The organism is Tessaracoccus massiliensis, from assembly GCF_000826065.2.
Classification (GTDB): domain Bacteria; phylum Actinomycetota; class Actinomycetes; order Propionibacteriales; family Propionibacteriaceae; genus Arachnia; species Arachnia massiliensis_A.
In genome coordinates, this window is record NZ_LN623539.1 from 170,705 (window position 1) to 214,913 (window position 44,209).

Consider the following 44,209-nt stretch of genomic DNA (forward strand, 5'->3'; position numbering starts at 1 on the left):
GCGAACTCGATGTCAGCGAGAACGAAGTCTTCCGCCTGCCCGCCCCGCTGGATCTGACGGGGCTGTTCGCGCTCAGCGATTCCAACCGCGAAGACCTCAAGTACCCCAACTTCCTGCCCATCACCCACCCGGATCTCGCCGAGGTGGAGAGCGCCAGCCCGGCGGACATGTTCAAGGCGCTGAAGCTGCGCGACGTGCTGGTGCAGCACCCGTACGACTCGTTCGCCACGTCCGTGCAGCGCTTTATCGAGCAGGCCGCAGCGGATCCGGCGGTGTTGGCGATCAAGCAGACGCTGTACCGCACCAGCGGCGACTCCCCCATCGTCGACGCCCTCATCGAGGCGGCCGACATGGGCAAGCAGGTCCTCGCCATCGTCGAGATCAAGGCCCGATTCGACGAGCAGAACAACATCGGCTGGGCGCGCAAGCTGGAGAAATCCGGCGTGCACGTGGTCTACGGCATGCTGGGCCTCAAAACGCACTGCAAGCTGGCACTGGTGGTGCGCGCCGAAGGCGACGGGCTGCGCCGCTACGCCCACATCGGCACCGGCAACTACAACCCCAAGACCGCCCGCCAGTACGAGGACATGGGGCTGCTCACCTCCCACCCCGTGATCACCGACGACGTGGCGCGGCTGTTCAACCACCTTTCGGGCATGACGCAGGAGACGCACTACCGTCGCCTCCTCGTCGCGCCGCACGGCATCCGCAAGGGCCTCCTGAACTACATCGAGCAGGAGATCTCCAACCACGCCGAGGGCAAGCCGTCGGGCATCCGGATCAAGGTCAACTCCATGGTGGATGAGGCGATCATCGACGCGCTCTACCGGGCCTCCCAGGCCGGCGTCACCGTCGACCTGTGGGTCCGCGGCATCTGCACCATCCGGCCGGGCGTGCCGGGGTTGAGCGAGAACATCCGCGTGCGCTCCGTGCTGGGCCGTTTCCTGGAGCACTCCCGCATCTTCTGGTTCGCCGGTGGCGGCAAACCCGTCGTCGGGATCGGCTCGTCCGACCTGATGCACCGCAACCTCGACCGCAGGGTGGAGGCCATCGTCAGCCTCACCAAACCCGCTCACATCCGGCAAGTGGAGGAACTCTTCGACATGGCGTTCGCGCCCACCACCGTGCACTGGGAACTCCACGATTCCGACTGGTCGGTCCACACCACCGACGACGAGGGTCAACCGCTCACGGACATCCAGGAGTGGCTCATCCAGCAGACTGCGGCCCGGCGTTCCACCCGATGAGCAAGAAGGCCTCCATCCGTGCGGCAGGGGCGGTGGTCCTCCGCGGTGACGGCGACGACACCGAGGTGCTGATGATCCACCGCCCCGCCTACGACGACTGGTCCCTGCCGAAGGGCAAGGGCATCACCGACGAACTGGCTCCGCAGACGGCGGTGCGTGAGGTGTTCGAGGAGACGGGGGTCGCCTGCCGCTTGGGGCTGCGTCTGCCGCCGATCCGCTACAAGCTCACCAAGGGGCTCAAGGCCGTGCAGTATTGGCGCGCCGAGGTGGTCACCGAGCAGGAGTTCGAGCCCAACCGCGAGGTGGACAAGATCCGCTGGGCGCCCATCCAGAAGGCCATGCGCACCCTCACCTACGCAGATGAGCGGCGCCTCCTGTCGACGGCGCTGCTGAAGCCGCGCACCACCCCCCTGCTGCTGGTGCGCCACGGCAAGGCCATGCTGCGCAAGGACTGGAGCGGCCCGGACCAGGAGCGACGCCTCACGGGCCGTGGCCGGCGGCAGGCCAAGGAACTCACCCAGGTGTTGGGGGCCTTCGGCGTGGAGTCGCTGGTGAGTTCGTCGTCGACCCGCTGCGTGGAGACGCTGCGCCCCTACGCGAAGCAACGCGGGCTGGAGATCGTCATGGAGGACGTGCTCACCGAGGAGGAGGGCACCGTCAAGCCGCGCGAGGTGCGCCGCTACGTGGCCAACCTGTTCCAGTCCATCGAGGAGCCCACCGCGCTGTGCGGGCACCGCCCCGTGCTGCCGTCGATGTTCAAGGGGCTGGGCCTGGAGCCGAAGCCGATGGTCGTCGGCGAGGTCGTGGTGGTGCACCGCGACGACGAGGGCGAACGCGTCGCCGTCGAGGTCCACAAGCCGACGGCGTAGCGGCTGAGGGATAACGAATCGGTTACGAATACCGCAGATTCCGGAGCGCGGAGAGAGAACTCGTCGGCTGTTCACCATCTGTTAACCAAACCGGGGCCGATCGGTTACTTCCTCTCTCTACCTTCCGGTACAGGAACACACCAGTTCACTGAAAACACGGGGCCCGACACGCGGGCCCCACCCCTCTCGGAAGGTATTCCCGGAATGAAGATCCGCCTGACCGCCGCTCTCGGCCTGTCTGCCGCGCTCCTCCTGTCGGCCTGCGCCGCCAACGAGCCCACCAACACCACCAACGAGCCCGCCGGAGGCGACACCGCCACTGTCGAGACCACCGACGCCGGCACCACTGACGAGGCCACCGACGCCGGCGCGACCGACGAGGCCGCCGCTCCGTCGAACCTGTCCGGCACCCTGTCGGGCATCGGCGCCTCCGCCCAGGAGGTCGCCCAGCAGACCTGGATCGCCGGCTTCCAGACCGCGAACGAGGGCGTGACCATCAACTACTCCCCCGAGGGTTCCGGCGCCGGCCGTGAGGCCTTCATCGGCGGCGGCGCCGACTTCGCCGGCTCGGACCGCGCGTTCAAGGCCGAGGAGATCGACGAGAACACCTTCTCGCAGTGCGTCGACAAGCCGATCAACCTGCCGGTCTACATCTCCCCCATCGCCGTGGTGTTCAACGTCGAGGGTGTCGAGGAACTCAACCTGGATGCCGCCACCCTGGCCGCCGTCTTCAAGGGCGACATCACCAAGTGGAACGACCCGGCCATCGCCGCCCTGAACGAGGGCGTCGAGTTGCCTGATCTCGACATCACCGCCGTGCACCGCTCGGACACCTCGGGCACCACCGAGAACTTCACCGACTACCTCGCCACCGCCGCCCCCGACGTGTGGGATGCCGAGAAGTCCGGCGACTGGCCGTACCAGGGCGGCGAGGCCGCTGCCCAGACCCAGGGCGTCGTCTCCGCCGTCTCCGGCGGCGTGGGCACCATCGGTTACATCGACGCCTCGCAGGCCGGCGACTTCACCACCGTGAAGATCGGCAAGGACGGCTCCTTCCACGGCCCGACCACCGAGGCCGCTGCCGCGATCGTCGAGAACTCCCCCGTCGAGGACGGCCGCGCTGACAACGACATGGCCATCGCCGTCGACCGTGAGGCCGAGGGCTACCCGATCGTGCTCGTGTCCTACCTGATCGTCTGCCAGGACTACCAGGACGACGCCAAGGCCGAACTGGTCAAGGCCTACGCCAACTACATCGTCTCCGCAGAGGGCCAGACGGCCGCCGGTGAGCGCGCGGGTTCCGCTCCGCTCTCCGCCGGCCTCACCGAGCAGGTCACCGCAGCGATCGACTCCATCCAGTGATCGCCCGCCCTTGATCTGATGCAAAGTCGCGTCGTCCCGTTTCGGGGCGACGCGACTTTGCCGGATCAGGGCAGGTAATCTGCCAACCGCTACCCTCGTTTTCGATTCAGGAGCGCCCATGTCGGCAACGGATGCACCCGAAGCCCCACAGACGGACACCAGGCCGGATTCCGATTCCCATTCGCTGCAGCGCAGCGCCAAGCGCTTCGGCGATTCCTTCTTCCGGTGGCTCTCCACCGGATCAGGCATTCTGATCCTGGTCATCCTCGCGGCTGTCGCCGCCTTCCTCGTGGGTCTGGCGCTGCCCGCCCTCCTGGCAGATCCGGAGACGTTCCAGTTCAACCGCGGCGAAAGCTTCTGGTCCTACGTGCTGCCGTTCGCCTTCGGCACCATGTGGTCGGCCATCCTTGCAATGCTCATGGCCGTGCCGGTCGCCGTCGGCATCGCGCTGTACCTGACGCACTACGCTCCGAAGCGGGTGGCGTCGTCGTTCGGCTACATCATCGACCTCCTGGCGGCCGTACCCTCCGTGGTGTTCGGCCTGTGGGGCATCGCGGTGCTGGCGCCGGCCATGCGCCCGCTGTTCCTGTGGCTCAACGACAACTTCGCCTGGATCACGCTGTTCAGCGGACAGGTCTCCGGCACCGGCCGCACCATCTTCACCGCCTCCGTGGTGCTGGCCGTGATGATCCTGCCGATCATCACCGCCATCTCCCGCGAGGTGTTTCTGCAGACGCCGAAACTGCACGAGGAGGCCTCCCTTGCGCTGGGCGCCACCCGGTGGGAGATGATCAGGCAGGCCGTGATCCCCTTCGGCACCCCCGGCATCATCTCCGCCTGCATGCTGGGCCTCGGCCGCGCGCTGGGCGAGACGATGGCCGTGGCCATGGTGCTGTCCGGCTCCGGCGTGATCACGTTCAAGGTGCTGACCAGCCAGAACCCCAACACCATCGCGGCCAACATCGCGCAGTCCTTCCCCGAGGCGCACGACATCGGCCGTAACCAGCTCATCGCCACCGGCCTGGTGCTGTTCATCATCACCCTGGCCGTCAACATGACCGCGCGCTGGATTATCAACCGCCGCAAGGAATTCTCGGGAGCCAACTGATGAGCAGCACCATGACCACCTCCCCCTCGCCGCTCAAGGGCGGCGCCACGAAGATGAACTCCCTCACCGCGGGTCAGCTGCCGAAGTACACCGGTCTGTCCACGCTGGTGGTCTCCGTGGCGGTCGCGGCGGGCCTGCTGGCCCTGCTGCAGTCGGCCAACGTCGCCAGCGTCGTCATCGTCGGCGCGCTTCTGTTCCTGGCCGCCATGTTCGTGTTGTCGGCCGCGGTCGAAGGCCCCAGGAAGGCCAAGGACCGCCTCGCGAAGTACATCGTCACCGGCTTCTTCCTGGTGGCGCTGGTGCCGCTGATCTCGGTGATCTGGGGCACCATCGTCAACGGCCTGGACCGCTTCGACGGCACGTTCTTCAGCTGGTCGATGCGCAACGTTCTGGGCGAGGGCGGCGGCGCCATCCACGCCATCTGGGGCACGCTGATCGTGACGGGTATCGCCACGCTGATCTCGGTGCCGATCGGCCTGATGACGGCCATCTACCTGGTGGAGTACGCCCAGAACGGCAAGCTCGGCGCGGGCATCCGCTTCTTCGTCGACGTGATGACCGGCATCCCCTCCATCGTGGCGGGCCTGTTCGCCTACACGATGTTCTCGATGATCTTCGGGGCCGGGCACAAATCGGGCCTGTCGGGCGCCGTCGCGCTGTCCATCCTGATGATCCCGACGGTGGTGCGTTCCACCGAGGAGATGCTGCGCATCGTGCCCAACGAGCTGCGCGAGGCCTCCTACGCCCTGGGCGTGCCGAAGTGGCGCACCATCCTCAAGGTGGTGCTGCCTACGTCGATTGCCGGCATCATCACCGGCGTCGTGCTGGCCATCGCCCGCGTCATCGGCGAGACGGCCCCGCTGCTGGTGACGGCGTCGATCACGTCGTCGATGAACTTGGATCCGTCCAACCACCCGATGGCCACCCTGCCGGTGTTCGTGTACAACCAGTACATGTACGCCCCCGGCATCGACACCGCGGCCTACCATGCGCGCGCATGGGCCGGCGCGCTCACCCTCATTCTGATCGTTATGGGATTGAACGCCATCGGGCGCTTCATCGCCTGGAAGTTCGCCCCCAAGGCCGGACGCTGACCGAAGGAACACTGAGACATGTCAAAGCGTATTGAGATCAAGGATCTTGACATCTACTACGGCAAGTTCCATGCCGTGAAGTCGGTCAACATGACCATCGAGCCCCGCGCCGTGACGGCGTTCATCGGCTCCTCCGGTTGCGGCAAGTCCACCGTGCTGCGTTCCCTGAACCGCATGCACGAGGTCATCCCCGGCGCCTACGTCGACGGCGAGGTGCTGCTCGACGGCGCAGATCTGTACGCCGCCAACGTCGACCCGGTGCGCGTGCGCCGCCAGGTGGGCATGGTGTTCCAGCGGCCCAACCCGTTCCCCACCATGTCGATCAAGGAGAACATCCTGGCCGGTGTGCGGCTGAACAACGCCCGTATCTCCCGCAAGGAGGCCGACGAGCTGGTGGAGACGTCGCTGCGCGGCGCGAACCTGTGGAACGAGGTCAAGGACCGCCTCGACCGCCCGGGCTCCGGCCTCTCCGGCGGCCAGCAGCAGCGCCTGTGCATCGCCCGCGCCATCGCGGTGCAGCCAGATGTCATCCTGATGGACGAGCCCTGCTCGGCGCTTGACCCGATCTCCACTTTGGCGATCGAGGAGCTGATCAAGCAGCTCAAGGAGGACTACACCGTCGTGATCGTGACGCACAACATGCAGCAGGCCGCGCGTGTGTCGGACCAGACGGCGTTCTTCAACCTCAAGGCGCACGGCCAGCCCGGCGAGCTGATCGAGATGGGCCCCACCGAGAAGATCTTCCACAACCCGGAGCAGAAGGCCACGGAGGATTACATTACCGGCCGCTTCGGCTGATCCCTGCACCCGCAACAGCAACGGCGTCGCCCTCGGGCTGCGCCGTTGCGCTGTCACCGCCCACCGTCGCAGGTGAGTAGGCTCGGGGCATGACTCGCTGTTCGATGGAGTGGTCCCGGGCGGACCTTCCCGCCTGGGGCACGGCCGCGCGCGCGGACTTCTTCATCTGCCTCGAGGTGCCGGGCCCCTGGGGGCCCAAGGCCGCGACTGAGGCGCGCTTGCTCAACCCCACCGTCGGCCGGGAGCTCGAGGACACCATCGCCCGGTTGGGCGGGAGGCTGCTGCTGATCCGGCATCCGGAGCGCCGCACCATCGGCGACGCCCCGCTGGCCATGCTCGTCTCGGGTGGCTTCCCGGACGGCGGCTGGCTGCGCCGCTTCGAACTCAACGCCCCGGAAGAGGCTCTGGCCTGGGTGCGCGACTGCGGTGCCGACGGCGTGCCCGCCGGCGACGACGGTGGCGCGGCCATGCTGGTGTGCAGCCATGCCCGGCGCGACCAGTGCTGCGCTCTCGCGGGCCGCCCCGTCCTCGCCGCGCTCACCCGGGAGGCCGGCCCCGCCCACATCTGGGAGTCCTCCCATCTGGGCGGCCACCGGTTCGCGCCCACCATGCTGCTCCTTCCCACCGGCCAGGTGCTGGGCCGCCTCAACCCGGTGGCCGCGATCAGCGCCTACCGCGCCGCGGAGGACCGTGCCCTGTGGCCGGGCGGCGCCAGGAAGGACCGCGGACGCTCCCATCTTTCCCCGCAGCAGCAGGCCGCCGAGGCGTGGGCGCTGGCCGAATGGGGGCACCGCGGCGAGCCACCCCACCCCGACACCGCAGGCATCTCTCTGGCGCCGGTCCCCGCCGTCGAGGTCTCCAGCGAACTGGTCGACGACCGGCAGGTGCGCGTGCGCCTGGGCGCGTGGGAGGTCTGCGTCGAGGTGGACAAGGTCACCGCCGACGGCGAGGCCCCCGTCAGTTGCGGCAAGCCTCCGGAGCCCCTGGCCTACTGGCGCGTCTCCCCTCAGTTGTGATCTGAGCCGCCCGGCCCCGGCCGGGTTAGCTAAGCCTCACCTTGATTGAACATTTCGTTCTAATGGCGAAGACTGGAGCCATGTTGGGGTTCATCAGGCGTTATCCACTTGTCGCAGCGACGCTGGCGGTCCTCGCCCTCGTGCTCACGCTCTATTTCACCGGGTACACCACACCCGCGCAGTGGATCGGCACGGCCTACGTGGTGTTCATCATCGCGCTGACCGCCGTCGACATGGTCAAAGACATCATGCGCGGCCATTACGGCCTCGACATCCTCGCCGTCGTGGCCATGGGGGCAGCCATCGCCGTGGGCGAGTACATCGCCGCCATGATCGTGGTGCTCATGCTCAGCGGCGGCGAGGCACTGGAGGACTTCGCGGAGTCCAGAGCCGCCCGCGACCTCGACGCCCTCCTCAAGCGCGCACCCGACACCGCCCACCGCCTCTCCTCCGCCGACGCGGACGCCGCCGTCACCGAGATTCCGGTCGCCGAGGTGCAGCCCGGCGACCTCCTCCTCGTCAAGCCCGCCCAGGTGGTGCCCGTCGACGGCGAACTCCTCACCGCGGAGGCCACCTTCGACGAGTCGTCGCTGACCGGCGAATCCCTCCCCGTCACGAAGACCGACGGCGACGCGGTGATGTCCGGCTCCCTCAACGGGGAGCGGGCCGTGCGGATCCGGGCCACCGCCACCGCGGAGCACTCTCAGTACCAGCAGATCATCGCCCTGGTGACGCAGGCGGAGGAGGCCAAGGCGCCCACCGTGCGAGTGGCCGACCGCTACGCCATCCCGTTCACGGTGGTCTCACTGCTGATCGCGGGGCTCGCCTGGTACCTGTCAGGCGACCCGGTCCGCTTCGCCGCCGTCCTCGTCCTGGCCACCCCGTGCCCGCTGCTGATCGCGGCGCCGGTGGCCTTCATGGGCGGGATGAGCGCCTCGGCCCGCTCCGGCATCATCGTCAAGGGCGGAGCCACCCTCGAGGCGCTGGCGCGGGCCAGATCGGCCGCGTTCGACAAGACCGGCACCCTGACCCACGGCGAGCCCGAACTGGTCGAGGTGATCCCCGCCAACGGCACCTCTCCCGACGAGTTGCTGCGGCTCGCCGCGTCCGCCGAGCAGTACTCCTCCCACGTCCTGGCCCGCGGCATCATCGACACCGCCCGGGAGCAGGGCCTCCAGTTGAGCGCAGCGCAGGATGCGGAGGAGTTCGCCACCAACGGCGTGCGCGCCACCATCGACGGCCGGCGCGTCGTCGTCGGCAAGCTCGCGTTCGTCCGCTCCGAAGACTCTACGGCCACCCAGGTCCCGCTCGATCCGGGCCAGACCTCGGTGGCGATCGCCATCGACGGCCGGTTCGCCGGCACGCTCCTGCTGGCCGATGCGCTGCGCGGCAACGCCGCCCGCACCGTCGAGCAGCTACGCCGCATGGGGCTGAGCGAGGTGGCCATGCTCACGGGCGATAACCGGGACACCGCCCGGGCGCTGGCTGCCGAGGCGGGGATCGACACCGTGCACGCCGAACTGCTGCCCGCCGACAAGGTGGAGCGGGTCCGCGCCATGCCCGGGCCGGTGATCATGGTGGGCGACGGCGTCAACGACGCCCCCGTGCTGGCCACCGCAGACGTCGGCATCGCGATGGGCGCGCGCGGCTCGACGGCGGCCAGCGAATCCGCCGACGCCGTCATCGTGCGCGACGACGTGCAGCGCGTGCTCCGCGCCGTCCAGATCGGCCGGCACACCCACCGCGTGGCGCTGACCGCCATCTGGATCGGCATCGCCCTGTCCGTGGGCCTGATGCTCGTGGCGGCCTTCGGCTACATCCCGCCGGTGGCCGGCGCGCTGGCGCAGGAGGTGGTGGATCTCGCCGCCATCGTCTACGCGCTCAGGGCGCTGACCGGCGGCGGCCCGGACACCGATCAGCCGCAGGTCACCAAACCGACGGTGGACTTGAGCCGCAGCACCCGGGTGGCGGCGTCGAGCACCTGAGCCTCGAACGCCTCGTCGGCCGCCGCAGCGTCGAGCGTCGCGGTGACCATCTCCCGCATGATGCCGGGATTGGCGTTGATCACGATGTCACCGCCCGCCTCGATGAACCGCGCCGCGCGGTCCGCCGGAGCCACGGTCTTGACCGCCTCGGCGGCGCCCAGGTCGTCGGCGATGACCACGCCGTCGTAGCCCAGGTCCCCGCGCAGCAGGTCGGTGATGATGGCTGAGGAGAACACGCCCTCGTTGTCTGGATCGAGCTGCGTGAACACCGCCGAGGAGATCATCACGGAGTCCACACGGGCATCGATGGCGGCGCGGAAGGGCTCCAGGTGGGGCGAGTCGCGCGTCACGTCGTTGTCCTCCGCGGCGCCGAAGTCGGTGTTGGTGGTCACCTCGCCCAGGCCGGGGAAGTGTTTGACGGAGGTGGCCACCCCGGCCTGCCGCATGCCGTCGATGAACGCGACCACCGATTCGGAGACCGCGGCCGGATCCGAGCCATAGTCGCGCTTGAGTTTCCCGATGGGTTCGTTGCTGGCGCGCTTGGCCTCCGGCACGATGTCGGCGACGGGGGCCAGGTCGTAGTGCACCCCCGCCATCTTGAGTTCGTTGGCCCAGTCGAACGCCGCGGCGGACAGATCCGCGGCTCCCATGGCGCCCTGGTCCCGGGCGGCGGGGATGGTGGAGAAGCCCTCCCCCTTCAGCCGCTGCACGCTGCCGCCCTCCTGGTCGACGGCGACCAGCAGGGGTAGGCGCGCGGTGCCGAGGCTGCCCAACTCTGCGGTCAGGCGCCGGATGGCGGACGAGCCCGCGTCGGTGTTGCCCAGCAGCACCACGGAACCGATCTTCGAATCCCGGATGGCCGATTGCGTGCGGGGATCCGCGCCCTTCGTGTTGACGCCCACCATGAACAGCTGGCCCACCTGCTCCTCGATGGTCAACTCCTCGGCCATCACACGGCACGCGTCGGCCGCCGCGGTGGTCTCAGTGACCGCCTCCCCAGCGTCCGGGGTGGGGTCCTGGGCGGTGCGCCCAGAAGGCGACGGCGTCACGCTCTCGACGGCGGGCTCAGCCGAGCGGTACTGCGGCGGCACCAGCGGTTCCGTGGCGCAGGCCGACAGGCCCAACGCGGCCGCCCCCAGCAGGAGCAGCGCCCGCCTCACTGCTGGGCCTCCGCCCGCTGCGCCGCGACAAGCCCGAGCAGTGCGTTCTCGACCACCTCGGGCAGCGCGGGATGGATCCAGTACTGGCCCCGCGCCATCTCGTCTACCCGCTGCCCGAAGCTCATCGCCTGGATCAGCGGCTGGATCAGCGTGGGGGCCTGGGGCCCGATGATGTGGGCGCCGAGCAGGTGGCCGTTGGTGGGGTCTGCCAGGAGCTTAACGAAGTGGCCCTCGTCCTCCAGCGCCCAGCCGTAGGCGACGTCCGCGTAGCGCTGGCGCGCACACACGTACGGGAGGCCCCACGCCTTGAGTTGCTCCTCGGTGGCGCCCACGGCCGCCACCTGGGGGTCGCTGAACACCGCGTGCGGCACGTACCGGTGGTCGGTCTCGACGGGCTGGTCTGGGTGCAGCAGGTTGTGTTGCACGGTACGCATCTCGGCGTTGGCCACGTGCTTGAGCAGGTGGCCCGAGGACACGTCGCCGATGGCCCACACTCCGGTGGCGCTGGTGCGCTGCTGCGCGTCGACGCGGATCTGCCCCGTCTCGCGCATTTCGATCCCGCCGGCGGCTGGGTCGAGCGTGTCCGAGTTGCGCACCCGGCCCACCGCGACGAGCACGGCGTCGGCGAAGTACTCGTACTCGATGCCGTTGCGGTCCGTGGTCACGACGGTGACGCCGCCGTCACCGCTGTCCTCGAACGCGGAGAGCCGCTGGTTGAGCCGGATCTGCACGCGGCGGCCCAACTGGTTGGCGAACTGCTCGGAGATCTCAGCGTCGTGCCCGCGCAGCAGCACGTCGGAGCGGTTGATGAGCGTGACCTCCGTGCCGAGGGAGGCGAACACGTGCGCGAACTCGGTGGCGACGAAACCTCCGCCGAGGATGACCAGCCGCCTGGGCCGCTCGTCGATGCGCATGATGGTGTCCGACGTGTAGATGCGGTCGCGCACGTCGTCGATCCCGGGCACGTGGAGCTCCCGGGGCCGCGAACCGGTGGCGATCACGACCCGGTCTGCGCTGATCTGCGTGTCGCCGACCTGCAGGGTGCGGTCTCCGACGAAGCGGGCCTCGTCACGGAAGACAGTCACGTTCTCAGAGCGCTCCCGCCAGTCCAGCCCACCGGCGGAGATCGGGTCGATGCGGCCGAAGATCCGGTCCCGGATGGCCTTCCAATCCGAGCCCTTGTACTCCAGGTCGACGCCCAGGCGCGCCGCCTCCCTCGGGGCGGCCGCGAGGTCTGCGGGCAGCACGAACATCTTGGTGGGGATGCAGCCGCGGTTCAGACAGGTGCCGCCGAACGTCTCATCGCGGTCGATGAGGGCGATGTTCCACTTCTCGAAGCGTTCGTCGATGAGGGAGTTCCCGGAGCCTGAGCCGATGACGACGAGATCGAAATGCTGCATGGCGCCCATTGTTCCATGCGTAAGGTAGGGGCATGGACAACACCTGGGCTGTGGTTACCGGAGGCTCGAGCGGGCTGGGGGTCGCGTTCGCCGAGCGGCTCGCCGCAGAGGGTGCCGACATCTGGCTCGCCGCCCGTAGTGAGGACAGGATGCAGGAGGTCGCGCAACGCCTGGAGCACAACTACGGCGTGGCCACCCGGATCAGCTCCGTCGATCTCGCAGACGCCGGTGCCCGCGCTGATTTCGCCGCCGAGGTCGCCGAGGCCGGCGTGAGCCACCTCATCAACAACGCGGGCTTCGCGCAGCTCGGCGACTTCGCCGGGTCGGACCCGCGCCGGACCACAGAGATGCTCGAGCTCAACGTCGTGGCACTCACCGAGCTGGTGCACGCGGTGCTGCCGGGCATGCGCCGCCGAGGCAGCGGTGCCATCATCAACGTCGCCTCCACCGCCGCGTTCCAGCCCACCCCCAGCATGACGGTCTACGCGGCGAGCAAGGCCTACGTCCTGCGCTTCAGCACGGGCCTGTGGCGCGAGCTCAAGGGCACCGGCGTGCGCGTGATCGCCAGCTGCCCCGGCCCCACCGAGACCGGCTTCTGGGAGGCGGCCGGCAACGACGCGGTGATGAAGCGCCGCCGCACGCCGGAGCAGGTCGTCGACGTGACCTTCGAGGCGCTGCACAAGGACAAGCCGTTCGTCATCGACGGCGCCGCCAACCGGGCGATGGCCTTCGCTACGCGCCTCGCCCCCATCGGCTTCCAGACGAAGATCGCGCAACTCATCACCACGCACTGAACGGCGGCCGGCCGGGGCGTCGCCGGGTCAGGAGACGACGACGGACTTGTTCTCCTTGACCTGCGTGCCCTCCTCGGTGACGGTCACCGTGATGTCCAGGCGGCCCTTCGGCAGGGTGGTGGACACGGTCCACACCCGCCACCCGTCGACGTTGACGCCGGCGGTGGTCTGCGCAGACGTCTCCAGAATCACCTGGCCGGTCTCCTGCTCGGTGATCCGCACGATCGGTTCCCCCACCCCCGGCTTGACGGTGCCGATGATCGACGCGGTGCCGACGGTCAGTTGGGCCCGGCTCCGGGGCGAGCTGATCCACACGGCCGCCATGGGCTCCAGCCCGCTGCGCTGGTAGCCCTCAGGCTTGTCGAAGCCGGGCGGCGCCGTGCCGCCGTCGGCGCGGAAATGCACGCTGAGGTCCGGGTTTCCCACCAACTCCGCGACGGTGTAGATCATCTGGTCCCGGGCGCGCTGGGCGGCCACCGGGGAGGTGAGATCCGCGTAGGCGTCACCTGACAGGTCGATGGTCACCGTGGTGCCGTCGGTCTCGAGGTTGAGGAGTTGGCCCGGGCCCCAGCCGCTCGTGTAATCGGGGTCGAGCGGCACGAGGGTGAACAGCGCCTCCACCGCCGAGCGGACCAGGTTGCCGGTGGCCTGCAGGTCCCGCAGTTCGCGGTAGAGCTTGCCTTCCCTGTCCACGTAGTAGAGCGGGGTGTTGCGCATCGTGGCGGGCAACGACCTGGCGGTGGTGGGGGTTGCTGTCACTACCGGTTCCGGGGTGGGCACCACATGCGGGCTGGCGTCGTTGCGGGTCAGGGCGGCCAGCAGCAGGCCCAGTGCCACGGCGGCGATCGTCAGTGTCACCACGAACGGCGGCCCGAACCGGATGCCGCTGTCCTCGGCGATCTGCTCAAGCTCCCCCTCCAGCATGTCCTTCTCCGGCACGGGGGTCAGCCGGGCTGCAGAGCGCAGCGCAGCTGTGAGTTCCTGGGACAGCGACTCGATGACGCCGGGCTGGCTGCCGGGGGTGGGGGCGCCGACGATGGCCCGCAACTCCTCCAGCGCGGTCTCCAACCTGAGGTTGGCCCCCCGCACCGACTGGCGCATGATGCCGGCCAGATCAGGTCCGAACACGGCCAGGTAGTGGCTGACGATCAGCAACTCTGCCGACCGCGGGGCCATGGAGCTGACGGCGCGCAGGATCTCGTCCTGCCGCGGTTCGTCGACCCGGGGCATGATCAGGGGGCTCAACGCGGGCCGCACGGCGCGGGCGAGGTGCACCACATGCTCCTGCAGGAAATAGACGCGCTCGATGGGGTCGATCAGCCGATGGGAGCGGCGCTGCAGGGCCAGCAGCGCGCTGCGCACGATGCGCCCCGACTGGTCCTCGGCGCCGAGCAGCACGGTGAGGCGGTGCAGGGTCGCACCGTGCTCCTCGTACAGCGACACCAACCAGTCGTGCGCCTCGTCCGCGGCCATCGGTTAGATTCCCGCGTACGAATGCAACCCACTGAACAGCAGGTTGACCCCGACGAAGTTGAACCAGAAGGTCACCAGACCGACGATGGCGATGATCGCCACGGGGCGGCCGCGCATCCCCGCCGTCGCGCGGGCGTGCAGGTAGGCGACGTAGACCACCCAGGTGATGAAGGACCAGGTCTCCTTGGGGTCCCAGTTCCAGAACCGGCCCCAGGCGTACTGGGCCCAGATGGCGCCGGCGACGATCGTGAAGGTCCACAGCGGCACGGCGAAGGCGTGCAGGCGGTACGAGATGAGGTCGAGCTTCGACGAGGTGGGCACCTTGGCCAGGTAGCCGCGCATCTCGCTCTCCCCCACCTCGGCGCGGCGTTCGGCCCTCTCCCGCAGCAGGAAGAGGATGGAGGTCAGCGCACCCACGTTGAACGCGGCGCCGGCGATCGCCGCGGCGACGATGTGGATGATGAACCACACGCTGTGCAACGCGGGCACCAGCGGCGCGACCGCCACGTACCACTGCGTCACGGCCAGCCCCAGGCCCACGGTGAACAGCAGTGTGAGCCCCAATCCCAGCCAGCGCATCCCCCATTTGAGGGCGACCGCAAGGTAGAGCACCGCGGCGAAGGCCAGCGTCGAGGTGATGAACTCGTACATGTTGCCCCACGGCGGGCGCCCTGCGGCGACGCCGCGCATGACCACCGCGGTCACGTGCATGGCGGCGGCAACCACGGTGAACACCAGGCCGAGACGGCCGAACAGGTCGACGCGGATGCGTGCGCTGTCCTCTGAGCCGTCAGCGGGGCGGACCTCCGCCTGGCCGCGGGCGGAGGCCCATTCGACGGCGTGCGCGCCGAACGCGATGAGGTACACCACCGCGGCATAGACCATCAGGGTGTAGGACCACTCGGACAGGGTCATGCGGGGGTCTCCTCAGCTTCGGCAGGGGGCGCAGCGTCACCATTATGCCCCTTATCGCCGGTGACCGCCGCCAGCAGGCCCGCGACCTCGTCCTCGAGGCCGGTGGCGGTATCGGTGCGGTCGAGGCCTCCGACGGTCACCTCGCCGTCGTCGGCGATGCGCACGAAGAGACGCCGCGGGCGGATGTAGAGGCTCAGGGTGAGGCCGATGACGCCCACCGAGATGGCGATGAGCGTGAGCAGGTTGCCGGGGGTTTCGCTGACCTGGAGGCGCACCCAGCGGCTGTAGCCGTCGAAGCTGATCGAGCCCAGCTCGTCGGGCAACGGAAGGTGCGCACCGGGCAGCATACGGGCGCTGAGCACCTCGCCGCCGTCGCCGAGCACCTGCTCGAGGTCGTCGGTGTTGAGTACGTAGACGTTCTCCGGCATGCCGGTCTCGACGGCGGGCTCACCCTGCCAAGCGTTGAGGTAGACCTCGGGGTTGCGGGCATCGGGGAAGATCGAGTGCGGCCCGGTCTCGTCGAGCTTCGCCGTGGGCAGGAACCAGGCTTCGAACGCGAGCCGCTGCGGGCGGGCGTCGGGCACCTTGATCACGCCGACGGACGAGAAGTTACCGTCCTGCGGAAGAAAGACGACGGGACCGCTGAAGGCCACGTCGCCGTTGCCGTCGGTGACGGTGAAGCTGGGCGCGTAGCCGTGCGCCTGCAGGTTGACCTGCGTGCCACCTGCGGTGATGAGCGGTTCGTTGACGGTCATCAGCAGCGAGCGGGTGCCGTCGGCATCCGTGAGGGTGACGTTGGCGTCGAAGACCCGGGCGGCGCCGCGCTGCACCTCACCGGTCTCGAACTCGGCGTGGAACTCGTCGACGGTCACGTTGAACCGCTCCAGCTGATCCGTGTCGAGCAGGCCGCCGGCGTTGAAGTCGTCGTACTGCGTGATCACGTTGGAGAAGCCGCGCCCCTCCACGACGATCGCGCTGCCCGAGAAGCCCCACAGGTTGGACCAGGCCAGGCCCACGAGGACGAACAGCAGCGACAGGTGGAAGGTGAGGTTGCCGAACTCGCGCAGGTACCCACGCTCGGCGCTGACGCCGTCGTCGGTGATGCGGGTGCGGTACCGCTTGGACTTCAGCCAGCGCTCGGCCCGCTCCGCTGCTCCCTGAGCCAGCCCCTGCGGCGGAGGAGCCGGGCTGGTCAAAGACCTCTCAGCGCCCGCGCTCCGGCCGGGCAGTTGCCCCGACACCGCCACCGGCAGGCGCTCGATGCGGGAGGGGACCCGCGGCGGGGGCTTGCGCACCGCGCGCCAGTATTTGCCCACCCGCGGCACGATGCAGCCGATGAGGGAGGCGAACAGGAGAAGGTACACCGCCGAGAACATGGGTGAGGTGTAGATGTCGTAGAAGCTCAGCGGCTCGAGGATCCTGTCCCAGCCGGGGTTGCGGGACTTGAAGTCCATCACCTCGATGGGCTCGGTGTTGCGCTGCGGGATGATGGAGCCGGGGATGGCGGCCACGGCCAGCAGGAACAACAGCAGCAGCGCCGTGCGCATGCTCGTCAGCTGCCCCCAGGCCCAGCGCAGCGTCTCGGCGACGGGGTTGCGTTTCCGCGTCACAGGATCGTCCCGAAGTTCGCGACCCACTGGCGCAACTGCACCATCATCAACTCCCACAGACCGGTGATCATCGCGATGCCCACCAGCATCATGACGACGCCACCGATGCGCTGCACGAGGCGCTGGTGCCGCTTGAGCCACTCCAGCCGCGGGGCCAGTGCGGTGAACGCCAAAGCGAACGCGACGAACGGCAGCCCTAGGCCCAGGGCGTAGAAGAACGCCAGGACGCCGCCGCGGAGGGCCGAGCCCTCGTTGAAGCCCATCGTGAGCACCACCGACAGCGCCGGTCCGATGCACGGGGTCCAGCTCAGGCCGAAGACCATGCCCAGCAGCGGGGAGGCCGCCACTCCCATCTTCGGGGTGACGCTGGGGGTCCACATCCTCGGCAGCGGGATGAACCCGGCGAAGGCGGCGCCCAGCAGCAGGATCACCACGCCGAGGATCATGGTGATGAGGCCGGAGTTCTGCACCAGCGCCCCGCCGAGGCCACCGATGAGTGCGCCGGTGAGCACGAACATGATGGAGAACCCCAGGATGAACCCGAGGGTGCCCAGGAGGAGGAGCCGCTTGCGGGCGGTGCCCTCGGCGATCTGGCTGGCGCCCATGCCCGACGCGTAGCTCAGGTAGCCGGGCAGCAGCGGCAGGATGCAGGGTGAGGCGAAGGAGACCAGGCCGGCAAGCATGGCCACGGGGATGGCCAGCAGCATCGACGACGTCAGCGCCGATTGCACCCAGCTCTCCAGGAGGATCACGCCGCGGTCACGTCCTCGATGATGCCGCGCAGGGTGGACGCGGTGACCTCGCCCAGAACCCGGGCGGCGACGCGGCCCTCCTCGTCGAGCACGACGGTGCTGGGGATGGCTTTGGGCGGCAACTGCGCGAACTCGAGCAGAAGCACGCCGTCGGGGTCGAAGAGGGAGGGGTACTCCAGCCCGAAGGAGCGCTCGAAGGCGAGCGCAGCGGCCTGCGTGTCACGGGTGTTGATGCCGAGGAAGCCGACGTCCGAGCCTAGTTCCTCGTGCGCGGCGACCAGTTCGGGGGCCTCGGCCCGGCACGGCGCGCACCAAGAGCCCCACACGTTGATGATCAGGGGTTTGCCCGCGAGGTCTGCGGTGGACAGCGCCTCCCCGTCGAGGGTCTCTCCCTGCAGCACGGGCGCCTCCACCCGATCCTCAGCAGCGACGATCGCAACGCTGCCGTCGCCGCCCACGAAACCGGTGCTGGAGCCACGGTCCTCGGCCTCGTCATCCGATGCGCAGCCGCTCAGCAGCAACGTGGCCGCGATGAGCGCCGCGAGCAGGCGGGTCACGTGCCCACCTTCCACCGGCGGCCGGTCTTCGCGGGCAGCAGATCAGCGGCGGGCTCGGTGTAGTTGACGGCGGTGACCAGGCCGTCGCGCAGCGTGAAGCTGGTCACGGAACACAGGGTGCATTCCCGCTTGCGGGGGTCGTGCACGAAGCGGCGGCCCTCCGCGTCGAGCCGCGCGATCCAGATGGACAGCTGGTGGCTGACCATCAGCGCCTGCCCACCGTCGCCGGCGGAGACCGCAGCATCCCGGATGGCGGCCCGCATCCGGGCCGCGATCTGCGTGTAGGGCTCCCCCCAGCTGGGCGTGAGCGGGTTGCGCATGTGCCAGAACATCTTCGGGTTGCGCAGCGCCTTGTTGTCCTTGCCGAAGACCATGCCCTGGAACTTGTTGTCCGCCTCGATGACCCGCTCGTCCTCAACCACCTCGAGGTGCGCGAACAGGGCTGCGGTGGGGGCGAGGGTCTCCTTGGCGCGCTGCAACGGGGAGACGCGCAGGTGGGTGAGCGGGACGTCGCTCCAGTGCTCAGCCATCCGGGCGGCCATCTGATGGCCGAGATCTGAGAGGCCGAAACCGGGGAGGCGGCCGTAGAGCACGCCGCCGGGGTTGTGCACCTGGCCGTGCCGCATGACATGCACCGTCGCTGTGGTCATGGCCCGAGCCTACGCAGTGGGTTCAACCGACTTGCGGCGACGCCGACGCTTGCGCTGCGACGGCTTCGTCACCGGCAACCCGGCGTCGACCTGATCCTGCCTGCGGCGGTCCGCGAAGCGGGCCAAGGCCTCCGCGACTGATTCAAAGGTGGGGGCGTCCGCCGTGACGTCTACGCGCAGGCCGTGCATCTCGCAGGCCGAGGCGGTGGCCGGGCCGATGGCTGCCACGACGGTGGCGGCGTGCGGTTTACCGGCGATACCGATCATGTTGCGCACCGCGGTGGCGGAGGTGAACACGACGGCGTCGAAGTTGCCGGTCTTGATGTCTTCGCGGGTCTCGGGCGGCGGGGGCGCGGCGCGGACGGTGCGGTAGGCGGTGACCTCCTCCACCTCCCAGCCGAGTTTGCTGAGGCCGACGAGAAGGGGCTCCACAGCGACATCAGCGCTGGGCACGAGCACCCTGTCGAGGGGGTCGATGAGGTCGTCGTAGGCGGGGAACTCCCGCGCGAGAGCCCCGGTGGTGTTCTCCACGACGGGCACGAGATCCGCCTTGATGCCCATCCGGGCGAGGGCCTCCACGGTGCCGCGGCCCACCGCGGCCAAGCTGATGCCGGACAGCGCCCGGGAATCCAGGCCGTACTCCTCGAGGCGCTCCGCGATGGCGGCCACGGCGTGCGGCGAGGTGAACACCACCCACAGGTAGCGGCCGTCGACCAGGCCGCGGACCGCGCGCTCCATGGCCTGCTCCGTGCGGGGCGGCTCGATGGACATGGTGGCCACGGTCTCGGTGGTCGCGCCGTAGTGGGCCAACTCCTCGACGAGGGGGTCGAGGGGGTCCTTGGTGCTGGGGGTCACCACGCGCCAGTCGAACAACGGCTTGCCCTCGAACCAGGCGTAGCGCTGGCGGCGGGACTCCTCGATGCCGGGGCCGACGATGTAGAAGCACTCGTCCGCGTCGGAGTCCTCCACCTCGCCCCAGGTGAGCAGTTCGCTGACCTGGCCGGTGCTGCCGATGCCCGTCAGCGACAGGCAGTGTCCTTCGGGGCCGTAACGGAGCATGGCCTGCTCCGCGAGGCGGTGTGCCGCTGCGCCGGTGACGCGCATGATGAGGGTCTCGGCGGCGGGCCAGTCCTCGATGGCGGGCACCTCGACGGTGGCGTCGAGCGCGGCGAAGGAGGATGCAGCGGAAACGGCACCGAACGACAGCGCGGCACTCCACCGGTTGATGCCGGGTACGACGTTGACGCGCAGCCCGGCGGCCTCCAACACCTCCGGCAGCACGCCGCCGGCGTCTGCATCGGTGAAGTAGTCACCACTGTGCAGGCGCACGACCTTGCGCCCCTGTGCCACCGCGCTGAGGATGGCCTTGACCTCGTCGTCGCCACCCGCGACACGGATCTCCGCATGCGCAGGGGCGTACTGCGAGACTGACTCGTCGTCGGCCCCTTCATCGGTGATGACCAGATCCGCTCCGCTCAGGGCGCGGGATCCGCTCATGGTCAGCAACCCGAGGTCGCCGGGGCCAGAGCCGACGAAGGTCACAGACCCTCCAGACGGCTCGAACTCCGGCGGGGAGGCCGGAGAGGTCGTATCCATGGGGCTGGTCACGTCGAGGGGTTTCCGTTTCTTTGGCCGGTCAGGGTTGCCAGTCGTCGGAGAGGGCACGGGGCGCGTTCGACGCCAGCGCTGCACGCAGCGCGGACTCCTCGACGAACCAGTAGCCGAGCAACTCCTGATCCACGAAGGTCACGGGCACATGGTCTGTGAACCGCGACCGGAGCTGCTCGTCGGTATCCACGTCGAGGCTGCGCCAGCCCACTCCCAGTTCCTCGCAGGTGCTGCGCACCGTCGCTTCAGCCTCCACACAGAGGTGGCAGCCGTCGCGGGTCAGCAACAGAACCCGTGAGGGTGGAGCCACTACTTGCCGGCGCGACGACGCTGGATACGGGTGCGCTTCAGCAGCTTGCGGTGCTTCTTCTTGGACATACGCTTGCGACGCTTCTTGATGACAGAACCCACAGTGTGCCTTTCTAGCCGGGGTTGTACTTATCCGAATACTCCTGGCCCACGACGGGCCAGACTCTCAATCTTAACCCGCAGTGGGCGGGATCGACCAATCTCTCAGCCGCCGGCCATCTCGATCCCCCGCGCCCTGCACGCCTCGACGGCGTCGAGGAACGCGGCGCGCACGCCGTGGTCGTCAAGCGTGCGCAGCGCTGCGGCGGTCGTGCCGGCGGGCGAGGTGACCATCTCACGCAGCTGGCTGGCGCTCTTACCGGATTCGGACAGCATCACGGCCGAGCCGACGAACGTCTGGTTGACCAGCTCCGTGGCCTGCGCGCGGCTCAGGCCCTGGTGCACGCCACCTTCGATCATGGCCTCGGCGATGTAGAAGAGGTAGGCGGGCCCGGAGCCGGACAGCGCGGTGAGCGCGTCGAGTTGCGACTCCCCGATCACCACTGCCTTCCCGACGGCCTGCAGCAGTTCGCGGACGCGCTCGACGTGCTCGTCGGTGGCATGGCTGCCAGGCACGATGCCGGCCATCCCCTTGCCCACGAGAGCGGGGGTGTTGGGCATCACGCGGACGACCGCCCTCTCGGGGGCCGCCTCCTCCAACTGCTGCACCGTCACGCCCGCGGCGATGGAGACCACGAGGCTCCCCTCCCCCAGGTCAGGCAGGCAGGCGCCCAGGATGGCGGTGATCTGGTGCGGCTTGACGGCGAGCACCACGGTGTCGGCGGCCGCCGCCTCCGCGAGGGACACTCCGGTCACGCCGTGGCGCTCCTCGAGCTCCGCGACACGGGGCTCATGGGCGTCGACGATCCGGATGTCGGCGGCGGGGATGCCCGAGGCGAGCCAGCCCGCGATGAGGGCCTCCCCCATCGCGCCGGCGCCGATGACCGCGATCACCTGACGAGCAATTCTGCGATCTGGACGGTGTTGAGCGCGGCGCCCTTGCGGAGGTTGTCGTTGCTGATGAACAGCACGAGCCCCTTGTCACCCTCCACGCTCTGGTCCCGGCGGATGCGCCCGACGAGCGAGGTGTCGCCACCGGCGGCGTTCAGAGGCGTGGGCACCTCGGCCAGTTCGACGCCGGCGGCCCCGGCGAGCACCTCGCGGGCCTCGTCGGGTGTGATGTCGCGGCCGAAGCGGGCGTGCACCGTCAGCGAGTGGCCGGTGAACACCGGCACGCGCACGCAGGTGCCGGCCACCAACAACTCAGGGAGGTGGAGGATCTTGCGCGACTCGTTGCGCAGCTTCTTCTCCTCGTCGGTCTCGCCCTCGCCGTCGTCGACGAGGCCGCCTGCGAGGGCCACCACGTTGAACGCGATGGGTGCCACGTACGGGCCTGTGCTGGAGGGCCGGAACTGCGAACCGTCGTGGGCCAGCACCGTGGGATCCTCGATCTGCCCCAGCTGGGTGGCGAGCGTCTCCACACCGGCGAGGCCTGAGCCGGAGACGGCCTGGAAAGTGGTCACCTGCATGGCCTCGAGCCCCGCCGCGTCGTGGAGGGCCTTCATGACCGGCATGGCGGCCATGGTGGTGCAGTTCGGGTTGGCGATGATGCCCAGTTCGGCCTTCGCGACGTCCTCGGGGTTGACCTCGGCCACAATCAGCGGCACCCGGTCATCGAGCCGCCAGGCGCTGGAGTTGTCGACGACGGTGGCCCCTGCGGCCGCAACCTTCTCCGCGTACTGCTTCGAGGTGCCGCCGCCTGCGGAGAACAGCGCCACGTCCAGGCCAGCGAAGTCCGCCTTCGCGATGTCCTCGACGACGACCTCCTCCCCCTTCCACGGCAGCGTCCGCCCCGCGGACCGCTCCGAGGCGAAGTAACGGATCTCATCGACGGGATAGTCGCGCTCATCGAGGAGGGCGCGGAGAACCCCGCCGACCTGCCCGGTGGCACCAAAAACTCCAACACGCATGGTGCGGAGTCTACGCTCCCCCGCGTCGCCGGCCCGTCACCGTCCGCCAGCGCAGGCCCCTAAGCGTTCGCCAGCGAGCTTGCGAGCCAGCGAACGACGCTTGTGCTGAGCCTGTCCCAGCGCGAAGCGCCGGACAGGTCGAAGTAAAGGCCCCCCGCAGCCGGTCCCTGAGCGTGCCCCGCGAGGAACGAGCCGGGCACGACGAAGGGCCCCCGCAGCCGATCTGTCACCTGACCCACATCGGGTGTGCTCCGCCGAGGATGGGGGAAGAAGGACGCGAGTGTTGCCCATGCGCATCGACGGCGACATTCGGTTGTCACGTCCCAGCGTGGCCTCGAAACTCGCGTCCTTCATCCCCCACCCTCGGCTTCAACACTTCTGCTCGTTGGGTCTCGGTGCCGAAACCGTTGTCAGCGCGATTGCCGGAGTGTCCGGTGTCGGGGTACGTGTTGGTTGGTCGCCGTTGTCGGGCAACTAGGGACCTGGGTACGGGTTGGTGCCGGAGAAGCACTTGCATCCCCCCGACCCCGGCCCCTCCTTGGAGTCTGGCTGGTCGAGCCTGTGGTCAGGGTCCGGTCCCTGAGCGTGCCCCGCGAGCAACGAGCCGGGCACGACGAAGGGCCCCCGCAGCCGATCCGACACCTCAACCACAGGGGTCAAGGTCACAGTCACGCTGCGGGGCCCTTCGTCGTGCCCGGCTCCTTCGTCGCAGGGGCCACGCTCAGGGACCAGCTACTTCTTCTCGGGGCCTCCGAACATCACAATGTTGTTGAACACCCACTGGTTGCGCTGCGAGAAGGTGTAGCCACCCTCCGCCTTCGGCGCAGCAGCATAGACAGTGGTCATCGTGTACGAACGGCACGCATCCCCACCAGTAGCCGCAGTCTTGCACTCCGTGCGCCACTGGCGGCCAGCCGAGGTGAACACACCCGTCGCAGCATCGTCGGTAGCGGCCAGGTCACCCAACGGGTTGCCCTTCCACGACGCCTCCGTCATGTACGGCAGGTACGTCAGGTTGTTGAACGCCCAACCCTGCTTGACCACGAACTGGCCGTTCTCGATCAGCACCACAGTGGCCCAGATGTCCGTGCGGCAGCGCTCCGTCTGCGAGTACGGCTCACACTCGGTCATCCAATCGCGACCGTTGAGGTTCCGATGCAGACCAGGCAACGTGTACGGCGCGGTACGCACATACTTGTCCACCACAGGCTTCGTCGGCGTCACAGTCGGGGTCACCGTCGGCTTCTTCGTCGGCGCCGGAGTGGTCGGTGCAGGAGAGGTCGGCTCATCCGTCGGATCCACCGTGGGCTCGTCCGTCGGATCGACAGTCGGCTCAACCGTCGGATCCACCGTGGGCTCAACAGTCGGCTCAACAGTCGGCTCAACCGTCGGATCGTCCGTCGGATCCACCGTGGGCTCGTCCGTCGGGTCCACCGTCGGCTCCTCCGTCGGATCGACAGTCAGCTCAACCGTCGGCTCCGGGTCGACGACGGGCTCGGCGCACTGGAACCAGGCGTTGGCCCAGTTGAAGTGGTCCTGCCCGTTGTGGCCGTTCGGGTCGAGCACCAGTTGGACACGCTCAACGCCGGTGACGTCGATGGTGGCCCGCTGCGTGCCCGAGGCGGGGGTGACGACGCCAGAGGTCCACAGGTCCTCGCCACTGCCGTCCTCGACGGTGGCGATGACGCTGGCGGCGCTGTTGCCGGTACGCATGCGATCGTCGATGCCGTAGTCGAACTGAAGCTGCGTGCAATCGGCGGGGACGTCGATCACCACGCGGGACGCGGCGTGCGCGCCGATGCCCTTGGCGTAGGTGCGGCCGCTCAGCGTGATGGCGCCTCCGTCGCCCGCCTGATTCTCGCCGTTGGCCCGGTCGCGCTCCGCGGGACCCCAGCCGTTGGTGGACGAGACCCACTCCATGTCGGAGAGGTAGGTGCCGCCCGCGATCAGGTCGAAGGACCCGGTCACCAGAGTCATGTCCCCGCTGGTGAGGGTTGCGGTGAAGTCGTCCCAACCCGTCCGATCGGCCGAATCGAGCTGCAGCGACACCGTCGTGGTGCTGTTGGGCGCCACGGCCACGGTGGCGGGCTGGCCGAGGAAGATCTCGTTGCGCTCCACGCCGAGCGTCACGGAGTGCGCCTCGTCGGTGCGGTTGCGCACCTCCACGCTCAGCGTGACCTTGTCGCCGGCCTGCTGGACCGAAAGCTTGTCCGCGGTAATGGGGCTGGAGGCCACGACGGTGGCGTCCGCGATCGCGCGGATGACGGCGTCGCGCTTGGCGTCCATCGCGGCGCGGTTGGCCTGCAAATCCGCCAGGCTGATCGGGTGCGTCAGCGCCGCGGCCACCGCGGCGTGCTGCTCGCCCAACTCCTCCTTGGCGATGTCGAGCAGCTCGGCATCCTCCTGGCCGTCCTTGAACAGTTCCCATCGGATGGACGTCACCGGGCCGTCGGCCCCTGGGTAGACGAGGTACTCGTCGCCCTGCGCGTAACGGAAACTCGGGTTCTCGTAGACGTCGACCGGCCACGAGTTGTACGTCCAGCGCAGGTAGCCGTCGAGGTCGCGCTGCTCTACCACCCACGGGATCACCCGCACGTTCATGGGAGCTGATGCCGTGATGGTGTTGGGGTTGGTCGGCTGGGCCCACGTGTAATACAGGGTGGGCTGCCCCTCCGCGCGGCGGCGGTCGATGAGTTCCTGCGACACGTTGTTCAGGAACGACAGGTTGAACGCGATGTAATCGGCGATATCAGCCTCGGCCAGGGTGTTGGCGGCCAGCGCGATCTTGTTGTTCCATTCAGGGTTGACCGCATCGACCACCGCGAACATGGCGTTCATCCGGGTCAGCGTCTGCTCGTCGAAGGCCAGCGACGTGTCGTCGAACCAGCCCTTCTCCTTCAGGTGCGCGTCGAAGGCGGTGAGGAAGTCGCCCCACGCCTTGTTGTAGCGGGCGCTGCCCACAGTGACCGGCTCGCTGACCGACTGGCCGGTGCGGGTGTCGATGTAGTACAGGCGGTCGCGGCTCTGGAACTGCAGCATCGTGAACGCGTGGATGCGGTTGGCGATGCCGGCGGCCTTCGCGTCGGTGACCAGTCGGTCGAACACGTCGAAGTCGAACGTGAAGTCCGTGCCGTCGTAGTGCCACTCGACGGTGGAGCGGTAGTTGCCGGCCGTCTGCGGCCGGATGACGCCCTGGTGATCCACCAGCCACGGGTCCTCGACGATCGCGAGGTTCAGCACGTCCTGACCGGCCTCGGCCATGTCCTCCCAGTACGGGACGAGGGCCTGGAAGTGCTCTTCGCTCCAATGCTCGAGGCCCAGGTGGTCGGCCACCGTGTCGGGGTGCTGCCACAGGTCGAGCACGAACGGGCGGTCCGGCACGTCGCGGAACTCGAGGTCAGGCACCTCGACGGTGAGCGGGTAGCGGCCCACCTCACCGGCGGAGGTACTGACGGTAATGGTGGTGGTGTAGGTGCCTGCAGCCGTGCTCACGGGGACGCGCACGGTGAGCCAGATGGGCTGGTTCATGCCTTCCGGCACGTCCACCGATTCCCTGACCTCCAACGGATCGGCGATGAGCTCCCCGGTCAGACCCGTCTGGTTAGGGATGTAGCGGGCGTAGCGGACGTCCACGGTGCCGGGGAAGTCCCCACCTGCGACGGTGGCCTTCAGCCCCGTCACTTCGGTGCCGGCCGTTACCGCGAGCTGGGCGCTGGCGCGGCTGTTGGCCGGAATGAGCAGGTCAAGATCGTGGGCCTCCTCGATGGCGCCGCCCACCCGCCCGACGCGGGTCATCGACGAGGTGTCGAACGAACCGGTGGGCACCCACACGTGGGCGTCCACGCCGGCAGGGATCTCCCGCAGGCTCACCGGGAAGAGATCGGCCGTCGCGGAGACGCTCTGGCCCGCGCCGGTGGCGGTGGCCCGGTAGGTCGTGGACCAGGAGCCCGCGAGGATGTCGGCCTCGGTCACGTTGTGGCTGGGGCTGTTGTTTTTGCAGGCATAGCTGGCGCCGGGGGCGAGCGACGAGTAGTTGCAGGCCGGAGCGGAGCCCGACGGTGCGGTGAACGTGATGTTGGTCAGCGGCACGTTGCCGGTGTTGTGGACCTCCACCCACGGCTGGATGCGGTCGCCCAGCATGCCGTCGGGCGCGTTGGCGTAGATGGCGTCGACCACCGGGCGGATCTCGAAGGCCGGCTGCGCCACGAAACCGGTGCCCTGCGCGACCTGCACGTCGATCTGGTCGAAGCTGGTGCCCTGCGCGTTGGCGTAGGTGACCTCGACAGGGTGACGGCGCGCGTCCGCGGTCACGGGCGGCGTCACCTGGAGCGTGACGGTCGTCGACTCGCCTGCGGCCAGGGCCGGCACCGCGACGGGCTCGGCGGCCCAGCCGTCGGTGCTGACATCGACGCTGCCCGCAGGCAGAGCGACGCCGCTCTGGTTGGTGACCTCCACGGTGACGGGGGCGGCGACGCCACCGGTCATGTTCGACGCGCTGGCCTCCAGGCTGGCGCACACGCCGCCCAGCCAGTCAAGGTCGAACGAGGTGTAGGAGATGTGCCGGTAGCCGTCGCGCTCGTAGAAGAGGCCGAAGCCGCCCTCGCCCAGCACGCCGTTCTCGTCGGGCAGCGGGGTGAGGGTGGAATACCCCACCGCACCGGACTGGATCTCCTTGGCGACGGGCCAGGTGTCGCCGGAGTCGCAGGACATGCGCACGGTGAGGTTGCGGCGCACGTTGGTGTTGGCGGTGTTGGAGAACAGCAGGATCTGGGCCTTGGGATCGGTGGGTGCCGCGTCGGGGAAGGCCCGGATGATCGAGCCGTTGTTGGCAGGGTCGGGAAGCTGGGCGTCACGCTGGAACGCGGTGTAGGTCTCGCCCTGGTCCTTGGAGATGGCCACATTCCGGGCAGGAGCCGCGCGCGAGTTGAGCATCACGTCGCCGTTGGCGAGCTCAACCGTCTTGTTCTCGTCAGCGCCGGGGCCCACCCGGGAGGAGGCCTGCCAGGTGGCACCGTGGTCGTCGGAGTAGGCGGAGAATGCGTAATTCTGGCCGTTGCTGCGCACGGTGTACTGCTGGATGAGGCGCCCGGCGTGCTCGCCCTGGCGCAACTGGATGCCCTCGCCGGATGCAGCGAAGAACCCTCCCCAGTTGGTCTTACCGGCCTTCAGCTGATCGGTGATGCGGTGGTGGGTCCAGGTGAGACCGTTGTCCGCGGAGACGGAGTAGTCGGCGTGGAGCACGTTGGGGTCCCCGTGGCTGGCGCCGGTGCCACCGCCTGCGAAGCCCTGGTTGATGGAGGCGGCGTAGAAGAGGAACACCTTGTCCTCCTCGCGGTCCACCAGCACGGACGCGTCGCCGTAGCCGTTGGGGGCCGGGCTCTGGCGCACCACGGTCTGCGGGCCCCAGGTCTCACCGCCGTCGGTGGAGCGCCGCATCAGCATGGTGATGTTGGAGGGCAGGTCCGCCATCGACGGGCGGCCGTCGTAGAAGGCGAGGATGTCGCCGTTGGGCGCGACGGTGAGCGCCGGGATGCGGTAGCGCAGCCAACCGGCCTCACCGCGGGTGGCGAGGTCCTTCAACTCGAGGCCCTCGGCCAGTCCGTCGGCTGAGCCCCAGGGGGTGGGCTCTGCAGGATCGGTGGGCTCGGGGTCGACTGGGGGATCCGTGGGTTCGACGGGTGCTGCCACGGGGAGCGAGCCGTTGAGGGTGGTCACGATGGGGTCGCCGCCTGCGGTGGGGGTCTGCGTCCAGGTGAGGTCGAACTCGGCCTTGCCTGCCGCGGCGTCGGCCTCGGTCACGGTGTAGGTGATCTGCGGGTTGCCGGTGGGCGCGCAGCTGTAGACACCTGCCACGCCTGCGGGGAATCCCTGCCAGTCACACTGATCGGCGTTGGTGAGGGTGGTGGAGCTTCCCACGATGTTCCGCTCTGGCGCCTGCGCGTCGGATTGCATGCGGAACCGCAGTTCAACGACGTCGCCCACCTCGTAGACGTCCTTGGCTGGCAAAACCCGCTCCAGTTGGACCTGCCCGATGTTCACGTCCTGCCACTCCCCCACGGCTGGCGTGGTGGAGGCGGCAGCCTGTTGCACAGGCCCCGTGACCAGCCCGGTCATCGCCATGGCGGCGGCAACCAGGAGTGCAGAAAGTCGTCGTAGCTTCATCGCTTGCGTCCCCTTCGTGGCACACGGGCATCCTTGCCCGCGTGAGGTCAGGGTAGGACACACGCGCAGGGAATCCCACCGTTATCGCCGAGCCGATCAGTCGCAATGACGAAGGCGTCATCCTGAGTGTTCGCGAGGGACGAGCGAACGTATCGACGGAGCCCCGCCGCCGTTCCCTGAGCCAGCCGCTCGCGGCTGGTCGAAGGGCCCCCGCAGCCGATCTGCCACCTGATCCACAGCGGCTGCGTTCCGCCGAACTGCTGTGTCTGTCTGGTTTAGCTGAAGGGTTTGGTACCGACTATGTACGAAGGCCTTCAGCTAAGACGCCATAGGCAGTTCCGCGCCTGTTCCACTGCGGCGGTGTTCCGCCGAGGCTGGAGGGGGAAGACGGACGCGAGTGTTACCCATGAGCTTGGACGGCGACGTTTGGTTGTCGCTTCCCGGCGTGGCCTCGAAACTCGCGTCCTTCTTCCCCCACCCCCCGCTTCAACGCCTCTGCTCGTCGGGGCTCACTGCCGACACCGTTGTCTGCGTGGTCGCCGGAGCGCCCGGCGTCGGGGTGCGTGTTGGGTGTCGCCGTTGCCGGGCAACCAGGGCTCTGAGTGCGGGTTGGCGCCGGAGAAGCACTTGCATCCACCCGACCCCCAGCATTGCGAGGGTGTTGAACTTCGTCGTTCAAGGTCCTGTTCACTCGGGAGGCTGGCGGGGCATCTGCCCCACCGCCTACTACGTGCACACCCTACTGGGAGCAGTTCCAGCCACGGCGATGCGGTGAGGACACTCATCGGTTCTGACCAAACCGGCCCGTGGCGTGCCCCGCGACGAAGGAACCGACACGACGCTTCACCACGGGGGGCCAGGGTCTCAGCGGCCGATCCAGCCCATCAGCACGGGCAGCAGCGGGGCGCCGAGGAAGGCGACGATGTCGAGCAACGAATGCACGACGACCAGCGGCATCACCCGCTTGATCTTCAGGTACAGCCAACCGAAGGCCAGGCCCATCACGAGGTTGCCGATGAAACCGCCGAAACCCTGGTAGAGGTGGTAGCCGCCACGGATGAAGGCGCTCACCACGATGATCACCCACATCCGGCCGCCGCTCTGCGCCCAGCGGGTGAACAGGTAGCCCACCATGACCACCTCTTCGAGCACACCGTTCATGATGGCGCGGGCCACGAGCATGGGGATGGTCCACCACGTGGCGGCGAGGTTGGCGGGCGAGACCTGCGTGTTGATGCCGATGGCCACCGCGAACAGGTAGAACGCCAGCCCGGCCACGCCGATGACGGCGAAGATGCCGAAACCCCAGGCCAGGTCGAAACGGGGCCGACGCAGGTCGAAGCCCATCACCCGCCACGGGCCCTCCGGCGGGCGGTGGTGCACGGCCAGCAGGAACAGCACCAGCACCACCGGCATCAGCGGGAACACCAGGCCTGCGAGTTGGTAGGCGAAGTCGAGCCACGGCCGGTCCGGCGTGGTGGAGGTGTTCATCCGCGTCACCTGCTGCCCGAGCGGTTCGGGGCGGGTGAGCTTGTTGATGATGGACAAGATGGCGTAGACGGCGGACTGACCCAGCGAGATCAGCAGCACCACGACGATCTCGGCGCGCAGGCGGTTGAGCCGCGGGCGGGGCGCGACGGCTTCGGACATGGGCTCAGCTCTTGTCGGCCACGGCGCGCAGGTAGCTGAAGGCGGTGCGCGGCCTGGCCGCAATCCGGGTGGTGAGGTACTCGAACCAGCCGGGGCCGAACGGCACGTAGGTGCGGGACCGGTAGCCGATGTCGGTGAGGCGCCGCTGCTCGAGCGGGCGCACCCCGTAGAACATCTGGAACTCGAACCCGGAGCGCGGGATGGCGTTGCGCCTGGCCAGGTCCTGCGCGATGGCGATCAGTGTGGGGTCGTGCGAGGCCAGCATGGCGTAGGCGCCCGATTCCATCGCGACGCGCAGGCAGCGCACCAGGGCGAGTTGCTTGTCCCGTTCCTTGCGGAAACCCACCGACGGCGGCACCGGGTAGGAGCCCACGCACAGGCGCAGCCGCGCCCCGTCGGACGACAACTCCGCGACGTCGCGCTCCGCCCGTCGGATGTCCGCCGGCAGGGTGATGCCGAGCGTGGGGTAGCCGTCGTGCGCCCAGCGCCACAGATCGATCGTGGCCTGGTACTCGTCAGCTCCCTGCATCTCCAGCGTCAGCAGTGCTCCGGCGCCCTCGGCGGCGGCGCACAGGTCGCCCAGCACGGCGGCGGCCCGGTCGCGGTCCGCACGCAGCCCCAGCGACGAGGGCTTGACCGAGAGCTCGGCCCCCTCGGCCAGGTCCCCGAGGTCCGTCAGCGTCTCGGCGATCATCTCCGGGGATTCCGACTCGTCGTCGCTGACGGGGAGGTAAGCCAGCGAGATCAGCAGCCCCTGTGTCCGCAGCTTGCGGGCCACGGAGATGGCCGCGGATTCCTCGGGCACGACGTAGGCGCTGGCGAACTCCTCCGCCACGCCGCTGCCCAACGCTGCGTTCTGCACGCGTCGGGAGCGGATGATGGTGCGCACGGCGCTGTTGACTCGGGACATGGTCATTCCTTCCCGGCGGAGGCCTTGGCGAGGGTGTCGCGGATCCCGCGCAGGGCGCCGCCGAGCAGGTCTTCGCGTTCGTGCCTGGAGCGGGCCCGCCGCGTCGACACCTCGAGGACCACGTGCCCGGTGTAGCCGCGGCCTGCGATCTCGGCGAGGACCTCCCACGCGTTCTGGTCCCCCTCGCCGGGCAGGAGGTGCTCGTCCTTGAATGAGCCGCGGCCGTCTGTGAAGTGCACGTTGGCGAGCCTGTCGCCCCAGGCGTGCACGAAATCCATCGACTGGCGCTGCGACGTGGAGGCGTGCGACAGGTCCAGCGTCAGGTAGTCGTAGTCGTACGGGGTGGGGTCCCACCCGGGTAGGTAGGTCTTCATCGACCCGGCCGGGGTGCGCCACGGGAACATGTTCTCGACGCAGAACTTCACGTCGCTGTCCGCGTTGAGGCGCTTGACGCCCTCCACGAAACCGGCCCCGTATTCGCGCTGCCAGCGGAAGGGCGGGTGCAGCACGACGGTGTCGCCACCCAACTGCTCAACCGCCTCGCCGGATCGGCGGAGCTTGCCCCAGGCGTCGCTGCCCCACGTGCCCTGGGTCACCAGGAGGGTGGGCGCGTGCACCGAGAGGACCGGCACCCCGTGGTAATCGGCCAGCTTCTTGACGGCGTCGATGTCGGTGGACAGGGAATCCACGCCGATCATCAACTCGATCCCGTCGTAGCCCAGCGCCGCGGCCAACTCGAATGCGCTGGCGGAGGCTTCCGGGTAGACGGAAGTGGTCGACAACAGAACCTTCGACTGGGTCACACCGGCTACCCTACCGCGCACTCCGCCTCGCCGTAATGCTCCCTTATGGGGCCCCGATTAGTAGTTTCGGCCCCCTGGGAGGAACAATGACGCTATGCACGTCGACCATCTGATCTTCGCGACCGGCCCCGACGGCCTCAAGGCAGAGGCTGCCCGCCTGGCTGAAGCGCTGGGCACCGACTACAAGGACGGCGGGTTCCATCCCCGCTTCGGCACCCGTAACCACATCATCCCGCTGGCCGAAGGCCGCTACATCGAGGTGGTCGAGGTGCTGGACCACCCCGCAGCAGACAAGGCAGCCTTCGGGCAGGCCGTCCGCGCCCGCTCCGAGATGGGCGGCGGCTGGATGGGTTGGGTGGTCAGCGTCAACGACATCTCCCCCTACGAGCAGCGCCTCGAGCGTTCCGCGGTCCCGGGTTCGCGCCAGTTTCCCGACGGCCGCCGCCTCGAATGGGCGCAGATCGGCATCCGTGGCCTGATCGCGGATCCGCAGCTGCCCTACTTCCTGGAGTGGAAGTCGGATGACTCGCTGCGCCCCGCCGCGCTCCACGGCGACTGCGCCGTCAAGCAGTTGCAGATCTCCGGGTCCGCCGAGCGCCTCTCTGAGTGGCTCGACATCGAGATCGGTGAGGACATCGACGGCATCGGCATCGATCTGGTCGCCCCGCACGGCACCCCCGGCATCAACTCGGTGACCTTCGAGACCGCCTCCAAGGGCACCGTCACCGTCTGATTGTCGGCCCCCTCGCCTAGGCTGCACGCGTGGCGAAGAAACAGGACACCTACACCTGCACCGAGTGCGGCTGGACCTCCGTACGGTGGGTCGGCCGCTGCGGCGAGTGCAACGCCTGGGGCACCGTCGTGGAACGCGGCGCCCCCAAACTCAGGGCGGTCGCGTCGTCGGTGCCGTCGGAGCAGGCGGTGCCCATCTCCCAGGTGCCGACAGACACGGCGCAGCGCAAGCTGACCACCATCGCGGAACTCGACAGGGTGTTGGGCGACGGTCTCGTGCCCGGCGCCGTCGTGCTGCTGGCGGGCGAGCCCGGGGTCGGCAAGTCCACGCTCCTGCTCGACGTGGCCGCCAAGTGGGCCCGCTCGGGCGAGAAGACGCTCTACATCTCCGGGGAGGAATCCGCCTCCCAGGTGCGGCTGCGCGCCGAGCGCACGGGCGCCGTCGACGATGCGCTGTACCTCGCCTCGGAGACGGATCTGGGCACGGTGCTGGGCCACATGGAACAGGTCCGCCCCACCCTGCTGGTTCTCGATTCGGTGCAGACCATCTCCACTGCGGAGGCCGACGGCGCCCCCGGCGGGCCCAGCCAGGTCCGGGAGATCACCGCGGCCATCGCGCGGGTTGCGAAGCGGGAGAACATGGCCGCCATCATCGTCGGGCACGTCACCAAGGACGGCGCCATCGCCGGTCCGCGCACCCTTGAGCACCTCGTCGACGTGGTGCTCACCTTCGAGGGAGACAAGCACTCGGGCTTCCGCATGGTGCGCGCGACGAAGAACCGCTACGGCCCGGCTGATGAGGTGGGGTGCTTCGAGATGAACGAGAAGGGCATCGTCGAGGTGCCGGACCCGTCCGGCCTGTTCACCACCGCCCAGAACGAGGCGGTGCCGGGCACCTGCGTCACCGTCACGATGGAGGGCAGGCGACCGCTGCTCTCAGAGATCCAGGCCCTCGTCGCCCCGTCGCCGCAGTCGTCTCCGCGGCGCACCACGCACGGCCTCGACGGCTCGCGGCTGGCCATGGTGCTGGCCGTCCTGGAGCGCAAGGTCGGCCTGAAGCTGTCACAGCACGACGTGTACGCCTCGACGGTGGGCGGCGCCCGCGTCACGGAACCGTCGGTGGACCTGGCCGTGGCCATCGCGGTGGTCACCGCTGCCCTGGACAGGCATTTCCCGCTGCGCCTGATCGCGCTCGGCGAGGTCGGCCTCGCCGGGGACCTGCGGCGGGTGCCGGGCGCGGAACGGCGGCTGGCCGAGGCCGCCCGGCTGGGTTTCGAGGTGGCGATCATCCCCACCGGCTCGCGCGACGTGACCACCCGCGTGCCGAAGCTGGGCAACCTCCAGGTCATCGAGGTGCCCACGCTCTCGCAGGCGCTGATCCAGCTGAAGTTGGCGGATCCAGTTGGCTGAGTGGCTGCGCATCGGCGAGGTGTCGCGGCTGACGGGGCTCACCCACCGGACCCTGCGCCACTACGATGATCTGGGCCTGCTGGTGCCCAGCGGGCGCTCCTATGCGGATTACCGCCTGTACTCTGGCGTGGACATGGAGCGGCTCTTGGCCATCCAGCACCTCAAATCCCTGGGTCTCAGCCTCGATGAGGTTCAGCAGGTCCTCGACGACCCGGGAGCGGACGCGGCCGAGATGATCGGCCGCCACATCGCGGCCACAGAGGGACGCATGGCGGCGGAGCAGCAGCGGCTCACACGGCTGCAACGGCTGCGCGACGCCGCGCAGACCGGCTGGGAGGACGTGCTCGACGCCATCGGCGCCGGCGAGCGGTTGGCCCACACAGATCCCAGCGTCCGGTTCCGGGCGGCGCTCACAGAACACTCCGCCGCCTCCGTGGATGATCTCGTGGAGCGGCTGCGCTCAGATCCTGAGCCGGGCGTGCGCGAGGCCGCCACGTGGGCGTTGGTGCAGCGCGGCGCCGCGGCGATGGACGCCATCTCCTCCCTGGCCGACGGCGACGAGCAGGCCCGCCACGCCCTGGCGCATGCGCTCGGCAAGCTGCGCGAGCCCGCCGGGGTGCCCACGCTGGCCGCGCTGCTGGCCGATTCCGCGGCGCCGGTGGCGGCGAAGGCCGCCTTCGGACTCGGCCAGATCGGCGGCGAGGCCGCCGTCGCGCCGCTCATCTCCGCTCTCGGCGACGAGCGGCAGGCAGTGCGGGAGGAGGCAGCCGCCAGCCTGGCACGCCTGCCGGAGGCCGCCGGCGCCCTACGGGACGCGGCGGCCGGCGGCCCTCCTCCTGTGCGGCTGCATGCGGTCGAGGCCCTGGGCAGCCACGCGGATCCGGCAGATGTGCCGGTGCTGATCAGCGGCCTGCGCGACGAGGATCCGGAGATCCGCCTCGCCGCGCTGCTCGCGCTGGGGCAGCGCCCGGAGCCGGCGGCCGCTCAGGCCGTCCGGGGCGAGGCGTCCTCGGTGGATCACCGCATCCGCATGGTGGCCGAGCGGCTGGCCAGGTCGGACTGACCGTCCTGGTGCTCAGCCAGGAAGCGACGCGCGACCGCGGCGAGCTGAGCATCATCGCCCTCCGCGACACGGGTCAGCGCCTCATCGGAGGCGGAGCCGAGCTGCCCCAGGGCGGAGACAGCGGCGAGCGCCACGTCGGCGTCCTCATCGGCAGCAGCGCGGGCCAGCGCCTCGGCGGCGGAATCCGCCTCGGGCCCACCCACGTAGCCCAGCGCCTCGGCGGCGTGCTCGCGCACCGCGGCGGACCCGTCGGTCAGTCGGGCGACGAGCGCGTCGACGCCGCCTTGGCCCAGCCTGCGGAACGCGTCGCTGAGGGCGTCGCGCTGCAGGTGGTCGCCATCGCCGAGGCGGGCGGCCAGGTCTTCTGCGGCCAGGCGTCCGCCGGTGTTCGCGGCGGCCCGGTAGGCCTTGAGCGCCACGTCGACGTGCTCGTCGGCCACCAGGCCGCGGACGTGCTCGAAGTGCTCGGGGTTGCCCACCTTGCTCACGACGTGGGCGCCGGTGAAGCGCTCGTGCTCGGAGTCGCTCTTCAGGAGGGCGAGGATCTCGTCGTTGGCCTCATCGGCGTGCTGGACCACGGCCCAGGTGAGGTCTTCCTTCACGCGGCCGTCGGTTTCGGTCTTCAGATGCGCGAGGAGGGCCGGCACGATCGCGGGATCCTGGAGGGACCCCAGCGCGAGCGCGGCGTGACGCCGGTCGGTGCCGACGGTGGAATCGAGCTGCTTGATCAGGGTCTGGACGTTACGTGTCATGGTGATGAAGCTAAAGCCTCACGTCGCGTGAGGGTCAAACGCGCCTGCGAGGAACCGCCCCCACTAGGCTGTTTACATCACGAGACAAGGAGCAGCGATGCCGGATCTGGCCATGATCACGAGGCTGGGCACCCTCATGGTGCGCCACATGGGCGCCTTCAACGCGCAGACCTCCGACATCCCGGGCGACGACGCCCGCAGCTCGGCCACCGCGAAGGACGCGCAGAGCTTCACCGAATCCCTGGAGGAGATGGGCCCCACCTTCATCAAGTTCGGCCAGCTGCTATCCACGCGGCAGGACCTGCTGCCGCCGGCCTACACCGACGCGCTCAGCCGGCTGCAGGACGGCGTCACGCAGGTTGACGTCGAGGAGATCCACCAGCAGGTCGAGGCATCGCTGGGGGCACCCGTCAGGGCGATGTTCGAGGAGTTCGACGACGCTCCCCTCGCGGCGGCATCCTTGGCGCAGGTGCACCGCGCCGTGACGAAATCCGGGCGCGACGTGGTGGTCAAGGTGCTGCGCCCCGGCGTGCGCGCCAAGGTGCGCTCCGATCTGGATTCCCTGGGCGACCTCGCGGATTTCGCCGACAAGAACACCCCCGTCGGCCCCAGGCTGGGTGCCGCCCGCATGCTGGGGCAGTTCCGCCGCTCCATGGCCGACGAACTGGACTACCGCAAGGAGGCCGCCAACCTGCGGCTCTTCGCCGAGCTCGCCGAGCCGGAGCCGGATCTGGTGCTGCCGGCGCCCATTCCGGATTACTGCACCGACGACGTGCTGACGCTGGAGTACATGCCGGGCAAGAAGATCACCGACGTAGGCCCCGTCGAGCTGCTCGACGTCGACGGCGAGGCTCTGGCGGCTGCACTCTTCCGGTTCATGCTGAAGGCGATGCTCGTCGACGGCATCCTCCACGCCGATCCCCACCCGGGCAACCTGTTCCTCACGCCGGATCACCGCATCGCGATCCTCGACGTGGGCATGGTGGTGCGGCTACCCGTCCGGGTCCGCACCTCGTTGGTGAAGCTGCTGGTGGCCATCGGGGACTCCGACGGCGAGGCCGCCGCGCTCATTCTGGCCGGTATGGGCCACCCGTTGGAGAACTACGACGCCGCGGCGTTCCGAGACGAGGTCTCCCACCTGGTCTCCTCCACCCTGTCGATGGATTCGGAACTGCAGGTGGGCACCGTCCTGATGGAGTTGGCCCGCATCTCCGGCGAGCACCACCTGCGTCCGCCGGCCGAGATGACGATGGTGGGCAAGGCGCTGCTGAACCTGGACCAGACCACCCAACACCTCGACCCGGATTTCACCCCCATCGACGCTATCCGCGCCAACATCCCCACCATCCTCCAGGCGGGCCTGGCGCCGAGTGCCGGACAGACCCTCCTGGGTGGCATCGAGGGCAAGGAGTTCGTCGAGCGGCTCCCCCGCCGCGCCAACCGCATCCTGGATTCCCTCGCCGAGGGCGAGCTGAGCTTCCGCGTCAAGGCCCTGGATGAGCACCGGCTGTTCATGGTGCTGCACCAGCTCGCCAACCGGTTGTCGATGGCGCTGATCCTGGCCGCAATCACCATCGCGGCAGCGCTGCTCATGTTCGCCGACGTCGGCCCCCGCCTGTTCGGCTACTCGGCGCTGGGCGTGGTCTTCTTCCTCCTCGCCGCCGTCGGCGGGATGGTGATGGTCGTCGCCATCCTGCTCGAGGACCGGCCCTCCGCCCGCAAGGTGAAGCACGCCGAACGCCGGCGTCGCCTCTCCGACGACGCACCCACGCGCGTAGACTGACGCCACCCACGAAGGAGTTGACGTGCCAAGGACCGCCATCCGCCGCTACCTGAAGCTGCTCGCGCCAGGTACTCAGTTGCGCGGAGGGCTGGACCGCATCCTGCTGGGCCGCACCGGCGCACTGATCGTGCTGGGCAACAACGCCAAGGTGCAGCAGGTGTGCTCCGGCGGCTTCCAGATCGGCGTCGACTGCACCGAGCAGAACCTTCGCGAGCTTGCCAAGCTCGACGGCGCCATCGTCTTGTCCAACGACCTCAGCCGCATCGTCGCGGCCGGCGTGCACCTCGTCCCGGCCGGCGGCCTCCCCACCGCCGAGACCGGCACGCGGCACCGCTCCGCAGACCGGACGGCGCAGGCAGCCGGCGTACCGGTGGTGACGGTGTCGGCCTCGATGAACACGGTCTCGCTGTTCCACGGCGGCCGCCGCCACCCCGTCGAGACGGTTGCCCAGGGCATCAGCCGGGCCAACCAGACCCTCGCCACCCTGTCGCGCGTCGTGACGCGGCTCACGGATCAGCTCGACCAGTTCACGCTCCTGGAGATCGGCGAGCAGGTGACGTTGCGCGACCTCACCCATGTCGCCCACCGGCTGGAGCTCACCCGCAGGCTTTCGGTGGAGATGCAGTTCCACGTGGACGTCCTGGGCGTGGAGGGGCGGCTGGTGTCGCTGCAGCACGCAGAGTTGGCCAGCCACTTCGACGGGATCGCCGATCTGCTGACCGAGGATTACGCCCACAACCTGACCGATCCGGCAGGTTTCGACCTGCTGGCGTTGCACAACTTCTCCCCCGAGGAGCTGTTCAGCAGCTCGCTGGTCGCCGAGCGGCTGGGGTTCAGCGCCAACCTCGAGCAACCCCTCACGACGAGGGGCGTGCGGCTGCTGTCGCGCGTGGGTCGCCTGCCGGTGCCGATCGTCACCAAGCTGGTGGAGCGGTACTCGTTGCAGGAGATGTTCGGCGCCTCGGTGACGCAGTTGATGGAGATCGACGGCATCGGCCCGCAGCGGGCCCGCCAGATCCGCGACGCCCTGCTGCGGATCACGGAATCCTCCGGCCCCTGAGCATCCCCCATCAACGGCGACGTCGCCCACGAGGCGAACCGCTGAGCGAGCACTCTTCTTTCCCCGACCCCGGCGGAGCATCGCGGTGATCCAGGTGCCGGACACGCTGCGGGGGCCCTTCGTCGCCGCGCGGGGCGCGACGCTCAGGGACCAGCGACGCGTGAAGGAGTGGCCGGGGTCGGGGGGATGCAAGTGCTTCTCCGGCACCGACCCGAACCCAGGTCCCTAGTTGCCCGACAACGGCGACCAACCACCACGCACCCCGACACCGGACACTCCGGCAACTACGCCAGCAACGGTTTCGGCCCTGAACACCTGCACCAGAAGCGCTAAAGCCGAGGGTGGGGGATGAAGGACGCGAGTTTCGAGGCCACCCCGGGACGCGGCAGCGCAAGGTCGCCGTCCAAGCGTGAGGGCAACACTCGCGTCCTTCTTCCCCCAGCCTCGGCGGAACCCACCCGCGGTGGAACAGGAGACAGACACGCTGCGGCGGCCCTGCGTCGCCGCGCGGGGCGCGACGCTCAGGGACCGGCTGCTATGGTGGGCGGCGAACACAGGGGAGCGCCACTGGGGCGCTGAGAGTGCGGATCACCGCAGACCCTCAAACCTGATCCGGTTCGTACCGGCGTAGGGAGTTGGGATTCTCCTCGGCGTGCCGCCGAGCCCTCCGAGAAGGAGTGGATATGAAGTTCATCACCAAGGGCGCAGCAGTCCTCGCTGTGCTGGCTCTGGCGGCCTGCGGCGGCAACGCATCGGATCCCGCCCCCGAAGGCGGGTCCACGGCGGAGACCACGTCGTCGGACACGCTCACGGTGGTCACGCACGGTTCCTTCGAGTTGCCGGAGGAGCTGACGGCGAAGTTCGCCGAGGATTCCGGTCTCGAGGTCACCTACGTGCAGCCCGGCGACGCTGGCGCCATGGTCAACCAGCTCATCCTCACCAAGGACTCTCCGTTGGGTGATGTGGTGTACGGCATCGACAACACGTACGCTTCCCGCGCCTGGGATGAGGGTGTCCTCTCCGAGTACGAATCGGAGGCGCTCCCCTCCACGTCCGCACAGTTCAAGGCAGAGGGACTGACGCCCATCGACTTCGGCGACGTGTGCATCAACGCGGACACCGAGTGGTTCGAGAAGAAGAACCTCGACGTGCCCGCCACGCTCGACGACCTGGTTAAGCCCGAGTACAAGGATCTGCTCGTGGTGACCAACCCGGCGTCCTCCTCCCCCGGGCTGTCGTTCGTGCTGGCCACCATCGGCGCCAAGGGCGATGGCTGGCTGGACTACTGGGCCGCGCTGAAGGACAACGGGGTGAAGGTGGCCTCCGGTTGGACGGAGGCGTACTACACCGATTTCTCCGGCGCCGATGGAGAGGGCCCCTACCCGCTGGTGCTGAGCTATGCGTCGTCGCCGGCCTACGCCCCGACCACCGAGGCGTTGCTGGAGACCTGCTTCCGGCAGGTCGAGTACGCAGGCGTCATCAAGGGCACGCAGAACGAGGAGGGCGCCCGCGCCTTCATCGACTTCCTGCTGAGCCCCGAGGTGCAGGCCGCCTTCCCCGAGTCGATGTACATGTACCCCGTGGTCACCGACACCGAACTGCCCGAGGAATGGGCCGCCAACGCACCGCTGGCCACCAGCCCCATCGAGGTCGACTCCGCGGAGATCGACGCCAACCGCGAGCAGTGGATTCGCAGCTGGACCGAGGCCATGGGTTGAGGCAGACGCTGACCTGGCGGCTGGGATGGGCGCTCGCAGCGCTCATCCCAGCCGTCTTCCTCCTGCTCTTCTTCGCGTGGCCGGCGGCCACGCTGGTGGGCCGCGGCTTCCACGACGGCGACGCCTGGACGCTCGACGGCTTCCACACCGTGTTCACCTCGCGTCGCACCTGGCGCGCCATCGGCTTCACGCTGGGCTCAGCCACCGTGTCGACGGCGCTGTGCCTGCTGCTGGGCCTGCCCGGCGCCTACCTCCTCTACCGCTGCAGTTTCCGTGGCCGCGACCTGCTGCGTGCCCTCATCACCGTCCCCTTCGTGCTGCCGACGGTGGTGGTGGGCGTCGCGTTCGGCTCGCTGTTGCGCCCGGACGGGCTGCTCGGCTGGCTCGACCTCGCCGGCACCCCCGCCGCGATCCTCGCCGCCATGGTGTTCTTCAACTACTCCGTGATCGTGCGCACCGTGGGCACCATGTGGGCGCGCCTCGATCCCCGCCTCGGGCAGGCCGCCGGCACGCTCGGCGCCCCTCCCCTCCGGGCCCTGCGCACCGTGACGCTGCCGGCGCTGACGCCGGCCATCGTCTCCGGCGCCTCCCTGGTGTTCCTGTTCAGCGCCTCCGCCTACGGCATCGTCATGGTGCTGGGACAGACCCGCTACAGCACCATCGAGACCGAGATCTGGTTCCTCACCACGCAACTGCTGGATCTGCCTTCGGCCGCTGCCTTGTCCATCACGCAACTGGTGATCGTGACCGCCGCGCTGTGGCTCAGTGGCCGGGCGCAGGCCCGCATGACGAGGGCCCTGAAACTGCAGCCCGACGTCGACGCCGGGCGGGGCCTGAACCTGTCGCGCGACGGGGCGGCGCTGGCCACCACCCTGGCGGTCGCCGTCGCGCTTCTGGGCCTGCCGTTGGCTAATCTTCTGTGGCGCTCGCTGCACCGCGGCGGCGAGTTCACCGTCGAGAACTACGTGGCGCTGGCCGCCCAGAGCGTGGGTAACGTCAGCGTGTGGGACGCGCTGCGCACCTCCCTGATCACGGCGCTGGCCGCCACCGCGCTGGCGGTGACGCTGGGCGTGCTGGTGGCCCTGGTGGCGTCGCGGCGCCCCCGTCGACGGGCCGGCCGCGACGCGCTCACCGCGCTGGAGTCGCTGTTCCTGCTCCCCCTCGGCGTCTCCGCCGTGACCGTGGGCTTCGGCTACCTCATCACGCTCAACCGACCCCCGTTGGACCTGCGCTCCAGCATCGTGCTGATCCCGATCGCGCAGGCCGTCGTCGCCCTGCCGCTGGTGGTGCGCACCATGCTGCCGACGCTGCGGGCCATCGATCCGCGGCAACTCGAGGCCGCCGCCACACTGGGCTCCACGCCGTGGCAGGTGCTGCGGCGCATCGAACTGCCCAACCTCGGGCGGGCGATGGGGCTCGCCGTCGGGTTCGCTTTCGCCACGTCGTTGGGCGAGTTCGGCGCCACCAGCTTCCTGGCTCGCCCCGACAACCCGACCCTGCCGGTGCTGATCTTCCGGTTGTTCGGTCGGCCCGGAGCGGAGAACTACGGCGCCGCACTGGCCGCATCCGTGGTGCTGGCAGGATTGGCAGGAATCACGATGGCTGCGGCGGAACGCCTGCGGCCGAAGGAGGTGGCGGCATGGTGAGCGGCCTTGAGGTACGCGATGTTACGGTCCGGTATGGGGCCACGGTCGCCGTCGACGACGTGTCGCTGCGGGTCGAACCCGGCACGATCGTCGGGCTGCTCGGAGCATCGGGCTCCGGAAAGTCGACCCTGCTGCGCGCGATCGCCGGGCTGCAACCGCTGTCGTCGGGCTCGATCCTCTGGGACGGTGAGGATCTGGCCCCGGTGAAGGTGCACAAGCGGAACTTCGGCCTCGTCTTCCAGGATGGGCAACTTTTCCCCACGATGAACGTGGCCAAGAACATCGCCTACGGCCTCGGCAAGCTCTCCAAGGCGCAGCAACGCGAGCGGGTGGAGGAGATGCTCGATCTGGTGGGCCTGGCCGGCTACGGGGACCGCAAACCCACCGAACTCTCGGGCGGCCAGGCGCAGCGCGTGGCGCTCGCGCGTTCGCTGGCGCCAGCGCCCAGGGCTCTGCTGCTCGACGAGCCGCTCTCGGCGCTGGACACCGCCCTGCGCCGCCGGCTGGCCGACGACCTGGCCCGCATCCTCCGCCAGACGCACACCACCGCCGTCTATGTCACGCACGACCATCAGGAGGCCTACACCGTCGCCGATTACGTGGCTGTGCTGGACCAGGGCGAGCTGTTGCAGCTCGATGCGCCGGAGTCGCTGCGCGAGTGGCCGAAGAACATGCAAGTGGCGGCCTTCCTGGGCTACCGGGCCTTCGTAGTGGAAGCCGAGGCGCGCCGTCTGGGGTGGAGCGGGTCGCTGGGTACCGGGGAGCTGTTGGGGATCGGCCCCGCATCACTGCAGCTGGATCCCCATGGTGTGGAGTTGGACATCGTGGATCAGACCCTCACGGTCGATGACGTCGAGATCAAGGTCGCCCTGCCGGACGGGCAGACTGCGACGGTGAGTTCCCCTGCGAAGATCGATGCGCTGTCCGTGCGCGTCACGCTGGTGGGTGGCGCTGTCGTCCCGGCGTGACGCCAAACGCACCCCGCCTGCTGGGGACCACCGCGCCTGGGACACAATGTCGCTATGCCTAAGATCGCCGCTGCCTCGGTGGCAGAGCATCGTGCGCTGATCGAGGACAAACTTCTCGACGCCGCTGAAGCCCTCCTCAGAGCCGGGCTGCCGGTGACAGCCGGCAAGGTGACGAAGGACGCGGGCATCGCGCGCAACAGCATCTACCGCTACGTGGACAGCATCGACGACCTCCGCGGCCTCGTCGTGGCGCGCCATCTGCCTGCGTGGGCGAAGGCAGTGGACAACGCCATCGCCGAGGTGGAGGATCCGGCCGACAGAGTGGTCGCCTGGGTGGAGGCCAACCTCGAGCAGGCCGCGAGCACGGGCCACGGTTGGCTGATGCAGATGGCCCAGCAGCCGGGCCCGTCGCAGGCCACCTCGGCCATCGCGGAGCGTGCCCACAACGCCCTGCGCGCCTCCGTTGGCCGCGCGTGGGAGGGCCTCATCGAGGACCCGGAGCGCGCCCGCCTGCAGATCGCATTGACCAGGGGCATGCTGCACGCGGCCTTCATCCAACTCGACAGAGGCTTCCCCCCGGAGAAGCTGATCCCCTCAGTCGTGGCCGCCACCCGGGCGATGGTCACGGCCGCGACGGCACAGGCCTGATCCGCATGGCGCCAACGCTCAGCGCATGGCGCCAACGCTGATTCGTCCCCGCCAACACACAGGTACACGACGCCGACCCAACGTCACCGAGCCAGAACTGTTTCCCGGCCCCTGTGACATGACGCCAGCGACAAACACCAACCCACGCACCAAGACACCCAACCTTGGCGGCCACGACACGAACGTTG

General features: G+C 69.0%; 36 protein-coding genes and 1 riboswitch (1 of these 37 only partly in view). Of the genes, 18 read left to right on the plus strand and 18 right to left on the minus strand.

Translation table 11 applies throughout. From position 1 onward, the window contains the following. The 8 genes from BN1186_RS02675 to BN1186_RS02710 form a co-directional block, all read left to right on the plus strand. Nucleotides 1-1,247 carry the 3' portion of an RNA degradosome polyphosphate kinase gene (locus BN1186_RS02675; RefSeq protein WP_040282271.1) on the plus strand. The gene continues 844 nt to the left of window position 1, outside the view, so the window shows 1,247 of its 2,091 coding nt (coding positions 845-2,091); its start codon lies beyond the left edge, outside the window; it ends in the stop codon at nucleotides 1,245-1,247. After that, the gene (locus BN1186_RS02680; RefSeq protein WP_040282273.1) at nucleotides 1,244-2,116 is read left to right on the plus strand and encodes an NUDIX hydrolase; all 873 of its coding nucleotides are present in this window, start codon (nucleotides 1,244-1,246) and stop codon (nucleotides 2,114-2,116) included. Before BN1186_RS02675 ends, BN1186_RS02680 begins: the two co-directional genes overlap by 4 nt. A gap of 204 nt (nucleotides 2,117-2,320) precedes the next feature. After that, entirely contained in the window at nucleotides 2,321-3,478 is a 1,158-nt protein-coding gene (gene pstS, locus BN1186_RS02685) for a phosphate ABC transporter substrate-binding protein PstS (protein ID WP_040282274.1), read from the plus strand. Nucleotides 3,479-3,596: 118 nt separating this feature from the next. After that, nucleotides 3,597-4,586: a phosphate ABC transporter permease subunit PstC gene (gene pstC / locus BN1186_RS02690; protein WP_074436899.1), complete on the plus strand. Its 990-nt coding sequence runs from the start codon at nucleotides 3,597-3,599 to the stop codon at nucleotides 4,584-4,586. Further along, nucleotides 4,586-5,680 carry a phosphate ABC transporter permease PstA gene (gene pstA, locus BN1186_RS02695; RefSeq protein WP_040282276.1) on the plus strand — a complete coding sequence of 365 codons (1,095 nt, stop codon included), beginning with the start codon at nucleotides 4,586-4,588 and terminating at the stop codon, nucleotides 5,678-5,680. Before pstC ends, pstA begins: the two co-directional genes overlap by 1 nt. Nucleotides 5,681-5,698: 18 nt before the next feature. Further along, the gene (gene pstB / locus BN1186_RS02700) at nucleotides 5,699-6,478 is read left to right on the plus strand and encodes a phosphate ABC transporter ATP-binding protein PstB (protein ID WP_040282277.1); all 780 of its coding nucleotides are present in this window, start codon (nucleotides 5,699-5,701) and stop codon (nucleotides 6,476-6,478) included. Nucleotides 6,479-6,567: 89 nt separating this feature from the next. Then, nucleotides 6,568-7,494, plus strand: coding sequence for a sucrase ferredoxin (locus tag BN1186_RS02705; protein WP_082031074.1), 927 nt, complete (start codon nucleotides 6,568-6,570; stop codon nucleotides 7,492-7,494). An 80-nt stretch (nucleotides 7,495-7,574) separates the two neighbouring features. Next, complete coding sequence (locus BN1186_RS02710; RefSeq protein WP_074436900.1) at nucleotides 7,575-9,479, plus strand: heavy metal translocating P-type ATPase; 1,905 nt, start codon at nucleotides 7,575-7,577, stop codon at nucleotides 9,477-9,479. On the opposite strand, the gene BN1186_RS02715 is transcribed toward BN1186_RS02710, so the two are convergent. Further along, the gene (locus BN1186_RS02715) at nucleotides 9,410-10,639 is read right to left on the minus strand and encodes a glycoside hydrolase family 3 N-terminal domain-containing protein (RefSeq protein WP_052459691.1); all 1,230 of its coding nucleotides are present in this window, start codon (nucleotides 10,637-10,639) and stop codon (nucleotides 9,410-9,412) included. The two genes, BN1186_RS02710 and BN1186_RS02715, sit on opposite strands and share 70 nt — an antisense overlap. Then, nucleotides 10,636-12,039 (minus strand): mycothione reductase, encoded by a 1,404-nt coding sequence (locus BN1186_RS02720; protein ID WP_040282406.1) that lies wholly within the window; start codon nucleotides 12,037-12,039, stop codon nucleotides 10,636-10,638. The genes BN1186_RS02715 and BN1186_RS02720 overlap by 4 nt, the downstream gene beginning before the upstream one ends. Before the next feature lie 32 nt (nucleotides 12,040-12,071). Here BN1186_RS02720 and BN1186_RS02725 point away from each other — a divergent pair, with 32 nt between their 5' ends. Continuing rightward, a complete protein-coding gene (locus BN1186_RS02725; RefSeq protein ID WP_040282279.1) occupies nucleotides 12,072-12,833 on the plus strand; it encodes an SDR family NAD(P)-dependent oxidoreductase in 762 nt (253 codons plus the stop codon). Between the two features lie 27 nt (nucleotides 12,834-12,860). On the opposite strand, the gene BN1186_RS02730 is transcribed toward BN1186_RS02725, so the two are convergent. The 15 genes from BN1186_RS02730 to BN1186_RS02800 form a co-directional block, all read right to left on the minus strand. After that, nucleotides 12,861-14,306 carry a GerMN domain-containing protein gene (locus tag BN1186_RS02730; RefSeq protein WP_040282280.1) on the minus strand — a complete coding sequence of 482 codons (1,446 nt, stop codon included), beginning with the start codon at nucleotides 14,304-14,306 and terminating at the stop codon, nucleotides 12,861-12,863. A 3-nt stretch (nucleotides 14,307-14,309) separates the two neighbouring features. After that, nucleotides 14,310-15,221 (minus strand): c-type cytochrome biogenesis protein CcsB, encoded by a 912-nt coding sequence (gene ccsB / locus BN1186_RS02735; protein ID WP_040282282.1) that lies wholly within the window; start codon nucleotides 15,219-15,221, stop codon nucleotides 14,310-14,312. Next, a complete protein-coding gene (gene resB, locus BN1186_RS02740; protein ID WP_074436901.1) occupies nucleotides 15,218-16,858 on the minus strand; it encodes a cytochrome c biogenesis protein ResB in 1,641 nt (546 codons plus the stop codon). The genes ccsB and resB overlap by 4 nt, the downstream gene beginning before the upstream one ends. Further along, complete coding sequence (locus BN1186_RS02745) at nucleotides 16,828-17,538, minus strand: cytochrome c biogenesis protein CcdA (protein WP_040282409.1); 711 nt, start codon at nucleotides 17,536-17,538, stop codon at nucleotides 16,828-16,830. Before BN1186_RS02745 ends, resB begins: the two co-directional genes overlap by 31 nt. Before the next feature lie 41 nt (nucleotides 17,539-17,579). After that, nucleotides 17,580-18,140 (minus strand): TlpA family protein disulfide reductase, encoded by a 561-nt coding sequence (locus BN1186_RS02750; RefSeq protein WP_040282283.1) that lies wholly within the window; start codon nucleotides 18,138-18,140, stop codon nucleotides 17,580-17,582. Beyond that, nucleotides 18,137-18,790, minus strand: a complete 654-nt coding sequence (locus tag BN1186_RS02755) for a histidine phosphatase family protein (protein WP_040282285.1) — start codon at nucleotides 18,788-18,790, stop codon at nucleotides 18,137-18,139. The genes BN1186_RS02750 and BN1186_RS02755 overlap by 4 nt, the downstream gene beginning before the upstream one ends. 9 nt (nucleotides 18,791-18,799) lie before the next feature. Continuing rightward, entirely contained in the window at nucleotides 18,800-20,386 is a 1,587-nt protein-coding gene (locus BN1186_RS02760) for a uroporphyrinogen-III synthase (protein WP_074436902.1), read from the minus strand. A 40-nt stretch (nucleotides 20,387-20,426) separates the two neighbouring features. After that, complete coding sequence (locus BN1186_RS02765; protein ID WP_246043221.1) at nucleotides 20,427-20,684, minus strand: glutaredoxin family protein; 258 nt, start codon at nucleotides 20,682-20,684, stop codon at nucleotides 20,427-20,429. A gap of 23 nt (nucleotides 20,685-20,707) precedes the next feature. Then, nucleotides 20,708-20,809, minus strand: a complete 102-nt coding sequence (locus BN1186_RS02770) for a 30S ribosomal protein bS22 (protein WP_074436903.1) — start codon at nucleotides 20,807-20,809, stop codon at nucleotides 20,708-20,710. Nucleotides 20,810-20,911: 102 nt separating this feature from the next. After that, nucleotides 20,912-21,700: a pyrroline-5-carboxylate reductase gene (proC, locus tag BN1186_RS02775; RefSeq protein WP_040282290.1), complete on the minus strand. Its 789-nt coding sequence runs from the start codon at nucleotides 21,698-21,700 to the stop codon at nucleotides 20,912-20,914. Then, nucleotides 21,697-22,716 carry an aspartate-semialdehyde dehydrogenase gene (locus BN1186_RS02780; protein WP_040282292.1) on the minus strand — a complete coding sequence of 340 codons (1,020 nt, stop codon included), beginning with the start codon at nucleotides 22,714-22,716 and terminating at the stop codon, nucleotides 21,697-21,699. Before BN1186_RS02780 ends, proC begins: the two co-directional genes overlap by 4 nt. 732 nt (nucleotides 22,717-23,448) lie before the next feature. Next, nucleotides 23,449-28,878, minus strand: a complete 5,430-nt coding sequence (locus BN1186_RS02785; RefSeq protein WP_082031076.1) for a glycoside hydrolase domain-containing protein — start codon at nucleotides 28,876-28,878, stop codon at nucleotides 23,449-23,451. A gap of 864 nt (nucleotides 28,879-29,742) precedes the next feature. Continuing rightward, entirely contained in the window at nucleotides 29,743-30,528 is a 786-nt protein-coding gene (locus BN1186_RS02790; protein WP_040282294.1) for a CPBP family intramembrane glutamic endopeptidase, read from the minus strand. 4 nt (nucleotides 30,529-30,532) lie between these two features. Continuing rightward, nucleotides 30,533-31,438: a proline dehydrogenase family protein gene (locus BN1186_RS02795; RefSeq protein WP_052459694.1), complete on the minus strand. Its 906-nt coding sequence runs from the start codon at nucleotides 31,436-31,438 to the stop codon at nucleotides 30,533-30,535. 2 nt (nucleotides 31,439-31,440) lie between these two features. Continuing rightward, nucleotides 31,441-32,220, minus strand: coding sequence for a sugar phosphate isomerase/epimerase family protein (locus BN1186_RS02800; RefSeq protein ID WP_246043222.1), 780 nt, complete (start codon nucleotides 32,218-32,220; stop codon nucleotides 31,441-31,443). Nucleotides 32,221-32,335: 115 nt separating this feature from the next. Between BN1186_RS02800 and BN1186_RS02805 the strand changes: the two genes are divergently transcribed. Genes BN1186_RS02805 through BN1186_RS02815 form a run of 3 tightly spaced genes read left to right on the plus strand, consistent with a single transcriptional unit; the run spans nucleotide 32,336 to nucleotide 35,446 of the window. Beyond that, nucleotides 32,336-32,974 (plus strand): VOC family protein, encoded by a 639-nt coding sequence (locus BN1186_RS02805; RefSeq protein ID WP_040282298.1) that lies wholly within the window; start codon nucleotides 32,336-32,338, stop codon nucleotides 32,972-32,974. Between the two features lie 29 nt (nucleotides 32,975-33,003). Next, on the plus strand, nucleotides 33,004-34,383 hold the full coding sequence (radA, locus tag BN1186_RS02810) for a DNA repair protein RadA (protein ID WP_040282301.1): 1,380 nt from the start codon (nucleotides 33,004-33,006) through the stop codon (nucleotides 34,381-34,383). After that, on the plus strand, nucleotides 34,376-35,446 hold the full coding sequence (locus tag BN1186_RS02815; RefSeq protein WP_052459695.1) for a HEAT repeat domain-containing protein: 1,071 nt from the start codon (nucleotides 34,376-34,378) through the stop codon (nucleotides 35,444-35,446). Before radA ends, BN1186_RS02815 begins: the two co-directional genes overlap by 8 nt. On the opposite strand, the gene BN1186_RS02820 is transcribed toward BN1186_RS02815, so the two are convergent. Beyond that, entirely contained in the window at nucleotides 35,401-36,198 is a 798-nt protein-coding gene (locus tag BN1186_RS02820; RefSeq protein ID WP_040282302.1) for a HEAT repeat domain-containing protein, read from the minus strand. The genes BN1186_RS02815 and BN1186_RS02820 overlap by 46 nt on opposite strands. Before the next feature lie 97 nt (nucleotides 36,199-36,295). Between BN1186_RS02820 and BN1186_RS02825 the strand changes: the two genes are divergently transcribed. The 6 genes from BN1186_RS02825 to BN1186_RS02850 all read left to right on the plus strand — a co-directional run bounded on the left by BN1186_RS02825 (nucleotide 36,296) and on the right by BN1186_RS02850 (nucleotide 44,021). Next, nucleotides 36,296-37,981: an ABC1 kinase family protein gene (locus BN1186_RS02825; protein WP_052459696.1), complete on the plus strand. Its 1,686-nt coding sequence runs from the start codon at nucleotides 36,296-36,298 to the stop codon at nucleotides 37,979-37,981. Nucleotides 37,982-38,003: 22 nt separating this feature from the next. Continuing rightward, the gene (gene disA, locus BN1186_RS02830; protein WP_040282304.1) at nucleotides 38,004-39,041 is read left to right on the plus strand and encodes a DNA integrity scanning diadenylate cyclase DisA; all 1,038 of its coding nucleotides are present in this window, start codon (nucleotides 38,004-38,006) and stop codon (nucleotides 39,039-39,041) included. 545 nt (nucleotides 39,042-39,586) lie between these two features. Beyond that, a riboswitch (TPP riboswitch) is annotated at nucleotides 39,587-39,692 on the plus strand. 32 nt (nucleotides 39,693-39,724) lie between these two features. After that, nucleotides 39,725-40,759 (plus strand): thiamine ABC transporter substrate-binding protein, encoded by a 1,035-nt coding sequence (locus BN1186_RS02835; RefSeq protein ID WP_040282305.1) that lies wholly within the window; start codon nucleotides 39,725-39,727, stop codon nucleotides 40,757-40,759. After that, nucleotides 40,756-42,405, plus strand: coding sequence for an ABC transporter permease (locus BN1186_RS02840; RefSeq protein WP_246043223.1), 1,650 nt, complete (start codon nucleotides 40,756-40,758; stop codon nucleotides 42,403-42,405). The genes BN1186_RS02835 and BN1186_RS02840 overlap by 4 nt, the downstream gene beginning before the upstream one ends. After that, complete coding sequence (locus tag BN1186_RS02845) at nucleotides 42,399-43,373, plus strand: ABC transporter ATP-binding protein (RefSeq protein ID WP_040282307.1); 975 nt, start codon at nucleotides 42,399-42,401, stop codon at nucleotides 43,371-43,373. The genes BN1186_RS02840 and BN1186_RS02845 overlap by 7 nt, the downstream gene beginning before the upstream one ends. 54 nt (nucleotides 43,374-43,427) lie before the next feature. Continuing rightward, the gene (locus BN1186_RS02850) at nucleotides 43,428-44,021 is read left to right on the plus strand and encodes a TetR/AcrR family transcriptional regulator (RefSeq protein WP_040282308.1); all 594 of its coding nucleotides are present in this window, start codon (nucleotides 43,428-43,430) and stop codon (nucleotides 44,019-44,021) included. Nucleotides 44,022-44,209 lie beyond the last annotated feature (188 nt).

Excerpts from the sequence above, each read along its gene's own strand:
- pstC (WP_074436899.1), top strand. The coding sequence starts at position 3,597 with ATGTCGGCAACGGATGCACCCGAAGCCCCACAGACGGACACCAGGCCG.
- BN1186_RS02785 (WP_082031076.1), bottom strand. The coding sequence starts at position 28,878 with ATGAAGCTACGACGACTTTCTGCACTCCTGGTTGCCGCCGCCATGGCG.
- BN1186_RS02725 (WP_040282279.1), top strand. The coding sequence starts at position 12,072 with ATGGACAACACCTGGGCTGTGGTTACCGGAGGCTCGAGCGGGCTGGGG.
- BN1186_RS02795 (WP_052459694.1), bottom strand. The coding sequence starts at position 31,438 with ATGTCCCGAGTCAACAGCGCCGTGCGCACCATCATCCGCTCCCGACGC.
- ccsB (WP_040282282.1), bottom strand. The coding sequence starts at position 15,221 with ATGACCCTGTCCGAGTGGTCCTACACCCTGATGGTCTATGCCGCGGTG.
- BN1186_RS02680 (WP_040282273.1), top strand. The coding sequence starts at position 1,244 with ATGAGCAAGAAGGCCTCCATCCGTGCGGCAGGGGCGGTGGTCCTCCGC.
- BN1186_RS02835 (WP_040282305.1), top strand. The coding sequence starts at position 39,725 with ATGAAGTTCATCACCAAGGGCGCAGCAGTCCTCGCTGTGCTGGCTCTG.
- BN1186_RS02780 (WP_040282292.1), bottom strand. The coding sequence starts at position 22,716 with ATGCGTGTTGGAGTTTTTGGTGCCACCGGGCAGGTCGGCGGGGTTCTC.
- BN1186_RS02755 (WP_040282285.1), bottom strand. The coding sequence starts at position 18,790 with ATGACCACAGCGACGGTGCATGTCATGCGGCACGGCCAGGTGCACAAC.
- BN1186_RS02825 (WP_052459696.1), top strand. The coding sequence starts at position 36,296 with ATGCCGGATCTGGCCATGATCACGAGGCTGGGCACCCTCATGGTGCGC.
- BN1186_RS02805 (WP_040282298.1), top strand. The coding sequence starts at position 32,336 with ATGCACGTCGACCATCTGATCTTCGCGACCGGCCCCGACGGCCTCAAG.
- BN1186_RS02850 (WP_040282308.1), top strand. The coding sequence starts at position 43,428 with ATGCCTAAGATCGCCGCTGCCTCGGTGGCAGAGCATCGTGCGCTGATC.
- BN1186_RS02760 (WP_074436902.1), bottom strand. The coding sequence starts at position 20,386 with ATGGATACGACCTCTCCGGCCTCCCCGCCGGAGTTCGAGCCGTCTGGA.
- BN1186_RS02745 (WP_040282409.1), bottom strand. The coding sequence starts at position 17,538 with ATGCTGCTGGCCATCCCCGTGGCCATGCTTGCCGGCCTGGTCTCCTTC.
- BN1186_RS02710 (WP_074436900.1), top strand. The coding sequence starts at position 7,575 with ATGTTGGGGTTCATCAGGCGTTATCCACTTGTCGCAGCGACGCTGGCG.
- BN1186_RS02820 (WP_040282302.1), bottom strand. The coding sequence starts at position 36,198 with ATGACACGTAACGTCCAGACCCTGATCAAGCAGCTCGATTCCACCGTC.
- BN1186_RS02705 (WP_082031074.1), top strand. The coding sequence starts at position 6,568 with ATGACTCGCTGTTCGATGGAGTGGTCCCGGGCGGACCTTCCCGCCTGG.
- BN1186_RS02790 (WP_040282294.1), bottom strand. The coding sequence starts at position 30,528 with ATGTCCGAAGCCGTCGCGCCCCGCCCGCGGCTCAACCGCCTGCGCGCC.
- pstA (WP_040282276.1), top strand. The coding sequence starts at position 4,586 with ATGAGCAGCACCATGACCACCTCCCCCTCGCCGCTCAAGGGCGGCGCC.
- BN1186_RS02845 (WP_040282307.1), top strand. The coding sequence starts at position 42,399 with ATGGTGAGCGGCCTTGAGGTACGCGATGTTACGGTCCGGTATGGGGCC.
- BN1186_RS02730 (WP_040282280.1), bottom strand. The coding sequence starts at position 14,306 with ATGGCCGCGGACGAGGCGCACGACTGGTTGGTGTCGCTGTACGAGGAG.
- BN1186_RS02720 (WP_040282406.1), bottom strand. The coding sequence starts at position 12,039 with ATGCAGCATTTCGATCTCGTCGTCATCGGCTCAGGCTCCGGGAACTCC.
- pstB (WP_040282277.1), top strand. The coding sequence starts at position 5,699 with ATGTCAAAGCGTATTGAGATCAAGGATCTTGACATCTACTACGGCAAG.
- pstS (WP_040282274.1), top strand. The coding sequence starts at position 2,321 with ATGAAGATCCGCCTGACCGCCGCTCTCGGCCTGTCTGCCGCGCTCCTC.